Origin of the sequence: Paraburkholderia sp. XV (assembly GCF_020177535.1) — a bacterium.
GTDB lineage: Bacteria > Pseudomonadota > Gammaproteobacteria > Burkholderiales > Burkholderiaceae > Paraburkholderia > Paraburkholderia caribensis.
The window spans coordinates 1-57,301 of the sequence record NZ_JAGUUD010000038.1; the positions used below are offsets into that span (position 1 = coordinate 1).

The window sequence follows — 57,301 nt, forward strand, 5'->3', positions numbered from 1 at the left end:
AAAGAAAAGTAGGTGCCGCCCCGCACAGGGGCGACGCATGAAGCACGCTAACAATGCGCGGATGCCAGCGCAAAGGCCAGAACAACCAATTCGCGGATGCCAGCGCAAAGCCCAGAACAACCAATTCGCGGACGCCAGCGTACAGTCCAGAACAACCAAACCGCGGCTACCAGCGCAAAGCCCAGAACACCACCCGGCAACGCACAAAGCTACAAACCACCACCAGCGTCGCAGACAAAAACACCTCAAATCTCTATCTTCGTCCCAAGCTCAACAACGCGATTCGCGGGAATACTAAAAAAATCAGTCGGCTTCGCAGCATTCTGATGCATCCATGCAAACACCCGTTCACGCCACACGGACATGCCTGGCAACTGCGTCGGCACGACCGTCTCCCTCGCGAGAAAGAACGACGTGTCCATCAACTCAAACGACATATCGTGCGACACGCTAATCTGCTCGAGCACAGCCTTCACATCAGGCGTCTCATTGAACCCGTACGCCGCCTTGACGAGAAAAAGCCCGCCGCTAACATCCTTCACCGTCAAACGGTCCTTATCCTCGACATAAGGAATATCCCGCGTGATGAACGTCAGAAAAATGGTCCGCTCGTGCAGCACCTTGTTGTGCTTGAGATTATGCAAAAGGCTCACAGGAACGAGGGTCGCGCTCCCCGTCAGATAAATGGCCGTGCCCGACACGCGATGCGGCGGATGCGCAAGCAGTCCTTGCACGAAAGGCATCAACGGAATACCGTCGGCCGCCGTGCGCTCCTTCACGATCATGCGCCCCTTGAACCATGTCATCAGCAGGAAGAACAACAACGCGCCGATGCCGAGCGGCAACCACCCGCCCTCCGCCACTTTCAGCAGATTCGCCCCGAAGAACCCAAGGTCGACCACCAGCAACGCACCAATGATCAGCGCCACGACGCCCTTGTTCCAGTTCCACACCTTCACCATCACGACGCTCGCGAGTATCGTCGTGATCACCATCGTCGCCGTCACGGCAATCCCATAGGCCGCAGCCAGATTGTCCGAGCTCTTGAACGCAATGACGATGCACAGAATGATGAACAGCAGCATCCAGTTGACGACGGGCACATAGATCTGCCCGATCGCCAGCTCCGACGTGTGCAGAATCTTCATGCGCGGCACGTAGCCGAGCTGGATCGCCTGGCTCGTCAGCGAATACGCGCCCGAGATCACCGCCTGAGAAGCAATCACCGTCGCAACCGTCGACAGCACGACCAGTGGCAGCAGCGCCCAGTCAGGCGCAAGCAGATAGAACGGATTTTCGATCGCCTGCGGGTTGTGCATCAACAGCGCGCCCTGGCCGAAGTAGTTCAGCACCAGCGACGGCATCACGAGCGAATACCAGGCGCAACGAATCGGCGCCGCGCCGAAATGTCCCATGTCGGCGTACAGCGCCTCCGCGCCCGTCAGCACCAGCACGACCGAGCCGAGCACCACGTAGGCCTGCAGCAGGTGCGCCGACATGAACGAGAACGCGTAGTACGGATTGAGCGCCTTGATCACTTCCGGCGCCTGCACGATATGCGACAGGCCGAGCACCGCGAGCGTCACGAACCACAGCACCATGATCGGGCCGAACAGCCGGCCGACCATCGCCGTCCCGTGACGCTGGATCCAGAACAGCAGCACGAGAATCACCATCGTCAGCGGCAGCACCAGATGCGAGAGCTTCGGCGCGGCAAGCTCCAGACCTTCGACAGCCGACATCACCGAAATGGCCGGCGTGATCACGGCATCGCCGTAGAACATGCAGGCGCCGAAAATGCCGAGCATCATCAGAAGGCCGGCTGCCCGGCTCTTCGTGTCGAACGAACGCAGCGACAACGCCATCAGCGCGAGCACGCCGCCCTCGCCGTTGTTGTCGGCGCGCATCACGAACATCACATACTTGATGCTGACGACCACGATGATCGCCCAGAACAGCAGCGAGATGACGCCGAGAATGGAACTTTCTGTAAGGGGAATGCCGTGGGAGGGGCTGAAGGCTTCTTTCAGCGAATACAGGGGGCTTGTGCCGATATCCCCGAAAACCACGCCGATCGCAGCGACTGCAAGCGAGGGCAACGGCTGCTTGGGGACGTGAGAGTTGTCTGTCATAAACGCGAAAAGAATCCGTTCCTGAGCGGCAAAAACGATCGCTATTCTAAAGAATATAGGCGACAAAGCCCACCATCAGGCCCGTTGTGCAGACGCCACGCGAGCGGGCCGCGCCGCCGCAATGTTGCATCACGCCCTTGGCCAGCATGCGTTTGCCCCTGTCAAGGGCTGATTTGTCAAATTCTTCCGATTTGATCATGCCCGTCAAATAGTCCGGGCGGACATACAAAAACGGAGCCTCGAGGGCTCCGCTTTTATTCGCAGCACCCGCCATCGACACGCGCGACGGCGGCTGGATGCTAGCTGGCGTCCGTCGAACGCTCCTGACCGCGTTTGATCCACGCGCTCAGATTGTGCGGGCGCACCGTGTCCCATTCCTCGAACGGCTGATGGATCCACGGGTTGGTCGCGAGATACTGAACGTGATAGTCCGGCTTCACCTTCGAGCACGCCTTCCACCACAGCACCGCCGAACGCACCGACGTGATCGCGGGATAACGCTCCTTCAGATGCTGCTGCACGCGCGCGAGCGTCACGCCGGAATCGACGAGGTCGTCGACCAGCAATACGTTGCCCGACAGTTCGCCGCGCGTCATCGTGATGTATTGCGCGATATCCAGGTCGCCCTGCTCCGTGCCCGCCGCTTCGCGGTACGAACTCGTCGCGAGAATCGCGAGCGGCAGATCGTAGATGCGCGAGAGCTGATCGCCGACCCGCAGACCGCCGCGCGCGAGGCACAGGATCTTGTCGAACTTCCAGCCCGATTCGTGGACGGTGAGCGCAAGCATCTCGATCAGCCGGTGATATTCGTCCCAGCCGACCCACAGGTTGCGCTCGTCGTTGCGCGGGTCCTTCATTTCAATCATGGGTACACCCTGGATCATGCTTAAACCTTGAACGGGTGACGCAGAAGAATGGTTTCGTCGCGGTCCGGACCCGTCGACACCATGTCGATCGGCACGCCTGCCACTTCCTGCACGCGCGACAGATACGCCTGAGCGTTCGCGGGCAGCTTGTTCCATTCCTTGATACCGACCGTGCTTTCCTGCCAGCCGCCGAACGTTTCGTACACCGGCTCGCAACGCGCGACTTCGGACGCGCCGCGCGGCAGGATGTCGGCGTCCTTGCCGTCGATCGTGTAGCCGACGCACAGTTTCACTTCGTCGAGGCCGTCGAGCACGTCGAGCTTCGTGATGCACAGGCCCGACACGCCGTTGATCTGGATCGAGCGGCGCAGCGCGGCGGCATCGAGCCAGCCGGTGCGGCGCGGGCGGCCCGTGACCGAGCCGAATTCCTTGCCGACCTTCGCCAGCGTCAGGCCGACTTCTTCCTGGCGGTTGGCGTTGTCGGCGTCATACAGTTCGCTCGGGAACGGGCCCGAGCCGACGCGCGTGCAGTACGCCTTCGTGATGCCGAGAATGTAGTTCAGCTTCTGCGGACCGATGCCCGCGCCCGCCGTCGCCGCGCCAGCGACGCAGTTGCTCGACGTGACGAACGGGTAGGTGCCGTGATCGATGTCGAGCAGCGTGCCTTGCGCGCCTTCGAACAGCAGGTTGTTGCCCGCGGCGTTCTCGTCGTACAGACGGCGCGAGACGTCCGTGACCATGGGCTTCAGACGATCTGCGTAGCTCAGCATCATGTCGAGCGTCTGTTGATAGTCGACAGCCGGCGCGCCGAGATATTGCGTGAGCACGAAGTTGTGGAAATCGAGGTTGGCGCGCAGGCGTTCAGCGAAGGCCTTCGGCTCGAACAGGTCTTGCACGCGCAGGCCACGGCGCGCCACCTTGTCTTCGTAGGCCGGGCCGATGCCGCGACCCGTCGTGCCGATCTTGCCGGCGCCGCTGCGTGCTTCGCGGGCCTGGTCGATGGCGACGTGGTACGGGAGGATCAGCGTGGTGGCTTCGGAGATGAAGAGACGCTTTTGCACGTCGACGCCGGCCGATTCCAGCTCTTCGATTTCCTTGAACAGCGCTTCAGGCGACAACACGACGCCATTGCCGATGTAGCACGCGACGCCCGGGCGCATGATGCCCGACGGAATCAGACGCAAGATGGTTTTCTTGCCGCCGATGATGAGCGTATGACCGGCGTTGTGACCGCCCTGGAAACGAACGACGCCTTGCGCGTGGTCCGTCAGCCAGTCAACGATCTTGCCCTTGCCTTCATCACCCCACTGGGTACCCACGACGACGACATTGCGCCCAGGGTTCACATTCACTGCGCTGGCAGACATGTTGTTTCTTAAGCTGGTTAAAAACGTATTTTACCTATGTTCGCGAAAGGTTCCGGATTTTTTCACGGACTGATCCCGGGATTTTTCCCGAAATTTCCTTTTGCACTCAAAGGCATGGGAGCGGCGAGCCGCTGTGGGCCGGCCGCGCGCGGCACGGAGCGGCCACGCGTTCGATGGTTGCGGCGTCACGTTTCACATGACGCGACCGGCCTTCACGGCATCACGACTTCGATTCGACGACCCACTGACCGTTGCGCTCGACCAGCACGCGGTCACACGCGAATTCATCGAGCGCATGGTCGTGGCCCGGCAGCGCCTGGATCACGACTTCGCCCGCATCGCGCAGCGCGGCGACGCTCGTGCGCAACGCATCGTCGTGCTGCCAGGGTGCGAGGATCGCGCTGCTGCGCGCCTCGATGGGCGAGATGCGCGCGACTTCGCGCAAATCCAGCGAAAAGCCCGTTGCCGCGCGGGCGCGGCCGTATGCCTGCCCAACCTTGTCATAGCGGCCACCGCGCGCGACGGCATTCGGCACGCCATCGACGTAGGCCGAGAACATCACGCCGCTGTGATACGCATAGCCGCGCAGGTCGGCCAGATCGATCATGACTTCCGCGCCGTCGACCTGTTGCGCGAGGAACGCGAGGTCGTCGAGCGCCCGCGCGATTTCCGGCGCGTTCGGCAGACGCGCGCGCGCTTCTTCGAGCACGGACGCGTCGCCGTAAAGCGTGGGCAGCGCGCGCAGCGCGTCGCGCGTGACAGGTGTGAGGTTCGCCGTCAGTTCGTTCAGCAGCGGCACGTCCTTGCCCGCGAGCGCTTCGGCGAGCGCTTCGTAACGCGCCTCGCCGAGCGACGAGGCCGCCGGCTCGCCGTCGATCAGCGCGCCAAGCACGGCGGCGTGACACAGATCCAGACGCACGCGGCCCAGTCCCGCGAGATGCAGCGCGTCGAGCATCAGTTGCTGAATTTCCAGATCCGCTTCGAGACCCGCATGACCGTAGATTTCGCCGCCGATCTGGATCTGCTCGCGCGTTGCGTGCAAGCCGCGCGGACGCGTATGCAGCACGTTGCCCGCGTAGCACAGGCGCGTCACGCCCTGGCGGTTCAGCAGATGCGCGTCTATGCGCGCGACCTGCGGCGTGATGTCGGCGCGCAGGCCGAGCGTGCGGCCCGATAGCTGATCGACGAGCTTGAAGGTGCGCAGGTTCAGGTCGCTGCCGCCGCCCGTCAGCAGCGATTCCAGGTATTCGAGCAGCGGCGGCATGACCATCTCGTAGCCGTACGCGCGAAAACGGTCGAGCAGCCGGCGACGCAGTTCTTCGATCTTGCGTGCCTCGGACGGCAGCACGTCGGCAATATTCTCGGGGAGTAACCAGGTCGACATCGATACAGTCCTACGACGGTGAATCCGGCGTCATGGCGAACGCCGTTGGAAATTGGGATGATGCGCGGTGCGCGGAATCTCGATGCCCGCTTCGGGCTTCGTCGCGGGAAGCCGGCGACGTATCAGCGCGCCGATCCGACGGCCAGACCAGGCGGCATTCAACGCGCCCGGCGCATCGCGCGTACTGCGCGCAGTGTCCGGATACGGACGCCACCTCGTGAGTGCCGCCCGGTATCGCATGGCGCCCGCTCAGGTCGCGATCAGCAGCAACAGCAACCCGAGCACCATGACGATCAGCCCGCCGATCCGGATGTGGTGCGGCGGGCGCTCCGCTATTCTACGAAACGTGTCGCGCCAGGCGCTCGGAAACACGAACGGGAACATCCCCTCGATGATCAGCATCAGTGCGATCGCGAGCAACAACGAGCCGGCTATGTCCATGCGATGAGGCCGCCGCGATCCGTATGCCGCGGCGTTCCAGTTATCAGTGTTTGCGCGCGCCCGTCGACGCGCCGGAAGACGATTGAACGGCGGCGGCTGCGCCGTCCGGCCCGCGCATGAAGCGGAAGAAATCGTTGCTCGAGTCGACGACCATGACGTCGCCGGGTTTGAAGCTGTTCTTGTACGCCTGCATGCTTTGGTAGAACTGATAGAACTGCGGGTCGCTGCCATACGCCTCGGCGGCAATCGACGCAGCCTTGCCGTCGCCCTCGCCCCTGGTGGCCTGCGCCTGCTTGTAGGCGTCGGCGAGCACCGCCTGCTGCTGTTGCGCAGCGTCCGCCTTGATCCTGTCCGCTTCGGCTGCGCCGTCCGCGCGCTCCTGGTTGGCTACCTGCTGGCGCGCGGCAATCATACGCTTGTAGACGGAATCGGCCATCGCAGCCGGGAAATCCAGCCGCGTGAACTGCACGTCGACGACGTCGACGCCCAGCGACGCTGCGCCCTTCTTCATGCCGTCGCGCGCCTCAGTCGCGATCGCGTCCTGTTTCGCGAGCGCATCGGTCAGCGAATACTTCGCAAACGCATCGCCGAGCGCGCCGCGCGTGAGCAGCGCGAGCCGGTCAGGCAGGCTTTGCACGTCGCCCCTGGTTTCCGTAACGAGCTTCACGGGGTCGGACACACGGAATTTGACGACGGGATTCACCAGCAGATCCGTTTTATCGGACGTGGTGTAACGGTCTTCGTCGGGTGCATCGAACGACTGGATACGGGCGTCCACCGATGTCACCGTCTGTAGCGGCGGCGGCAGCTTCACGTGCAGACCGGGGCCCGCGAGCGTCGGCGCGGCGTCGCCGCGCGCGGAGACGACGGCCATATGGCGCGGATCAACGACGTATACCATCGACGACGCTGCGAACAGCACGATCACGACGGCCACGACGAGCGCAACGATTTTGTTCATGTTCGCGCTCCTTATTGCAGATCGTCTTCGCGGCCGCGGCTGCGGAACGAATCACGCGAACGGAAGGCGTCGCTCGCGGCGGCCGCCTGACTGGCGCTGCTGACGGGCGCGGCGGGCGGCGTGATGATCGTGGGCGTGTTGCCGCCCTGCGCCGCCGCTTGCGCACCCTGCGCATTCTGCGCGGGCTGCGCAGCCTGCCCCGCCGACGCGGCGCTGGCCGCGGCCGATTCGGCCACGCGCTGACGCGTCTGCTCGACGAGCTTGTCGAGCGGCAGGTACAGCACGTTGCTGCCCGACTTGCTGTCGACGAACACCTTCGTCGTGTTCGAGTAGATTTGCTGCATCGTTTCCAGGTACATACGTTCGCGGATCACGGCAGGCGCCTTCGAATACTGCGCATAGACTTCCTTGAAGCGCTCGGCGTCGCCTTGCGCCTGCGCGACGACGCGTTCGCTGTAGGTCTTCGCGTCGTCGATCATGCGCTCGGCTTCCGCCTTCGTGCGCGGCAGCAATTCGTTCGCGTAGGCTTGCGCGTCGCGCTTGGCGCGCTCGCGATCCTGACGCGCCTTTGCGGCGTCGTCGAACGCGGACTGCACCTGATCGGGCGGCTGCACGCTCTGGATCGTCACGCCCGTGACGGCCAGCCCCGTGCGAGATTCGTCCAGGGAATGCTGGATGGCTTCCGTCAGTTGCGCGCGGATGGCCTCGCGGTCCTGATAGAGGATGTCGTTCGTGCTGCGCGAGCCGACGATCTGCCGCACGGCTGCCTGCGCGGCCTGGGTGACGCTCTGATCAGGGTCGGCGCTGCGGAACAGATAGTCGGTCGGCTTGCGGATCTGGTACTGGACGGCAAAGCGCACGTCGACGATATCGGCGTCGTGCGTGAGCATCGACGCGTCCTTCACGTTCGCGAGACGCACCACGTTGTTGCGGCCGATCTCGACCGAGCGCACCTGGCCGACGTTGACGGTTTCATGGGATTCGAACGGATACGGCAGACGCCAGTGCACGCCCTGCCCGACCGTGCCGCGCAGCTCACCGAGGCGCAGCACCACGGCCGCCTGGTTGTCCTGCACGACGAACACGCCGCTGCCGAGATAGATCGCAATCAGCACGCCGATGATGATGCCGACGCCGATGCGCGCGCCGCGCCCGTTATCCGGACGCGGACCGCCGCCACCCTTGCGGCCGAACATGCGCGACAGACGCCGGTTGAAGTCGCGCCACATTTCGTCGAGATCAGGCGGACCTTCGCTGTCCTTGCCGTTGGGCGGACGCTTCGAATCGTTCAGACGCTGGCGATCGCCATTGCCTTCCCCCCGGCCCCAGCGCGGGTCGTTCAGCGACAACATGCCGCGCAGACGCAGCCAGATACTCCGCTCGTTGTAATCGTTCACCTGTGTTCGTTCACCAGAGTAGACAGCGGGTCAATGCAATTGGAACGGGTCAGCGCCCGTGTCTGGGATCTTGCGGTCTTCGCGGTGGTCTTCGCCTGCATCATCGCGTTGCTCTTGATGAAGTGCCGCCGCTTCCGGGCCTCCCTCCGACAGTAAACCGTCGGACTCCGGCAGATGTTCGGCAGTTGCGATTTCGGCGATGGCAGCGCGCAGTGTGTCCAGCCCTTGCCCCGTGCGCGCGCTCAAAAAGACGCGCGAAATATTACCATACTCGTCCCGCTCGACCGCGTCGCCACGGGCCGCCAGTTCAGGCACGGCGTCGATCTTGTTGAACACCAGCACCTGCCGGATCGTGTCCGCGCCGATCTCGCGCAGCACATCGTTGACCTGATCGATCTGATCGAGCCGCACTGCGCTCGATGCGTCGACCACGTGCAACAGCAGGTCCGCGTGAATGGTTTCCTCCAGCGTGGCGCGGAATGCGGCCACCAGTTGGTGAGGCAACTCGCGGATGAATCCTACGGTGTCCGAGACGACGATCTGCCCGATATCTTCGCCGAGATACACGCGGCGGGAAGTAGTGTCGAGCGTGGCGAACAGCTGGTCGGCGGCATAGGCCTGCGCCTTGGTCAGCGCGTTAAACAGCGTCGACTTGCCCGCGTTCGTGTAACCGACCAGCGACACCGACATCGTGCGATTACGCGCCCGCGCGCGCCGCTGCGTCCCATGCTGCCGGCGCAGCTTGTCGAGCCGCCCCTTGAGCATCTTGATGCGCTCGCCGATCAGCCGGCGGTCGGTTTCGAGCTGCGTTTCACCCGGGCCGCGCAGGCCGATACCGCCCTTTTGCCGCTCCAGGTGAGTCCACGCGCGAATCAGCCGCGTGGCGAGATATTGCAACTGCGCGAGTTCGACTTGCAGCTTGCCTTCGTGACTGCGCGCACGCTGCGCGAAGATATCGAGAATCAGGCTGGTACGGTCGACCACGCGTCTGTTAAGCGTGCGCTCCAGATTGCGCTGCTGCGCCGGCGCAAGTGCATGGTTGAAGATGACGATGTCGATGTCGTTCGCCTCGCAAGCGAGGCGCAACTCCTCGGCCTTGCCGCTACCGACGAACATGGCGGCATCGGGACTGGCACGGCGACCGGTGAGCGTGACGGCTGGATGGGCACCCGCGCTTTGCGCGAGCAGGCTGAGTTCTTCGAGACTGGCTTCGAAATCGATCTTACCGAAGTCGATGCCGACAAGCGCTGCGTTGATCAAATTGGTGGATGTCAAAATGAAGCGGCCGGGCTGTGTCGCCTGCGGACGACGCTCGACCGGCCGCGACGAGAGGTTAGGACGATTCGGAATCGGGGTGGAAATTCACCGGACGGGCAGGCACGACAGTCGAGATAGCGTGCTTGTAGACCATCTGGGTCACCGTATTCCGGAGCAACACGACGTACTGGTCGAACGATTCAATGTTCCCTTGAAGCTTGATGCCGTTGACCAGATAGATCGAGACCGGCACGTGCTCTTTACGCAGTGCGTTCAAAAACGGGTCTTGTAACAATTGCCCTTTGTTGCTCATAGCAAACTCCGTGTTTTTTTGCAGGTTGACTTTATTGCCGGCGAAGAAAAAGAAATCCGCCGTCAATCGCTACACTATAGCCGATTTTTATTGACCAGCGCTGCGCCTGGCCTTTCGGCCAGGACCCAATGTACATGCGGGTTTCAGCCCGGATTTCAAGCCTGGAACCGGCCTGCGTTGCCGGTCTGATTCAGCCCTTGTCCGCGTACGGATTCGTCGTCGATCGAAACTCTATTCGCAATGGAGTGCCCGTCAGCCCGAAAGTTTCCCGGAAGCGGTTTTCGAGGTAGCGCTTGTACGTATCGGTCACGGCGTCGAGCGCGTTGCCGTGAATCACGATGATCGGCGGATTTTGTCCCCCTTGGTGCGCGTAGCGCAGTTTTGGACGCACGGGACCGCGGCGGCGCGGCTGCTGGAACTCCACGGCTTCGATCAGCGCGCGCGTAAGCTTCGGCGTCGGCAGCTTCGTCATTGCAGCCTTGTAGGCGTCGTCGACGGAGCGCATCAGCGGGCCGATGCCGGTCTTTTCCGCTGCAGAAATGAAATGGAACTTCGCGAAGTCGAGGAATTTTAGCTTGCGCTGAAGATCCGCTTTGGTGCGCTCACGCACATGCGGATCGAGCCCGTCCCACTTGTTCACGCCGACCACGAGCGCCCGCCCCTGCTCGACGACGAAGCCCGCGATGTGCGCATCCTGTTCCGAAATGTCCTGCCGTGCGTCGAGCAGAAGAATCACGACATTGGCGTCGGAAATCGACTGCAGCGTCTTCACGACCGAGAATTTTTCGATCGCCTCGAACACCTTGCCGCGTTTGCGCAGGCCGGCCGTATCGATCAGCGTGTATTTTTTGCCCTGCCGTTCGAAGTCGATGTAAATCGAGTCGCGCGTGGTGCCCGGCATGTCGAACGCGATCACGCGGTCTTCGCCGATCAGCGTGTTCACGAGCGTCGACTTGCCGACATTCGGCCGCCCGACGATCGCGATCTTCACACCATGCTGCGCCTTCTCGTCTTCACTCTCTTCCGGCTGGCCGGCGTACGCGACGTCGAGCGCCTCGTTGATCATTTCGGTGACGCCGTCGCCGTGCGCAGAGGAAATCGCGCGCGGGTCGCCGAGGCCCAGCTCGTAGAAGTCGGCGGCCACCGACGAGTATTTCATCCCCTCGGCCTTGTTGACGACGAGGAAGATCGGCCGGCCCGTCTTGCGCAGATAGTCGGCGATCGACTTGTCCTGCGGCGCAAGGCCGTTGCGGCCGTCGACGATGAACACGATGATGTCCGACTCTTCGACTGCCTGGCGCGTCTGCCGCGCCATCTCGTACAGAATGCCGTCCTTCGCGACGGGTTCGAAGCCGCCTGTATCGACGACGAGATACGGGCGCTCGCCGCCGACCCGGCCTTCACCGTAGTGACGGTCGCGCGTTAGGCCGGGCAAATCGGCGACGAGCGCATCGCGCGAACGCGTGAGCCGGTTGAACAGCGTGGATTTCCCCACATTGGGGCGCCCGACGAGGGCAATAACGGGTTTCATCAGATCTTGTTCACAGTGAGGCGCGGGATCGAACGGTCGATCTGCCGCGCTGGCAACGCCATGCGGCCGTTGCACGGCTGCGTTTGACGAAAATTATCACGAATTCGACCCATTTCGAACGCGCGGAGCTTGCGCGTGCGAACGGATTTCAGGTTGGCTGCCTGCGTGGGTCCGCCAGGTGGCTCGCACGGACCCGATCGGCGCCGCGTGGATCGGCGCGTACGGAATGACCGCCTGTGCAGCCCGGCTGGCGGTCCCGATGACGTGGCGGCCTGTTCCAGCCGCGCTCGCGCCCGATCAGGACCGGGACGCCATCAAAAAAGTGCGGCCGGCAAAGCCGGCCAGCATTCACCGCACGACGCGCCGCCCTGGACGCACCGTACAGCCTAACTACGTTTTAACGCGGACGGAACCCGTACAGATCGCCGTCGTGCGTCTGCACGATCAGCGTGTCGCCCGCCAGCACGGGCGCAGCCGTAATCGCGCTGCCGTCCGTCTTCGCACGGGCGACAAAGGTGCCATCGTCGCGCGACAGGAAGTGCACGTAGCCCTGATAGTCGCCGACCACGGCGGCGTGGCCAAGCAGCATCGGCACGCTGACGTCGCGGCTCTTCAGCTGGTCGTTGCGCCACAGTTGCTTGCCCGTGTTGGCGTCGAAAGCCGACACGATTGCCCAGTCATCGCCCGCGACGACGACACGGTCGTCCTGAGCGAGACCGCTCGTGCTCGAAAATGCCTTTTCCCACAACGCGCGCCCCGAGTTGGCGTCGAAGCAGCCGAGCTGACCCTGGAACGTGACCGCGCAGGTTTCAGCGCCGACCAGCGTGGGCGGGCCCGTCACGTCGTTGATACGCTCGACTTCCGTCACGCCCTTCGGATACGACACGGGCGTCGTCCAGTAGGCGTCGCCCGTCTGCAGGTTGATCGCCGCGAACTGGCCGCCGGGGAAACCGGCGAGCACGGCCTGGTCGCCGGCGAACGTCATGCCTGCGGACACGCGCAGATTCAGCGGCACCGCACGGTTGCGGTAATTCCACTTCTGTTCGCCCGTTTGCGCGTTGAACGCGGTGATCTGACCGTCCACCGTGCGCACCACCACGAGACCGTTGCCGACGAGCGGCGGCGACAGGATTTCACCCGGCGCAACGCCCTTCCACGACAGCTTGCCGCTCTGGTCGAGCACGAACACCTCACCCTTCAGGCCGCCGACGGCCGTCAGCGTGCCGTCCGTGCCGACGCCAGCCGACAGGTCGCCGTCGACCTTGGTGCGCCACAGATCCTTGCCCGTTTTAGCATCGATCTTCGCGACCGAACCGTTCGCGCCCGCCGCATACACGGCGTCGCCGACCGTCACGGGCGAGAACATGTAGCGTCCGGCCTTGCCGACGCTGGCCGACCACACCTGCTGCACATCGAGCACGGGTTTGAACTCGGTGAGCGGCGTGGGCACGCGGCGCTCGTCTTTCGACGACGAGCAGGCCGTCAAAGCGAGCACGGTCATCGCACAGGCAACGGGCACAGCGTAACGTTTCAGCAGATTCATCGGTGAACGAAGCATGTATGTTGGTTTAATCAAAAATTGTCGGCGGACGTTGCAGCGGCGCGCAACGTTCAGCCGCCCAGCGCGTCGAGCTTGAACTGGATCAGTTGACGGGCCGAGGCATCGTTCTTCGGCAGCGAGTCGAGCGCGAGCTTGTAAGCGGTGCGCGCATCGTCGCGCTTGCCTTGCGCGGCAAGCAGGTCGCCACGGCGATCGGCGACGACGCCCTTGAATGCATCCGAAGGATCGTTGAGCAACGCGAGACCCGCGTCATAGGCTTTTTCATCGAGCAGCAGCGACGCGAGACGCAGCTTCGCAATCTGCTTGAATTCGTCGTCCTTCGCGTGGTCGACGGCCCATTGGAGCTGCGCTTTCGCACCCGGTTCGTCGCCTGCCGCGTACAGCGCCTTCGCAGCGGCGAGCGCCGTCATCTGCGCGTAAGCCGTGCCGCTGAACTTGTCTTCCATGTCGGCCGCGACGCGCGTGATGGCCGCCTTGTCCACGCCCGCAGTGGCTTGCTGAACCTGGTCGTAGAGCACGGCTGCTTCCGCCGCCTGATGACGCTGCCAGTAATTCCAGCCGTTCCAGCCGGCGGCGGCAACGAGCGCGACCAGCACGATCCACGTGACGGCATTCCCCCACTGCGCCCACCAAGCCTTCAGGCTTTCAAGCGATTCTTGTTCGTCGTGGTAACTCATCGCGACGGGTTTTCCTTTCCTGGTGCTTTATATGAATGGGGCCGCAACCGGTGCGGCCCGTTGCATGACGCAGCGATCAGTCGTCGCCGTCTTCGGTGGACGCAACCATCGCATTGATTAGATATTCGGTCAAGTCTTCGAGCGGCACCGTTTGTTGCTCGCTCTTTCCATTGCTTTGCGAGGTGTCGCGCAGTGCCTTCACGCCCGCCGTGCCGTTCGCGATCTCGTCTTCGCCGAGGATCACGGCGAACGCGGCGCCGCTTGTGTCCGCGCGCTTCATCTGCGACTTGAAGCTCGACGCCTGACCGTCAGGACTGCAATGCAGAATCACGTCGAGGCCCGTGTCGCGCAGACGCTCGGCGACGATGAAAGCCTGCTCGCGTGCCGCATCGCCCTGGTGTGCGACGTACACATCGCAGCCTTCCGCTTCGGGCACCAGATTCTCTTCCTTCAGCAGCTCGAGAATGCGTTCGATGCCCATTGCCCAGCCACACGCCGCCGTCGGCTTACCGCCGAGCTGCTCGATCAGCGGATCGTAGCGGCCGCCTGCTGCGACCGTACCTTGCGCGCCGAGCTTGTCGGTGACCCATTCGAACACCGTTAGATTGTAGTAATCCAGACCGCGCACGAGACGCGGATTGATCGTGAACGGAATGTTGTTCGCCTTCAGGATGCGCTGCAGCCCTTCGAAGTGCGCGCGCGATTCCTCGCCGAGAAAATCGATCAGCTTCGGCGCGTTCTGCGCGACTTCCTGCATGGCGGGGTTCTTCGTATCCAGCACGCGCAGCGGATTGGTGTGCAGGCGGCGCTTCGCGTCTTCGTCGAGCACGTCGAGGTGTTTCTCGAGATACGCTATCAGTTCGACGCGGTGCTTGGCACGCTCTTCCGCGAGGCCCAGCGAGTTGATTTCGAGCTTGATGCCCGTCAACCCGAGGTCGTCCCACAGACGCTGGCACATCAGGATAATCTCAGCGTCCGTATCCGGGCCGGCGAAACCGAGCGCCTCGACGCCCACCTGATGGAACTGGCGATAACGCCCACGCTGCGGACGCTCGTGACGGAACATCGGGCCGATGTACCACAGGCGCTTCGGGCCGTCGTACAGCATGTTGTGCTCGATCGACGCGCGCACCACGGCCGCTGTGTTCTCCGGACGCATTGTCAGGTTTTCGCCGTTCAGCGCGTCGGTGAAGCTGTACATCTCTTTTTCGACGATGTCGGTCACTTCGCCGATACCGCGTGTGAAGAGCTGCGTGTGCTCGACGATCGGCGTGCGGATATTCTGGTATCCGTACGAACGCAGCATCGACTTGACGGTCGTTTCGAAAAACTCCCACAGGCCGGCGTCCTGCGGAAGGATGTCGTTCATGCCCTTCACGCCCGACAACTTTTCGAGCTTCTGCTTCTTCTGTTCAGTCATCTGTCTACTTGACGATTGGATGGGGAGCGAATCAGTTCGTCGCTTCGGCGCGACCATAGGTGCGCTCGACGTAATCGCTCACGATCTGCTGGAATTCCTGCGCGATGTGTTCGCCGCGCAGCGTCTTGACCTTCACGCCATCGATAAACACCGGCGCGGCGGGGTTTTCACCCGAGCCCGGCAGGCTGATACCGATGTTCGCGTGCTTCGATTCGCCCGGACCGTTGACGATGCAGCCCATCACGGCCACATTCATCTTCTCGACGCCAGGATAGCTGTCGCGCCACAGCGGCATCTGCGTGCGCAGATACGTCTGGATCTGCGATGCCAGTTCCTGGAACAGCGTGCTCGTCGTGCGGCCGCAGCCAGGGCACGCGATGACCATCGGCGAGAACGAGCGCAGGCCCATGGTCTGCAGGATTTCCTGGCCGACGATCACTTCGCCCGTGCGCGATGCGCCCGGTTCCGGCGTCAGCGAAATACGGATCGTGTCGCCGATACCTTGCTGCAGCAGCACGGACAGCGCCGCCGTCGAAGCGACGATGCCCTTCGACCCCATGCCCGCTTCCGTCAAACCCAGGTGCAGCGCGAAGTCGCAACGGCGCGCGAGTTCCTGGTACACGGCGATCAGATCCTGCACGCCGCTCACCTTGCACGACAGGATGATCTTGTCGCGCCCGAGGCCGAGTTCGACGGCACGTTCCGCCGAGCCGATCGCCGACTGGATCAGCGCTTCGTACATCACGCTTTGCGCTTCCCACGGTTCGGCGCGCGCGGCGTTTTCGTCCATCATTTTCGCGAGCAGATCCTGATCGAGACTGCCCCAGTTCACGCCGATGCGCACCGGCTTGTCGTACTTCGCGGCCGCTTCGATCATCTGCGCGAACTGCGTGTCGCGCTTCGCGCCCTGGCCGACGTTGCCGGGATTGATCCGGTACTTCGACAGCGATTCGGCGCAGCCCGGATAGTCGCGCAGCAGCAGATGGCCGTTGTAGTGGAAGTCGCCGACCAGCGGCACCGTGACGCCCATGCGGTCGAGCTGCTCGCGAACCGCAGGCACGGCGGCCGCCGCTTCCGGCGTGTTGACCGTGATACGGACGAGTTCCGAGCCCGCCTGCGCGAGTTCCTTGATCTGGATTGCCGTGCCGATTGCGTCTGCCGTATCGGTGTTCGTCATCGACTGCACGCGCACGGGCGCGTCGCCGCCGATCGTCACGAGCTGGCCGCCCCAACGGACGTCGACCGCATGCGAGCGGCGACGCGGCGCGTGACCGCCGAACACCGGCACGGTCGAAACAATCTGACTGCTGGATTTCACTTGATCGGAGTGCATCGATAAACCCGCTTACGCCATCTGCCCACGGCCCGGAAAGTGTCCGGCCCCGTTGAGAAATACGGCGCGTGAATTGAAAAAGCGCCGCGACCTCGAAGCCGCGACGCACACGATTGAGCTGGCGTCAGGGCACCACGAAGCGTGCCACATTGCCCTTCGCCGACGCATATTTGGCCGGGTCGACCGGCTGGCCGTCCAGCGTGATCGCGTCCAGACCCGCTTTGTTGCCGACCGTCACCTTGAGCGGCGGCATCCCGCTGACTTCCTTGCTTTCACCCGCGTGCACGAGTCCGGAGAATACTTCCTTGCCGTCCTTCTGGCGCACGCTGAACCAGCTGTCCTGCTTGACCGAGAGCGCGACCGTCGACGAGCCTTCCGGCGCAATCGACGACTCGCTCGCCGAAGCGGCGGCCGATGCAGCGGTCGCGACAGCCGGCGCCGCGCTCGCGGCCTTCGGCGCTGCAGCAGCCGGCGTCGATGCCGATGCGACCGTCGATGCCGGCGCAGCGCCTGCCATCGGCAGCGGCGTGGGCATCGGTGTCGCCGACGCGCCCTCAGCGGCCGCCTGCGTATCCGTTTGCGCCACCGAATCCGACGCGCTGATTTCGCCTGTCACAGCCGAACCGCTTGCGGCCTGTGCCGCCGTCGACGATGCCGTTTCCGTCGTCGCCACGCTGCCGGCCATGCCCTTCAGACGCGCGAGCCACGCAGTCGAATCGCCATTGTTCGTGTGCCACATGGCGAGCGCGATCAGCACGACCACCACAAGCGCGACACCCCAAAGCCATGAACGGCGGCGCGGCGCACCGCCGCCAAGCGAGAGCGATACTTTCCCGCGCGGCAGATCCGTACCAGCCGATGCCGGCATGGTCAGCGCAGGTTCCGGCACGCCCTTTTCGCGACGCAACGCCTGCGTCATCGGCGCGGGATCGGCACCCACCATTTTTGCGTAGCTGCGCAAGACGCCCAGCGCGAACGTGGTGTCCGGCAGCTGAGTGAGATCGCCCGCTTCGAGCCCGCGCAACTTGCCCGGCGACACCTTCAGACGCGCGGACACGTCCTCGACCGACCACCCTTTCGACTCGCGCAACTGCGCAAGCCGCGCGCCGACGGCGCCCAGCGAGTCGAACCCGGTCGACACGGCTGCCGGCGTGACCACCGGAAGCGGTCGGTCCGAATGCGTATCCATGTCGTGCGGTTGCGGGTGCTGCGGCTCACTCATCCCAAATCCTTTCGCGTCGATTCTTTTTTCACTCATGCGAACGGGCGGCTTTTGGCCTCCCCCAGTTTCGCAGACCGTTTATAACAAAATGTGCGGCTGTGCGTGCCGCTTCCGATCGCTTTTGCAAACTTTCTTTTCACTTCACGCGACACGGCGCACCCGAAGGGGCGGCTTGCTGGCATGCCGCCCCTTTTCGCCTGTCGCGCGCCTTACACGGCGCGAACTTCGATGACCTTCGACTTGCCGGTGCGCTCGGCGAGGCGCGTGCGGTCCTTGACCGCGCCTGCCAGTTGACCGCAGGCCGCGTCGATATCGTCGCCGCGCGTCTTGCGCACCGTCGTGACGACCCCTGCGTCGATCAACACCTGCGCGAAACGCTTGATCTGCTCGTTTTTCGAGCGAAACAGCCCCGATTCCGGGAACGGATTGAACGGAATCAGGTTGAATTTGCACGGCACGTCGCGCGTGACGGCCAGCAACTCGCGTGCGTGCGCCTCGCTGTCGTTCACACCGTCGAGCATGCAGTATTCGAACGTGATGAAGTCGCGCGGTGCGACTTTCAGATACCGCTGGCACGCGGCCATCAGCTCGCGCAGCGGATACTTCTTGTTGAGCGGCACCAGCACGTCGCGCAGCGCGTCGTTCGGCGCGTGCAGCGAAACGGCGAGTGCCACGGGCAGATCGGCGCCGAGCCGGTCCATCATCGGCACGACACCCGAGGTGGACAGCGTGACGCGTCGGCGGGACAGGCCATAGGCGTTGTCGTCGAGCATCAGGCGCATGGCGGGCACGACGGCGTCGTAATTGAGCAGCGGCTCGCCCATGCCCATCATCACGACATTCGTGACGACGCGCTCGCCCTTGCCCTCACCGCCCGTCGCGCGCCCGCCGGCCGTGCCGAGCGACGCGCGCAGCGCAAACTCGGCCATGCGAAGCTGGCCAATGATTTCGCCCGTGCTGAGATTGCGTGAGAAACCTTGCTTGCCCGTCGAACAGAAACGGCAGTTGACGGCGCACCCGGCCTGCGACGACACGCACAGCGTGCCACGCGTTTCTTCGGGGATAAAGACGGTTTCAACGGCATTGCCGTTGCCGACGTCGACGAGCCACTTGCGTGTGCCGTCGGTGGAAATGTGGTCGCTGACGATGGGCGGCATCGTGATGGATGCGCGCCCTTTCAGCTTTTCGCGCAAGGACTTCGCGAGATCGGTCATCCCGTCGAAGTCCGCAGCGTTGTACTGGTGTAGCCAGCGCTGCAATTGCTTGGCGCGAAACGGCTTCTCGCCGAGGCTGTCGCAGTACGCGACGAGGCCAGCGGCGTCGAGATCGAGAAGGTTGACGGTGGAACTGCTCGTCATATCGAATCCTGCCATTCAGTGCGAGACCGCGTTCATGCAACAAGCTGCATGAACGCGTATGCCGCTCGCGCCCGCTCCTGCTGCTATTACTGCTGTCTTACGAAGCGCTTAGCGCGAGTAGACGTTGACTTCCGGGAAAAAGAACGCGATTTCGCCGCGTGCCGTTTCCACTGCGTCCGAACCGTGAACTGCGTTCGCGTCGATGCTGTCGGCGAAGTCAGCACGGATCGTGCCCTTCTCCGCCTTCTTCGGGTCCGTTGCACCCATCAGGTCGCGGTTCTTCAGGATGGCGCCTTCGCCTTCCAGAACTTGAACCTGCACCGGGCCGGAGATCATGAATTCAACCAGATCCTTAAAGAACGGGCGCTCTGCGTGCACCGCGTAGAACTTCTCAGCGTCAGCGCGCGACAGATGAACCATGCGCGATGCCACGATCTTCAGGCCAGCGTTTTCGAAGCGGCTGTAGATCTGGCCGATCACGTTCTTGGCCACTGCGTCCGGCTTGATAATCGACAGGGTGCGTTCGATCGCCATAAAAACTCCAGAAAATTAAGAGGTTACAGATTTAAATGAATCCGCTATTGTAGCATGTTCCAGTGTATGATTGCGATTGAACCCTTACGATACTGTAAGGTCGAAGTTGGAGTCGCCCAAAGCCTTTTAAGACAGCGCTAAGAATGGGGTAACACAATGTAATCGCACGGTGTTGTGCGCCGCATTGAAACTCCGGGCTACGCCGCTAATCTTAAGGTTGTGGGTTCGCGTGACGGCGGCAACCGCCAGCCGGCACCGTACAAAAAACCGTTGCAAGCCACGTCGCAACACTGCGTCTGACGCAAGGAGAAACCATGAACGAATATCCCTATAACTTCGGCCGGGGCGGCAGCGTCACCACGGCCGAGACGCGCAACCGGGTACTGCGCAACACCTACTGGCTGCTCGCGCTGTCGATGGTGCCGACCGTGCTCGGCGCGTGGGTGGGCGTCGCCACCGGCTTCTCGCTGTTCGCCGCCACCAGCCCGGCAATGAGCATGCTGGCGTTCTTCGCCATCGCGTTCGGCTTCATGTTCGCGATCCAGAAGACGAAAGACAGTTCCGCGGGCGTGTTCGTGCTGCTCGGCTTCACGTTCTTCATGGGCCTGATGCTGTCGCGCCTGTTGAGCTTCATCCTGGGCTTTTCGAACGGACCGCAGCTGATCATGCTCGCCTTCGGTGGCACTGGTGTGATCTTCGCCGCGATGGCGACCATCGCCACGGTCAGCAAGCGTGACTTCTCGGGCCTCGGCAAATGGCTGTTCGTCGGCGTGATCGTGCTGCTGCTGGCCATGGTCGCGAACGTGTTTCTGCAACTGCCTGCGCTGATGCTGACGGTGTCGGTACTCGCGATCGTGATCTTCTCGGCGTACATGCTGTTCGACGTGCAGCGCGTCGTGAACGGCGGCGAGACGAACTACATCACGGCCACGCTCGCGATCTATCTCGACCTGTACAACGTGTTCGTGAACCTGCTGTCGCTCCTCGGCATTTTCGGCGGCAACCGGAACTGATCGACGCTGATCGCTAGCTAAGGCAAAACGCCCGTGACGATTGCTCGTCACGGGCGTTTTTCATTTCCGGCACCACACGGTCGCCAACACTCACAGACCTAACCAGCCGAACCCCTCGCTTTGCGTCGCCACCACCACTTCCGTTGCCGCCGCGCCTAGCACGGCCGCCATCGCCGCCTGGGCCAGTTCAGGCAAGTTGTTCTGCTGACTCAGATGCGCCGCCACCAGATGCCTCAACTTCGAGCGATCGAGCGACGCGAGAATATCCGCCGCCGCGTCATTGTTCAGATGCCCATGATTACCGCCGATCCGCGCTTTCAGCGACGGCGGATAGCGCGAAGCCGCCAGCATCTGCACATCGTGATTGCATTCCAGCACGAGCGCGTCGCAACCGCTCAGCACCGCGCTGATATGTGGCGTCGACGTGCCGACGTCGGTCAGCACACCCAGGCGCGACGCGCCATCGGAGAACAGGTATTGCAGCGGCTCGCGCGCGTCGTGCGGCACGGTGTACGGCAGCACGCTCAGATCGCCGATCGCGACGGCTTCGTCGCCCCACAGCACGTGTAGATCGACATCGGCTTCGTCGGCGCCCACGGCGCGCGCCGTGCCCCAGCTCATGTACAACGGAATGGAGAGCTTGCGCGCCAGAGTGAGCGCGCTGCCGATGTGATCACTGTGTTCGTGCGTGATGAGAATGGCGTCGAGTTCGTCGACGCCTGTGCCCAGCCGCTCCAGCCGCCGGGCTATTTCCTTGCCCGAAAAGCCGCAGTCCAGCAGGATGCGCGTGGTCGTGACACCGCTTTGGGCTTGGACCAGCAATGCATTGCCTTCACTGCCGCTTCCCAGACTGGCGAATTGCACGACCCGCCTTAGTTCAGTTGCGCATGCAGCAGCGACACGATGCGCTGCGCGTCCGACGACGTATCCACCCGGCCATTCGAGTCGACGACGGCAACCTGCGTCATCGCGTCGCCCTTCGAACGCACATTGACGAGGAATTCGTGACTGTCTTTCTTCGCGCTCTTGTCGCTGTAGAACAGCTTGCCGAACAGGCCGTCGCGCTTGAGCTCCTGCATCGAATCCGCGTAGCGCACGTAGTAGATGCCCTTTTCGCGGTCGCGGTTGTCGACGGTGAAGTTCGTGCGGTCGAGCGCAAGGCCGACGCGCAGCCACGCACGATCGAACGATTCAGGCAGGTCGAGCGTCGCGCCGCCCGCGCTCTTGTCCAGTTGCGCCTGCGCGGTGGACGGACGCGCATCCGTCAGCAGTTGCTTCGATTGCGCGTCGGTGAGGCCGAACTTCTGCATCAGCTTGGCGAGGAACTCGGCTTCCAGCGCGGGATCACGCGGACGCTCGACCCAACGCGACGAGGTCTTGTCCTGGCCCGTCAGCACTTCTTCCATCGCCGAATGCGTGATCGAGATATCCGTTGCGCCGCTCGGGTCGCGCGAAACCAGCGTGCGGAAGCTGTCGCGCGTGCCTGACGAATACGCGAAATCGACCACCTTGCCAATTGTGCGACGGAACCAGTCATCCGGAATGTTGGCGCGATTTTCTGCCCAATCGGTCGACATGATGCCCGTGGTCGGCGCGTCCGTCTTCAGCGAGAAACCGTTCTCGGTCCAGAATTCCTGCAACTGCGGCCACAGCTGTTCCGGCGAACGGCCGTTCACGACCAGCCAGCGGCGGTCGCCGTCGCGCTCGATATGCATGCCCAGCGGGTCTTGCGCGGTCGGCACGCCTTCCGTCAGGTTGCCCGCCGCTGTCTTCGCGCGTTGCGGCGCGCCGCCAAGCGCGGCGCCTGCAGGCGGCGCGACGTAGCGCTGGTCGATCTGCGCTGCGGACAGGTCGCTCGGCACGGCGAGCGGCGGCGCACTCGCAGTTGCCTTGTAGTTCACTTTGTCCGACGCGAGCATGTCGTTCAGCGACTCGCAGCCAGAAAGCGACGCGATCGCGCCAGCCGCAAGCGTCAGCGCCGCCAGGCGCGTTGCGTGGAGGGATAGTGCGGAACGTTTCATGGGGTCCTTCGTGAAGCTAAACGCGCTGCCTGGAACGGTGCGGACCGTGGGCGATATCGACGTCAGTTGAAAAAATGCCGGGAGGCGCCTGAAATGTCAGACGCTCAGCCGAGCAGCCCAGCCTCGCGCAGCGCCGCGCGAACCACGTCGTGGTAACGCGCGTCGAGCGGCGTCAGAGGCAGACGGATGCCGCCCTTGACGCGGCCCAGTTGCTGCAACGCCCACTTGGCGGGAATCGGATTCGATTCGATGAAGAGGTTCTTGTGCAGCGAGAGAAGTTTCAGATGGATTTCACGCGCCGTCCTCGCGTCAGCTGCGAGCGCGGCCTTGCACAGGTCGCTCATCAGGCGCGGCGCGACGTTCGCCGTCACCGAAATATTGCCGTGGCCGCCCAGCAGCATCAGCGCGATCGCGGTGGGATCGTCGCCGCTGTAGATGCCGAAGTGCGCCGGCGCCGACTTGATCAGATGCGCAGCGCGGTCGATGTTGCCCGTCGCTTCCTTCACGCCGATGATGCCCGGCACATTCGCGAGACGCAGGATAGTCTCGTTCGACATGTCCGCGACCGTGCGGCCCGGCACGTTGTACAGGATCACCGGAAGATCCACCGTTTCGGCGATTTTCGAGAAATGGCGGTAGATGCCTTCCTGCGTCGGCTTGTTGTAGTACGGCACGACCTGAAGCGTGGCATCGGCACCCACTTTCTTCGCCTGCTCGGTGAGCTCGATGGCTTCCGTCGTCGAATTGGCGCCCGCGCCCGCGATCACGGGGATGCGGCCGGCAGCCTGCTCGACGGCCGTCCGGACCATCAGCACGTGTTCCTCGACCGACAGCGTGGCGGACTCGCCGCTCGTGCCGACCACGACCAGACCGTTCGTGCCCTCTTCGATGTGCCAGTCGATCAGTTTGCGGAAGGCGGGGAGATCGAGACTGCCGTCTTCGAGCATCGGAGTGATGATGGCGGGAATGCTGCCGCGAATCGCGACGCCGTCTTGCTGAGTGCCGTTAGCCATGAAACGCCATGAATTTGTTCGATAAACTGCGATTGTAGCGGATTAACCGGTCAGATCGTAACGCGGGGGAACACCCGTATCTTTCCTTTCAACCGACCCGTCCGGCTCGCGCACCGCGCAAATGCGCTGTACGTAGGCGGGACGTGGCTCCGCGAGGAATCCATCTTGAAATGCAACGACACGTAACAGTGCCCGCACCGCGTCGAGCAGCTCGCCGGGCGCGAGCAGAAAAGCGGGGTTCGAGGGCCTGCCGACCGTTTCGTTGCCCTGCGCGAAGGTTTCGTAGATCAGCACGCCGCCGGGCGCGAGCGCGCGCAGCAACTGGGGGAAGAGCGGACGGTGCAGATAGTTCGTGACGACGACGGCCGCGAATTGCGCCTGCGCCGGCAGCGGCCACGGACCGTTTTCGATATCGGCGGCGACGGTCGTAAGGCCGTCCACGCCGTGCATCGACGCCAGAGCGGCGGCATCGCGGTCGATCGCCGTCACAGGATGGCCGCGCGCTGCGAAAAACCGCGCGTGCCGCCCCGTTCCCGATGCCACATCGAGCACCGCGCCGCCCGCTTCGACCAGGTGCGCCCAGCGCTGCACCCAGCGCGACGGCTCGCCGGTCGGCGCATGGCTCGCGGCCGATGCGCCCGGGCTCGGGCTGTCTGTCATCAGGTGTACGACAGGCCCATCGCTTCGCGCACGTCGCGCATCGTCTCCGACGCGAAACGGCGCGCCTTGTCGCAACCGTCGGCAACGATCGCGCGCAACAGCGACGGGTCGTCCATGTATTTCTGCGCGCGCTCGAGCATCGGCTGCTGTTCGCGCAGGATGCCTTCGATCACCGGCTGCTTGCACTCCAGACACCCAATGCCCGCCGTGCGGCAGCCCTTCTGCACCCACTCGTGCGTGTCGGCGTCGGTGTAGACCTGATGCAGCTGCCATACCGGGCACTTGTCCGGATCGCCCGGATCGGTGCGGCGCACGCGCGCCGGGTCCGTCGGCATGGTGCGGACCTTCTTCGTGATGGTTTCCGCGTCTTCGCGCAGGCCGATCGTGTTGCCGTACGACTTCGACATCTTCTGGCCGTCGAGACCCGGCATGCGCGACGCTTCCGTCAACAGCACCTGCGGCTCCGGCAGGATGATCTTGCGCGAGCCTTCGAGGTAGCCGAACAGGCGCTCGCGATCGCTCATCGACAGGCTTTGCGACTCCGACAGCATCGCGCGCGCCTTTTCGAGCGCCTCTTCGTGACCTTCCTGCTGATACGCGATGCGCAGTTCGTGATAAAGCTTCGAGCGCTTGCCGCCGAGCTTCTTCGCGGCCTCGTTCGCCTTTTCCTCGAAACCGGGTTCGCGCCCGTACATGTAGTTGAAGCGCCGCGCCATTTCGCGCGCCATTTCGACGTGCGGCACCTGGTCCTCGCCGACGGGCACGAGCGACGCGCGGTACAGCAGGATGTCGGCGGCCATCAGCACGGGATAACCGAGGAAGCCGTACGTGCCGAGGTCCTTGTCGCGCAGCTTCTCGATCTGTTCCTTGTAGGTCGGCACGCGTTCGAGCCAGCTGAGCGGCGTGCTCATGCCGAGCAGCAGCGCGAGTTCGGCGTGCTCCGGCACGCGGCTCTGGATGAACAGCGTCGCCTGCGCCGGATCGATGCCCGAAGCAAGCCAGTCGATCAGCACATCCCAGACGTTCTTCTCGATGACTTCCGGCGTTTCATAGTGAGTGGTCAGCGCATGCCAGTCGACCACGCAGAAGAAACACGGGTACTCGGACTGCAGACGCACCCAGTTTTTCAGCACGCCGTGATAGTGGCCGAGGTGCAGCGAGCCGGTAGGCCGCATGCCGGAGAAGATACGGTCGGGGTACATGGTTTTGATTTATAGAAGCGAAACGAGAGGTGTCAGGATAACCGTCACGGCCTCATAGCCGATATTCACGAGCGGACGCAGCCAGAAGCGCGTCAACGTGCCCGTCATGACGAGCGCCATCACAATGAAGAAACCGTAAGGCTCGATGCACGCGAGGGCCATTGCCGGACGCACGGGCAACAGCGCCGTCAGCACGCGGCCGCCGTCGAGCGGCGGCAACGGAAAGAGGTTCAGCACGCCGAGCACCAGGTTCACGCCGACGCCCGCACCCGCCATACGCGTGAAGAACGGCTCGTCGATATTCATCGCCGCGAGCGCGACACCGAATATGCCCCACACGAGCGCCTGAGCGAAATTGCACAGCGGCCCTGCCAGCGCGACCCACAGCGAGCCCCAGCGCGGATTGCGCAGGTTGCCGAACGCGACGGGCACGGGCTTGGCGTAGCCGAACATGAACGCGCCGCTCGTGGCGAAGTACAGCACGAGCGGAATTACGATCGTGCCGATCGGGTCGATGTGCCGCATCGGATTAAACGACACGCGGCCGAGTACGTACGCGGTGTTGTCGCCGAGCATGCGTGCGACGTAGCCGTGAGCCGCCTCGTGCAGCGTGATCGCGAAGATTACCGGTAATGCGTAGACGACGATGGTCTGTATCAGGGAGGAATCCATATCGCTCTATTGTAACAACGGCGCCTTGCGGCTCTGTCGGCTTTCGTTCATGCCGTCTCTTCGAGACCGAACGGCGCGAGCGAGCCACGCCCCGGCCGCACCAGCACGGGTTCGTCGCCCGTCAGGTCGATGACTGTCGACGGCTCGCACGGACACGCGCCGCCGTCGATCACCAGATCGAGCTGCTTTTCCAGCTTTTCGCGAATTTCTTCCGGATCGTTCAGCGGTTGTGTTTCGCCCGGCAGGATCAAGGTCGAGCCGAGCAGCGGCTGGCCGAGCTCTTCGAGGATCGCTAGCGTGATCGCGTGGTCGGGCACGCGCAGGCCGATCGTCTTGCGCGACGGATGCGACAGGCGCCGCGGCACTTCCTTGGTCGCCTGCAACACGAACACGTACGGACCCGGCGTCACCGATTTGATCAGACGGTATTGGCGGTTGTCGACGAGCGCGAAGTTCGCCAGTTCGGACAGATCGCGCACGAGCAGCGACAGCAATTGCCGTTCGTCGAGGCCGCGAATGCGCCGCACGCGGTCGACGGCGTTCTTGTTGTCGAGCTGGCAGGCGAGCGCATAGCTCGAATCCGTCGGCAGCGCGACCACGCCGCCGCCTTCGATGATCTGCGCCGCCTGCTTGATCAGCCGCGGCTGCGGATTGTCCGGGTGAAGCCGAAAATATTGGGACATGGTGTCGGTCAGAAGGTCGGGAATCAGCAGACGGCAAGCTACGGCTCATGCAGCGGGCATGCCCGCGCAACACGCGAAACCAGAGCTTACAGCCAGCGTTCCCAGACTGGCTTCAGATCGGACGGCAGCGGCGGCAGACTGCCGAGTTCGACGCGGCCTTCGCCCGCCGCATGAAAGTCGGAACCGCGCGATGCCTCGAAGCCGAAGCGGCGCGCAACGTCCGCATACTCGCGATACTGGTCGGGCGTGTGGCTGCCCGTTACGACTTCAATTGCCTTGCCGCCGAGATCGATGAATTCCGCGAACAGCGCGTCGAACTCGGTCGGCGTGTACGCATAGCGGCCCGGATGCGCGATCACCGCTTCGCCGCCCGACACCCGAATCCATTTGACGGCGTCGGCGAGCTTCGACCAGCGATGCGCCACGTAGCCCGGCTTGCCGTCGCCGAGAAAGCGGTTGAACACGTCCTGCGTGTTTTCCGCGTAGCCGCTCTCGACCATGAAGCGCGCGAAGTGCGTGCGCGAAATCATGTCGGGATTCGACACGAACTTCAGTGCGCCTTCGTACGCGTCGGGAATGCCGAGCGTGGCCAACTGCTCGCCGATCGCTTCTGCCCGCGCGGCGCGGCCATTGCGCGTGCGCTCGAGCCCTTCGACGAGATCCTTGCAGGCAGGATCGACATGCAGGCCGACCACGTGAATGGTGCGCGACGCCCATGTCACCGAAATTTCGACGCCGCTCAGATACTGCATGCCGAGCGCCTCGGCCGCTTCGCGCGCTTCGACCTGACCGGCGATTTCGTCGTGATCGGTGAGCGCCCACAGCGTCACGCCGCCCGCATGCGCGCGGCGCGCGACATCGGCGGGCGCGAAAGCGCCGTCGGAAACGGTGGAATGGCAATGCAGATCGGCGTTCATCGTTTTAGGGATAGCGTGACCCGACCATTTTACTGCAACGCAGTAAGCACACGCAGAGGATTCGTCGAGACAAATGTAGAACGCACACTACGCGCAGAACGCCTCGATCAGCGCTGCGATCTGCTCCGGCTGATCGTGGTGAACCATGTGGCCCGCATCGTCGATGATGACTTCGCGCCAATCGGGAAAGGCCTGGAAGCGCGCCTTGAATTCGTCGAGCGGGACGTTGCCCGCGAGCGCCGCGAGGGTCGGCGATGCGGCGGCCTCCACGTGCAGCACCTTGGCGCGTACGTTCGCCCAGACGGCCATCACCTCGTCGAGCCGGTACAGCAGCGGGCCGCGAATCTTGTGTGCGGGATCGGCGAGCAGCATGTAGCCGCCCTCGCCGTCCGGCTTCGACCAGTGCTGCGCAAGAAAACGCGCGCGCTGCGGGGCCAGTCGTTCGTTGGTCTTGATGAGGCGCGCGGCGACGTCGTCGAGCGTCGCGTAGCGGCGCAGCGTCCGCGGCTCGCGCAGTTCGTCGAGCCACGACGCGATCCGGCGAGGCAACTGTGCGGGCTTCGACGCGGGGAGCCCGAAGCCCTCCAGATCGACGACGCGGCGCACGCGCTCGGGCCTTGCGCCGGCATACAGGCAGACGACGTTCGCGCCCATGCTGTGCCCGACGAGGTTCACTTCGCCCGTTGGCGCGTAGTGGCCGAGCAGCGCATCGAGGTCGGCCAGATATTCGTGGAACCAGTAATGTCCGCCATTCTGCTGCGCAACCGGCCAGTCGGACAAACCGAAGCCGCGCGCATCGGGCGCGATCACCTGCCAGTCGTTCGCGAGCGCGTCGACGACAAACTGGAACGACGCGGCGACGTCCATCCAGCCGTGCAGCATGAAGAGCGTCGGTGCATCGGGATTGCCCCAGCGACGCACGTGCAGGCGCACGCCGCGCACGCTCACGAATTCGGAAACGGAAGGCTGGAGCGTAGTGTTCATGTGCGAGCGGACAAAACGAATGATCGTTCGATTATATCGAGATAACCGGGCCGCTGCTTGATCTGGGCCCTCGACTGGTTCAGTCGCCCACTCGCTGCTGGATGTCCAGACCCGCGAGCGCGGCGAGCTCCTCTTCCTCGAAACCAGCGTCGCGGCGCGCTTCGAAATTGAACGGTCCGCGCAGCTTCGGCGCGTGGTACTCGTCGGAAAGACGCAAGTAGGTGGGATGCGCGTCGATGCCCGCCTCGTCGCACAGATGCCGGAACCAGCGGTTGCCGATCAGCACATGCCCGATTTCGTCGCGCAGGATGACGTCCAGAATCGCCGCCGACGCCTGATCGCCCGCCTGTTGCAGGCGCGCGCGGATCGGCGGCGAAGCGTCCAGCCCGCGCGCCTCCAGGGTGCGCGGCACCAGCGCCATGCGCGCGAGCACGTCGCCGCGCGTGCGCTCGCACATGTCCCACAGGCCGTCGTGCGCCGGAAAGTCGCCGTACGCATGGCCGAATTCCGCCAGACGCGCCGACAGCAGCGAAAAGTGATGCGCTTCTTCGGACGCGACCTTTAGCCAGTCGATGTAAAACGCCTCGGGCATGCCGCCGAAACGCCATACGGCATCGAGCGCGAGATTGATCGCGTTGAACTCGATATGCGCGAGCGCGTGCAGCAATACCGCACGGCCTTCCGGCGACTGCATGCTGCGCCGTCCGAGTTTGCGCGGCTCGACGAGTTCAGGCCGCGCGGGGCGCCCGGGCAAATCCCCCGGCTCGTCCAGCACGCGTTCCGGCGAAACGACCGCCTCGCCTGCCAGTACCCGCGCGTAAAGCGCCTGCGCCCCGGCGGCTTTTGCAGCGGGAACACGCGCTGTCAGCACGGCGAGTGCTTCGGAACGGGCGCAGATGATTGGATGGGGACGGGTCGACTCGGGAGCATGCATCGCGAAATGAGAACCAGCAGGGGAATCAGCAAAAAAGGACAAAAACGAGCGATTCTGACACGGCGTTGCCTGCGCGCATGCTTCGCACGGGCCAATGGCACAACCGTTTACAATACGCGATTCGATCATGCCGCGCGGATGCCGCCATTTCGCGCAACGTGCCTCGCCGCCTGCCCGGCGGCGCACCGCGTCCATCGCGCAGCAACCGTCTTGCATGAGACCAGAGGAGACACTGTGGCAATCTACAAGCTTGGCGACGCCGCCCCGACCATCCACGAAAGCGTGTTCATCGCGGACACGGCGACCATCATCGGCAAGGTGACCGTCGAAGAAAACGCGAGCGTCTGGTTCGGCGCGTCGATTCGCGGCGACAACGAGCCGATCACCGTCGGCAAGGGCACTAACATACAGGAAGGCGCCGTCCTGCACGCGGATCCGGGCTTCCCGCTGACGCTCGAAGCCGGCGTGACGGTCGGCCATCAGGCGATGCTGCACGGCTGCACGGTCAAGGAAGGCGCGTTGATCGGCATTCAGGCCGTGGTCTTGAATGGAGCGGTAATCGGCCGCAATTGTCTGGTTGGCGCAGGCGCCGTCGTTACCGAGGGCAAGGTTTTTCCTGACAATTCCCTGATTCTCGGATCGCCCGCAAAGGTTGTCCGGGAACTGACTGAAGCAGATATCAAAGGCCTGAAGCGCGCTGCGGACATCTACGTGGAGCGCAGGGATTATTTCAAGGCGCAACTCGTGCGCATCGGCTAGGGCCGACCGCACGGCGCGCCACGCGCGGCCTTCCCACCGCGCGGTTCGACCGAGGAAAAGTTGTGAGTGACCAGTTGCAGAAATTCATGTTCAGCGCGGCGCCCGTTCGCGGCGAGATCGTTTCGCTGAGCAACACGTGGCAGGAAGTCCTGACGCGCAGAAGCTATCCGGCGCCCGTGCGCAACGTGCTCGGCGAGATGATGGCCGCGTGCGCGCTGCTGTCGGCGAATCTGAAGTTCGACGGCACGCTGATCATGCAGATCTTCGGCGACGGCCCCGTGAAGATGCTCGTTGTGCAGTGCAATTCGGACCTGTCGATGCGCGCCACGGCCAAGTTCTCCGGCGATGCCGCCCACCTGATCGCCGACGACCTGACGCTGGTCGATCTCGTCAATCCGGGCGGCCACGGCCGTTGCGTGATCACGCTCGATCCGAAGAACAAGGTTCCCGGTCAGCAGCCTTATCAGGGCATCGTGCCGCTTTCTGACGAAAACGGGCCGCTCAGGTCGATGGCGCAAGTGCTCGAGCACTACATGCATCATTCGGAGCAGCTCGACACGCGTATGTGGCTTGCTGCGAACAATGAGCGCGCGGTCGGCATGCTGCTGCAGAAGCTCCCCGGCGACGGAGGCATCGTCCCGCATCCGGGCGAGATCGACGCCGATACGTGGGATCGCCTGTGCACGCTCGGCAGCACGCTGTCACAGGACGAAATGCTCGCGGAAGACCCGAATACGCTGTTCCGGCGCCTGTTCTGGCAGGAAAACGTCCAGCATTTCGAGCCGACGCGAACCCGCTTCGAGTGCACGTGCTCGCGTGCGCGGGTCGGCAATATGCTGAAAATGCTGGGCCGCGAAGAAGTGGACAGCGTGATCGAAGAGCGTGGCCACGTCGAAATTCACTGCGAGTATTGCAACCAGCGCTATGAATTCGACCCGGTCGACGTAGCGCAACTTTTTGTCGCGAGCGGGCTCTCACAGGGAGTGGCGCCCGCTGCCGAACAGCGGCACTGAAGCCGGAACGTCCGCGTCGCTTTGCCCGCCGCTGCGGGCGGGCGACGACGGCGCGGTATCATCGGATACTGATGGCCGCGTGATTGCCGGCCAACGATTTGCTTAGGTATCCGACCGATGGAGGTCGATATGAATGCCCCTTCGCTGTTCCAACCTGCACACCGCATAGCGGCGCTCGTTCTCGTTGCGGGCGCGGCGGCGCTGTCGGGCTGCATGATGGACCCGCCCGGCCCATCGCCCATTTATAGCCGCCTGCCTGCGGATCAGTCGGGCATCGCCACGACGGCGCAGCCGCTCACACCGGAAGAACGCGCCCGCTACGACGCGATCGACAGGCAGGTGATGGCCGAGCAGAACCAGGCCATGGCCGCCGACGCCGCCGCGCAGGCGTATTCGCGCTACGCCGCGCCGCCCGTCTCCGTGTACGGCAGCTACTACAGCGGCGGATGGGGGCACGGCTGGGGCACGGGCATCGGCTACGGCTATGCGCCGGGCTGGGGTTGGGGCTGGTGAGCATCACCCGGGCCTGACTGCCCGAACGCCCGCCCGCGTTTCGTCCCGCCAAATAAAAAGGCGCGGTTCATTTCGAACCGCGCCTTTTTCATGAGCCTGCCCAACTGGCACCTCTGCACCAGCCGTCAACCCGGCTTCTTCTCCTTCGCATCCTTTTTCGCGTGCTTGCGATCCGGCTTCGCGCGCGATTCCGGATTGGGCACCACCCGCAACGGCGCGCCCGTGATCTGCCCGCGTGTCGACGTGTTCGACTGCGGCGCGTTCGCCGCCGGCGACGGCGCGTTCGGCGACACGAACTGCACGAACACCTCGCTGTCCTTGACCATGCCCATTTCGTAGCGCGCGCGCTCTTCGACGGCGGCCGTGCCGTTCTGCAGATCCTGCACCTCACCCTGGATGCGCTCGTTGCGCTCCTTCGCGTCCGCGTTCTTTTTCAGTTGCTGCGCCAGTTCCTGCTGCAATTCGTGCACGCGCAGCCAGCCGCCATGGCCCCACCACAGAGGGTATTGGATCAGCACCAGCAGGACGAGCAGAACGACGGTGACAAGCCGCATGAAGTGAATTGCAGGGTTGAATGTGCGCCGCCCTGCGCTTTACGCAGGGCGGTAGGGTGAATCAGTAGCGAAGCATAACCGGTTTAACGGTTATTGAGACGGGTTTGTTGACATCAAGCGTCACTTACTCGCGTCAATCCGGCTCATTCGAGGGCGTTCAACGCAGGTTGTAGAACGCCGACTTGCCCGGATAGCTGGCGATATCGCCGAGATCTTCCTCGATGCGCAGCAGCTGGTTGTACTTCGAGATACGGTCCGAGCGCGACAGCGAGCCCGTCTTGATCTGACCCGCGTTGAGACCGACCGCGATGTCGGCGATGGTCGAGTCTTCCGTTTCGCCCGAGCGGTGCGAGATCACGGCCGTGTAGCCCGCGCGCTTGGCCATTTCGATCGCTGCGAAGGTTTCCGTCAGCGTGCCGATCTGGTTGATCTTGATCAGGATCGAATTCGCGATGCCCTTTTCGATGCCTTCCTTCAGGATGCGCGTGTTCGTCACGAACAGATCGTCGCCGACCAGCTGGATCTTCTTGCCGAGCTTGTCGGTGAGAATCTTCCAGCCTTCCCAGTCGCTTTCGTGCATGCCGTCTTCGATCGACACGATCGGGAATTTATCCGCGAGCGCGCCGAGGTAATCGGCAAATTCCGACGACGACAGTTGCAGGCCTTCGCCCGCCAGCTGGTACTTGCCGTCGTGGTAGAACTCGCTGGCAGCGCAGTCGAGCGCGAGCAGCACGTCTTCACCGGCGCGGTAGCCGGCTTTTTCGATGGCTTGCAGGATGGTCGACAGGCATTCGTCGTTGCTGCCGAAGTTCGGCGCGAAGCCGCCTTCGTCGCCCACGGCCGTGCTCATGCCGCGATCCGACAGGATCTTCTTCAGCGCGTGGAACACTTCGGCGCCGCAGCGCAGCGCTTCGCGGAACGTCGGCTGGCTGACGGGGACGATCATGAATTCCTGGATGTCCAGGCTGTTGTTCGCGTGCGCGCCGCCGTTGACGATGTTCATCATCGGCACGGGCAGCTGCATCGCGCCCGAACCGCCGAAGTAGCGGTACAGCGGCAGGCCGGCTTCTTCAGCCGCCGCCTTCGCGACGGCCATCGACACGGCCAGCATCGCGTTCGCGCCGAGGCGCGACTTGTTGTCGGTGCCGTCGAGTTCGAGCAGCGTCTTGTCGAGGAAGGCCTGCTCGGAAGCGTCGAGGCCCATGATCGCTTCGGAGATTTCGGTGTTGATGTGCTCGACGGCCTTCAGCACGCCCTTGCCGCTGTAGCGGCCAGCTTCGCCGTCGCGCAGTTCGATCGCTTCACGCGAGCCCGTCGATGCGCCCGACGGCACAGCCGCGCGGCCCATCGTGCCCGATTCGAGCAGCACGTCGCATTCGACGGTGGGGTTGCCTCGCGAATCGAGAATCTCGCGACCGATGATATCTACGATAGCACTCATGGTTTCCTCTGAAATGACGATGAATTCTTAAGTTGAGACGTCCGGCTCACTTCGACAGCACGCGTCCGGACGCGTTCGACGACCATCGGGTTGGGGCACGCGCGCACGCCGGACAGCGGCGAAGCGCGCGTGGCTGCATCAGTTGAAATCGTTCTCGAGGAACGGCGTGCGCTTCACGGCCTGATCGAGGGTCAACAGCGTCTCGAGCAGATCGGCCATGCGATGCAATGGCACGGCATTGGGACCGTCCGACTTCGCTTCAGCCGGATTCGGATGGGTTTCCATGAACAGACCCGCGATGCCCGTGGCGACGGCGGCACGCGCCAGCACCGGGACGAATTCGCGCTGGCCGCCCGAACTCGTGCCCTGCCCGCCCGGCAACTGCACCGAGTGGGTCGCGTCAAACACGACGGGCGCGCCCGTTTCACGCATGATCGCGAGCGAGCGCATGTCGGACACGAGGTTGTTATAGCCGAACGACACGCCGCGCTCGCACGCCATGAAGCGGTCTTCCGACAGACCCGCTTCACGCGCGGCGTCACGCGCCTTGTCGATCACGTTCTTCATGTCGTGCGGCGCGAGGAACTGGCCCTTCTTGATGTTGACGGGCTTGCCCGAACGCGCGCACGCGTGGATGAAGTCCGTCTGGCGGCACAGGAACGCAGGCGTTTGCAGCACGTCGACCACGGAGGCCACCTGCTCGATCTCGTGTTCGCTGTGAACGTCGGTCAGAACGGGCAGGCCGAGTTGACGCTTCACTTCGGACAGAATGCGCAAACCCTCATCCATTCCCAAGCCACGGAACGACTTGCCGCTGCTGCGATTGGCCTTGTCGTAAGAAGACTTGTAGATGAACGGAATTTTCAGCTTCGCGCAGATTTCCTTCAGCTTGCCGGCCGTGTCGATCGTCATCTGTTCAGACTCGACGACGCAGGTGCCAGCGATCAGGAAAAACGGCCTGTCGAGGCCGATTTCGAAATCGCCCAGTTTCATACTTTCTCCTCGACGCTCGCTGCGCGATGGGCGCGCGCCGCTTCGACGAATGCCTTGAAGAGCGGGTGTCCGTCGCGCGGCGTCGACGTGAATTCGGGGTGGAACTGAACGCCGACGAACCACGGGTGCATCGAACGCGGCAGTTCCATCATTTCCGGCAGATCTTCGCTCGGAGTACGGGCGCTGATGATAAGGCCGCCCGCTTCGAGCTGGGGCACGAAGCGGTTATTGACTTCATAACGGTGACGGTGACGCTCGTTCACATCCTTGCCGTAGATCTCTTCAGCCATCGTGCCCGGCTTGATCGGGCAGCGCTGCGAACCGAGGCGCATCGTACCGCCCAGATCAGATTCTTCCGTACGCTTCTCGACCTTACCGTCGCGGTCGTACCACTCGGTAATCAGCGCGACCACGCGATTCGGCGTTTCCGGGTCGAATTCCGTGCTGTTCGCATCCTTCAGGCCAACCACGTCGCGCGCGAATTCGATCACGGCGAGCTGCATGCCGAGACAGATGCCGAGATACGGCACCTTCGCTTCGCGTGCGTAGCGGATCGCCTTGATCTTGCCTTCCGTGCCGCGACGGCCGAAACCGCCCGGCACCAGCACGGCATCCAGATGCTTGAGGCTGTCGACGCCGTGTTCTTCCACCTCTTCGGAATCGATGTATTCGATGTTGACCTTGGTCGACGTGTGGATCGACGCATGGCGCAACGCTTCGATCAGCGACTTGTACGACTCCGTCAATTCGACGTACTTGCCGACCATGCCGATCGTCACTTCGCTCTTCGGGTTTTCGAGCTTCTCGACGAGGCCCGACCACATCGACAGATCTGCCGGCTTGGCCGTCAGCTTCAGCTCTTCGCAGATCAGTTCGTCGAGGCCCTGGTCGTGCAGCATCTGCGGAATCTTGTAGATGCTGTCGACGTCCCACACCGAGATCACGGCGTCTTCCGGCACGTTCGAGAACATCGAGATTTTCGCGCGCTCGTCGTCGGGAATACGGCGGTCGGCGCGGCACAGCAGCACGTTCGGATAGATACCGATTTCGCGCAGCTTCTGCACGCTGTGCTGCGTCGGCTTGGTCTTCAGTTCGCCCGCGGTGGCGATGAACGGCACCAGCGTCAGGTGCACGAAGCACGCGCTGTTACGGCCCATGCGCAGGCTCATCTGACGCGCGGCTTCGAGGAACGGCAGCGATTCGATGTCACCGACCGTGCCCCCCACTTCGACGATGGCCACATCCGGCTCGCCGCACGTCGCGGATGCCGCGCCGCGTTCGACGAATGCCTGGATTTCGTTCGTGATGTGCGGAATGACCTGCACCGTCTTGCCGAGATAATCGCCGCGGCGTTCCTTGCGGATCACCGATTCGTAAATCTGGCCCGTGGTGAAGTTGTTGGCCTTGCGCATCTTCGTGCTGATGAAGCGCTCATAGTGGCCAAGGTCGAGGTCGGTCTCCGCGCCGTCTTCCGTCACGAACACTTCGCCGTGTTGAAACGGGCTCATCGTGCCGGGGTCGACGTTGATGTAGGGGTCTAGCTTGAGGAGGGTGACTTTCAGACCGCGCGATTCGAGGATCGCGGCGAGGGAAGCGGCGGCAATACCCTTGCCGAGGGAAGAAACTACGCCGCCGGTGACGAAAACATATTTGGTCATCGCTGGATGCTCGCGGGAAAAACGGATTATACCCGAACGTGTGCATCCAGCCCATACCTGGGGCGGCTCGTTCGCGACGATCGAGCATTCTATTTGAGCATCCGCAGGGCCGCTTTTCGCATGGATGCAGGATGGATTTCTGTTCGCGCGTTGCGTGCGTCAAATGCGCCACGGGTTTGTTGCGGGTTTATGTCGCAGCGCGCCCGGGCGTTTCATTTATTCGCGAACGGGGATGCCGTCACGGGGGAAAATCATTCGAGCCCGCGCAGTATTCTCTGCACGGCGCGTGCCGTTTCGATGGGCCGTTCCATCGGATACAGATGGCTTCCTTCCATCCACTCGAAATGCTCGCCCGCGATGCGCCGGGTGGCGTGCAGTCCCGCCTGCCGCACTTCCCGCGAGCGCGTCCCGGCGACGAAGCCGACGGGCACGGGCGCGCCGCGCGCGAGCCGGCCGCCGAAGGTATGCGGCAAGGTCTTGTAGATCCGGTACTCGGTCTGCCGGTCGAACGCGAGTTCCCGCGTGCCGTCGGCGCCCGCTTGCGGAATGCCGAAGTCGATGTAGTCGGACAGGACCCGCTCGTCCCAGCGCGCGAACGCGGCCTTCGCGTGGAAGTGCCGCCATGCCTCGTCGCGGCTGCCCCAGCGTGTGCGCCGCGTGCGCGTCGCCGCCGCGGGCGACAGCCGCTCGTCCAGCCCCGTCCACTGCGACACGCGCAGCATGTTGCTGCGCCAGCCAGCGATGACGGGCGAATCGAGCATCACCACGCCGCGCACCCATTGCGGCTTCTTCAGCGCCGCCATCAGCGAAAGATAACCGCCGAGCGAATGCCCGACCAGCCATACCGGGTTCTCGTAAGCACGCCCGATATCATCCAGCAACTCGTCGACCAGATGCGGCCAGTCGCGCGTCACGGGGTAGCGCGCGTCATGGCCGATCCGCTCGATGAAACGCATGTCGTAGTCGTCCGAGAGTTCGGCGAAGATCGTCCGATAGGTGGACGCCGGAAAGCCGTTCGCATGCGAGAAATGAATGATGTTCTTCAAGCGCTCGGTCTCCGTTCTGATTTGTTCTTACTTGCGCTGCAGGTGTTTCGTTACGGCTCCATCCAGTAGCGGCGATGTGTCTGCCGGAAGCGCTCGAGCGACACGCTCGCGTCACCTGCCTCGATGCGCGCGGCACCGTCTTCGTCGCTGCGCGAAAGCTCGATGCCGCGCGCCCGATACCGTTCGTAGACGCCCGCGTACGGATGATGAAACCGGTTGCGATAGCCTACCTGAAATACCGCGATGGACGGCTCGATAGAGTCGAGGAACGGCTCGGTCGACGAAGTCTTGCTGCCGTGATGCGGCACGAGCAGAATCTGCGCGCGCAATGCGGCGGGCTCGCGCGCGAGCAGCGTGCGTTCGACGGGCGCTTCGATGTCCGCGGCCAGCAAGGCGACGACGGGCGTTGGCTTGCCGGCCTGCGTTTGAATCCGGGAGCCGCTCGCGGGAACGCCCGCCGTACTCACGCGCAGCACGCAGCAGTGCGCGTTGGGCTTGCCTTCCAAGGGACCGGGGTCGGGCCAGAGTATCGCGAAGTCGACACCGTCCCACTGCCAGCGCTGGCCCGCCGCGCAGCGGACCGTTTGTGCGCCCTTCCCGGCCGCCTCGCGCCAGAGCGCGTGGCCTGGTGGAAGCCCCGCCAGCAGTTGCCTCACTTCGATTGCTTCCAGCACGGCGGGCGCGCCGCCCGAATGGTCGGAGTCGGCGTGACTGACGATCAGCGTATCGAGCGTGGCAATGCCCGCCGCCTGCAGATAAGGCACGACGATCCGCTCGCCCGCGTGCGTCGATTCGGGCCCGGGCCCGGCATCGAACAGCAGCGTGTGATGCGCGGTTTCGACGACGATCGACGAGCCTTGCCCGATGTCGAGCGCCGTGAGCCGGAACGCGCCTTCGGCGGGCGCGGCCGATGCCGGCGCGAGCAGCGGCAGCCACGTCAGCGGCGCGGCCCAGCGCAACGGCCAGCCGGCAGGCGCAAGACACCACGCGGCGCCGACGGCCGCAAACGCCATCGCCCATGCATCGGGCTGCGGCAACTGCCAGACCGTCCATGCCGGGCCGGACAGCAGTTGCAGACCGGCTGTCAGCAGGTCCAGCAACTGATGCGCGAAGCGAAAAGCGAACGCATCGAACGGCGCGGGCAATGCGATGCCGGCTATCACTGCAGGCGTCACGAAGACGCTGACCCATGGGATCGCGAACGCATTGGCCACGGGACCGATCAGCGGGATCTGCGAGAAGAAGCACACCGTCAGCGGCGCGAGCGCGATCGTCACCGCGAACTGGACGCGCGCACCGCTGCGCACGCGCCCGATCAACGCTCCGATCCGCGAGCGCAACACATCGGCGCAGCGCCTCACTAGCGAGCGTTCGCCGGGCGCCTCATCTAGCGAGCCGGGCGCTCCGCTTCGCGTGACGCGCACCGCTCCCGACATCGCGAACAGGATCGCGCCAACCGCCACAAACGACAGCCAGAACCCCGCCGACACCACCGCCCACGGATCGACCAGCAGCACGAGCCCCAGCGCCCACGCGATCACGACGGAAGGCGCGACGCGCCGTCCGCCGGCATAGGCGAGCGCGACGACGCCCGCCATCCACAACGCCCGTTGCGCGGGCACATTGAAACCGGCAAGGGCCGCATGAAAAGCGGCGAACAGCGCACCGCTCACGATCGCCACTTTCTGCGCGGGCACGAGCAACGGCAAGCCGCGTCCGATCAAGAACGAATGCCGCCATAACGACCCGATCAACCATCCTGCGAGCCCCGCGACAAAGCCAATGTGCAAACCGGAAATCGCCACCAGATGGCTCGTGCCCGTGCGCCGCATCAGCAGCCAGTCGGCGGCGCTGACGGCGTCCTGTGCGCCGATCGCCAGTGCGACGACGATTCCCGTGTGCGGCGCATCGCCGAGCACGGCGGCAATACGGGCGCGGATCGCCGATCGCCAGCCGTCGATCAGCACGCCCGCTCCGCCTGCCTTCCCCGCAAGCCGCACGGCGCGCGCAGGCGCGCTCACATAGCCCGTCGCACGAACATCGCGCGCGAGCAACACGGCTTGTGCGTCGCGCACGCCCCAGTTCGCGTTTCCATGCGCACGCTTGAGCCGCACCTCCAAACGCCAGCGTGAACCCGGTTCGAGCACAGGCGGCGGCGCGTCATCTGCGATCCACGATAGTTGCAGCGTGCGCGGAAACCGAGGGACGACCGCATCAGCGGATTCAACGACGAACAGAAAACGCACACCGTCCGCGCTGCGCGTCGGTAAACCTTTGACCCAGCCGCTCACGGCGATATCGCGCCCCTCCCACGCGTGCGGCAATTCAAACGCGAGCCGCGCCTGCGCGCGCCACGCCGCATAACCGAAGCCACAGCACGCCGCCGCACACAGCACGGCGCACCAGCCCGCGCGCGTGGACCACGCGCTGCCGCGCCGCAAGCCCGTCCACGCCACCAGACTCAGTGCGCAGGCGCTGGCGACCGACACGAGCCAACCCGGCCCGCCCGGCAACGAGGACTGCTGCTGCAACCACACGACGCCCAACGCAAAACCGCACCACAGTGCCCGCATGCCGCCTCCGCAACCGACGCCCGCGCCGCCCGATCACATGATTCATCAGGAAGCCGAATCAATATGCGCGCCAATACAAACGCGAGCCGAACAGTGATTATGCAGAGTAAAGCGCGAGTCGCGGCAATGCGGCGTGCGCATTAGCCGTTGTGCCTATCGCCAGCGTGTTTTTGTCGATGCCGCGCTGCCCGGCGAGGATCGCGCCGATCGCGGGAATCTGGTCCGGCGTGTTGCGCTGCCTGTAGAGCCACGACGGGGCGATATCGGGGGCATCGGTTTCGACGACGAGCGCGTCGAGCGGCAACTGCGCCGCGAGCCGCCGGATCTGCAACGCGCGCTCGAAGGTCACGTTGCCGCCGAAACCGAGGTGCATGCCGTGATCGATGAACGCCTGCGCCTGCTGGAAACTGCCGTTGAACGCATGCGCGATGCCGCGATTGACGTGATTGCGCCGCAAGCCCTTCAGCACCTGATCCTGCGACTTGCGCACGTGGCAGATCACGGGCAGATCGAATTCGCGCGCGAGCTTGAGTTGCTCGTTGTAGTAGAACTGCTGCGTCTCGTCGTCGAGACCCGGCACGAAATAGTCGAGGCCGATCTCACCGAGACCGACGAACCGCGGATCGTCGAGACTCGCCTCGATTTCCATGCGCAGCACGTCGAGATCGGACGGCTGCGCCTGCGGCGTGAAAAGCGGGTGAATGCCGAGCGCGTACGCCCCGCCCTGCACGCGGTGCGCCAGTTCGCGCACCGTCGAAAAGTTGCTGCGCGCAATGCCCGGAATCACGATCCGGCTCACGCCCGCTTCGAGCGCGGCGCTCGCGACGGCGTCGCGGTCCGCGTCGAATTCCGAAGCGTCGAGATGACAGTGCGTATCGATCCACATGCGCGCAGCCTCGTGTCGAATGGAAGCGCCGGCCTCAGACGGGCACGGTCGGCTCCTCGTACAGCACGCCGTCGCGCAGACGCATCGTGCGGTCGCAGCGCGCGGCCAGGTCGGGATCGTGCGTGACGATCACGAAGCTCGTCGACAGCGTGTTCGACAACTCCAGCATCAGGTTGAACACCGTATCTGCCGTGCCGCCGTCGAGATTGCCCGTCGGCTCGTCGGCGAGCACGCAGGCGGGCTTCGTGACCAGCGCGCGCGCAATCGCCACGCGCTGGCGTTCGCCGCCCGACAATTCGCCCGGACGATGCTTCGCGCGATGCGCGAGCCCCACCCGTTCGAGCATGTCATGGGCCTGCTTGCGTGCGTCTTCCGTCGTCATGCGGCGGATGCGCAGCGGCATCGCGACGTTGTCCAGCGCGGTGAATTCCGGCAGCAGATGATGGAACTGATAGACGAAGCCGAGCGCGCGGTTGCGCAGATCGTTGCGCTCGCGCTCGGAGAGCTTCGTGAACGGCTTGCCCATCACCTCCACATGCCCGGTGCTCGGATCGTCCAGGCCGCCCAGCACGTGCAGCAGCGTGCTCTTGCCGGAGCCGGACGCGCCGACGATCGCGAGCTTCTCGCCGCGCCGCACGGAAAGCTGCGTGTTGTTGAGCACCTGCACGTTCAGGCCGCCCTGAACGAACGCCTTCGAAATGCCCGTTGCTTCGAGCACGTACGGATGCAAACCAGTTTCGTCGGCGGTCATGAGGGTGTTGTTCGGACGATCATTCATAACGCAGCGCCTCCGCCGGACGCACCTTGGCGCCGCGCCAGCTCGGATACAGCGTCGCGAGGCACGACAGCAGGAACGCGATCACGCCGATCTTGACCACGTCGCCGGGGACCAGTTCGGACGGCAGCTCGCTGATGAAGTACACCGACGGCGGCAGAAACTGCACATGCAGCAGATGCTCGATCATCGGCACGAGCCACGGAATGCTCCACGCGATCAGGCAACCGAGCGCGACGCCGATCGCCGTGCCGACGAAGCCGATCGTCATGCCCTGGATGACGAAGATCTTCATGATCGAGCCGGGCTGCGCGCCGAGCGTGCGCAAGATCGCGATATCGGCCTGCTTGTTGGTGACCGTCATCACCAGCGACGACACCAGGTTGAACGCCGCCACCGCGATGATCAGCGTCAGGATGATGAACATCATGCGCTTCTCGATCTGCACGGCCGAGAACCAGGTCTTGTTCTGCTGCGTCCAGTCGCGGATATACAGATCGCCCGACAGCGTGCGCGCCAGCTGATGCGCGACTTCCGGGGCGCGCTGCATGTCCTTCAGACGCAGCCGCACGCCCGTCGGCGCGGGCAGCCGGAACAGCGCCTCCGCGTCCTTGATATTGATCAGCGCGAGCGTGCTGTCGTACTCGTAGTGGCCGGACTCGAACACGCCGACCACCGTGAACTGCTTGAGACGCGGCAACAGGCCGGCGGGCGTCATCGTGCCTTCGGGCGCGACGAGCGTAATCTTGTCGCCCGCCGTCACGCCGAGGCTCCCGGCCAGATCGCCGCCGAGCACGATGCCGAACTCGCCGGGCTTCAGCTCGTTCAGGCTGCCCGCCTTCATCTCCTTGCCGATGTCCGACACTTCCGGTTCCAGCGAAGGCTCCACGCCGCGCAGCGCGACGCCGCTTACGGCGTCCTGGCGCGTGAGCAGCGCCTGCGCTTCGACATACGGCGCCGCGCCGATCACTTCCTTGTTCTGCTTCGCCTCTTGTGCCGTCAGTTGCCAGTTCGGCATCGAGCCCGTCGGCGAAAAGATCTCGACGTGCGCGAGCACCGACAGCATGCGGTCGCGCACCTCCTTCTGGAAGCCGTTCATCACCGACAGCACGACGATCAGCGCTGCCACGCCGAGCGCGATGCCCGACATCGACACGAGCGCGATGAACGAGATGAAGCCGTTACCCGTGGTGCGTTTGCCGGCGCGCGTGTAGCGCCAGCCTATCTGCCATTCGTATGGAAGTTTCAAGCGAGTCCTTTTTCAGCGTGATTGCGCTGTGTTCTGCATTTGCCTGCCGCGGCGCCCGCGCGCTGGTCGAAAAAACCTGTCGGGCGCACGAAAGCCGTGTCGATTGGGCGCGAATTCCGGCCGATGGTTCCAGAACACCGGCTTGCGGCGGCTTTCCTCATACGGCGCGCGGGCTGCCATGCTGCGCGACGACGCGCACGACACCGTCCGGTGCGCAATCGTTGCGTGAATTGTACGCACTGGCGCACAAGCGACGGATTTCCGTCCGGCCGAACCGGCCGCCATTTCGCCCGCCATCGCGGATCAACGGGGCGAAGTTTGCCATACAATGCGCAGCATCATGAATGCCAACCGACTGCATCTCCTTCTACCTTTCGCGCTGCCCGCCGCAGCCGACGCATCCACGGCGCTGTACTCCCTCGACATTCCCGCCCTCGACAAACTGATCGCCCGCGCGACGCTGGTCGAACGCGTGATCGGCGAAGACTTCCAGCGCACGCTGCCGCACGAGCGCTGGGTGGCGCGCAGTTTCGGCGCGGTGCCCGCCGGCACGGCCGCCGCCGACGAGGCGCCGCTCGCGCCCTACATGTTGCTCGCCGACGGCGGCAATCCTGGCGACGCGACATGGGCGTGCGTGCAGCCGGTGCATGTGCGGATCGCGCACGACCATCTGGTGCTGATCGATCCCGCGTCGCTGGAACTCGCGGACGACGACGCGCGTGCGCTGTTCGACGTCGCGCGTCCGCTGATCGAGGAACTGGGCGTGCGGATCGAGGCGCCGCAGCCGTCGCGCTGGTATCTGTCGAGCGACGCGTTCGGCACGCTGGCGGGCGCGTCGCCGCTGCGCGCGAGCGGACGCAACATCGAAATCTGGCTGCCGCACGAGGCGCATACGGGCGAGCGCTCGCGCGCCTGGATGAAGCTGCAGAACGAAGTGCAGATGGCGTGGTTCGAGCATCCCGTGAACGAGGCGCGCGAGGCGCGCGGCCTGCCCGCCGTCAACTCGATCTGGTTTCATGCGCAAGGCGCAGCGCAGCCGGTCAGGAGCGACTTTGCGCGCGTGCTGTCCGATGCAGCGGCGACGCGCGGTCTCGCGCTCGCCGCGCGGGCGGCCACAGCCGCGCCGCCTGTGACATACGACGCCTGGCGTGCGGACAGCGCAAACGGCAGCGCCGCCGCGACGCTGGTCGAACTCGACCCGTTTTCCGCACCGTTCATCGAACAGGACTGGGGCCGCTGGAACGCCGCATTCGCCGCGCTGGAGCGCGACTGGCTCGCACCCGCGCTCGCCGCGTTGCAGGCGGGCGAGCTCGGTGCGCTCGGTCTCACGCTGTGCGGCGACACGGGCTCGGTGACACTCAATATCACGCGCGGCGATTTGCGCAAATTCTGGCGACGGCGTCTGTTCGCGTCGCTCTTCATCGAATGAACTGTTCTTTTGCTCCAGGTTTTGCCGCATGACTCGAATCGTTACGCGCCCTTGCTCTCCCGCCGACGCCGAAGCGCTGATCCGCCACGGCCTGCATCCCGTGCTCGCGCGCCTTTATGCATCGCGCGGCGTGTGCCTGCCCGATGAACTCGAGACGGGACTCGCGCGCCTGACGCCGCCCGCCTCGCTCAAGGGCTGCGATGCCGCCGCCGCGCTGCTCGCCGATGCCATCGAAGGCGGGCGCCGCATGCTGGTCGTCGCGGACTACGACTGCGACGGCGCGACGGCTTGCGCTGTCGCGGTGCGCGGTTTGCGGATGTTCGGCGCGCAGATCGACTATCTGGTGCCGAACCGCTTCGAGTACGGCTACGGGCTCACGCCGGAAATCGTCGCGCTGGCCGCGCAACGGCCGGGCGGCAAGCCCGACCTGCTGATTACCGTCGACAACGGCATTGCGAGCGTCGATGGGGTGGAGGCGGCGAACGCGCTCGGCATCGACGTGCTCGTCACCGATCACCATTTGCCCGGCGACGACCTCCCCGCCGCGCGCGCGATCGTCAATCCGAACCAGCCGGGCTGTACGTTCCCGAGCAAGTGCATCGCGGGCGTCGGCGTGATGTTCTACGTGCTGCTCGCGCTGCGCGCCGAACTGCGCCGCCGTGGCGCATTCGGCGAGACGCGTCCGGAGCCGCGCCTGGATGGGCTGCTCGATCTCGTCGCGCTTGGCACGGTCGCTGACGTCGTGAAGCTCGACGGCAACAATCGCGTGCTGGTCGCGCAGGGCTTGCAGCGTATCCGCAACGGCCGCATGCAGCCGGGCATCGCCGCCCTGTTTCGCGCCGCGGGCCGCGATGCGCGCAGCGCGTCGGGCTTCGATCTCGGTTTCGCGCTGGGGCCGCGACTGAATGCGGCGGGACGGCTGTCGGACATGTCGCTGGGCATCGACTGCCTGACGACGGACGACGTCGGGCGCGCGTGGGAACTCGCGCAGCAGCTCGACACGATGAACCGCGAGCGGCGCGAAATCGAAGCGGGCATGCAGCAGCAGGCGCTCGACGACCTGTCGACGTTCGATCCTGCCGGCTCGACGACGATCACGCTGTTCAACGCGAGCTGGCACCAGGGCGTGATCGGCATCGTGGCCGGGCGGCTGAAGGAGAAATTCCACCGGCCGTCGTTCACGTTCGCGCTGGCCGACGACGGCGGCGCCACCGTCAAGGGCTCGGGCCGCTCGATTCCGGGCTTCCATCTGCGCGATGCGCTCGATCTCGTGTCGAAGCGCGAGCCGGGGCTGATCGCCAAATTCGGCGGCCACGCGATGGCGGCGGGCCTGACGATCGCCACGGCCGATATTCCGCGCTTCACGGCGGCGTTCGAGCGGGTTGGGCGCGAGTGGCTGACGCAGGAGGTGCTGGCGCGGACGGTCGAGACGGATGGCGATCTGGAAGATGCGTATTTCACGCCGCAATTCGTCGAGATGATCGATGCGGCTGTCTGGGGACAGGGGTTTCCGGCGCCTGTTTTTTCGGGCGAGTTCGAGGTGATGTCGCAGGCGCTGGTGAAGGATAAGCATCTGAAGCTGCAGTTGATGCGCGGGCGCCAGCGGTTCAATGCGATCTGGTTCAATCACACGGATCCCTTGCCGGCGAGGACGACGGTGGCCTATCGGTTGTCGGCGGATACGTGGAATGGCGTTGCACGTGTGCAACTGATCGTTGAGCATGCAGTGCTCTAGGCTGGGGGCGCCCAGCCTTGGCGCTTTGATCCGCTATAATTTTGGTTTTTCGCTGGAAGGGGTGTGGTTGGCCTTTTTTCGGTTTTGGTTTTGGGTTTGGTTTTGGTTTGGGTTGGGTTTGCTCGCATCCGCGATTTGCGCTTGAACTGGCATCCGCGATTTGCCTTCGTACTTCAGGCGTCGCCCCTGTGCGGGGCGGCACCTACTTTTCTTTGCCGCCGCAAAGAAAAGTAGGCAAAAGAAAGCGGCTCACACCGCCAGTGACAGTTCTTGCCTGAGGGCCCCCAACGGGTCTTATGCTTCACACGGCAACGTCTCCGTCGGCGCATGTTGCCAACGCTTCGGATGAGCGCCTCACCCGCTTCGCATTCCCATGCGCGAGCAAGCGGCAGCGAACGGTTGGCGCCGCCCAGATGGCAAACTGTGTGCAGGCTTTCGCGTCGTACGCGCACCACTCCGAACTGTGAAGCAGGGTTGGTGTTTCTGGCAGGAGCGCTTTCTGTACGGTGCGACAACCTACACACAGTTTGCCACCTGGGCGGCGGTGGACTATCTGGCGCGGCATGCTGGAATGTGGGTGTGTGAAGCGGGTGAGGCGCTCATCCGAAGCGTTGGCAACGGGCGTGCGTCCCGTGATTGTCGTGTGAAGTGTAAGGCCCTGTGGGGGCCCTCAGGCAGGAAGAAATGTTGGCGGTTTGAGCCGCTTTCTTTTGCCTACTTTTCTTTGCGGCGGCAAAGAAAAGTAGGTGCCGCCCCGCACAGGGGCGACGCCTGAAGCACGCTAACAATGCGCGGATGCCAGCGCAAAGGCGAATCGCAGATGCCAGCGCCAAACCAAACCAGCAACGCAACCCAAAACCCAAACCCCAACAGCGTCGCAGACAAAAAACCCCCATCTATTTGAAACTGGATCGACATGGAAGCGGAACGCCTCAACGCAATCGAATCCTCCCTTGCGGACCTGCGCACACGCGCAGGCGAGCTCCGGGGGTATCTTTGACTACGATGCAAAGTCGGTACGACTGATCGAAGTCAATAAGGAACTCGAAGACCCGAACGTCTGGAACGACTCGAAGCACGCCCAGGCGCTCGGCAAGGAAAAGAAGCTGCTCGAAGGCGTCGTCGACGTGCTGAGCGCGCTCGATAACGATCTGCGCGACACGCAAGACCTGTTCGACATGGCGCGCGAGGAAAACGACGAAGACACGCTCGTCGCGGTCGAAGAGGACGTCGCGAAACTCGAAGCGCGCGTCGCCGATATGGAATTCCGCCGGATGTTCTCGAACCCGGCCGACCCGAACAACGCGTTCATCGACATCCAGGCGGGCGCAGGCGGCACGGAAGCGTGCGACTGGGCGGCGATGCTGTTGCGTCAGTACCTGCGCTACTGCGAGCGCAAGGGCTTCAAGACGGAAGTGCTCGAAGAATCCGAAGGCGATGTCGCCGGCATCAAGAGCGCCACCGTCAAGGTCGAAGGCGAATACGCATACGGCTTCCTGCGTACCGAAACAGGCATTCACCGCCTCGTGCGCAAGTCGCCGTTCGACTCGTCAGGCGGCCGTCATACGTCATTCTCGTCGGTGTTCGTCTATCCGGAAATCGATGAATCGTTCGAGATCGAAGTCAATCCGGCCGACCTGCGCATCGATACCTACCGTGCTTCGGGCGCGGGCGGTCAGCACATCAACAAGACCGACTCCGCGGTGCGTATCACGCACGTCCCGTCAGGTATCGTCGTGCAGTGCCAGAACGACCGCTCGCAGCACCGTAACCGCGCCGAAGCCATGGCCATGCTGAAATCGCGCCTGTACGAAGCCGAAATGCGCAAGCGCCAGTCGGAACAGGACAAGCTCGAAGCGGGCAAATCGGACGTGGGCTGGGGCCACCAGATCCGTTCGTACGTGCTCGACAACAGCCGCATCAAGGATCTGCGCACCAACGTCGAAATCAGCAACACGAAGAGCGTGCTCGACGGCGATCTCGACGCGTTCATCAGCGCGAGCCTGAAACAGGGCATCTAAAGCGCATCCGGCGCGGCACGCTTCGCCGCGCCGCATTTTTTTCACCGCCCGTGCGCCACAGTCGAACGCGCGCACGAGGCATCGGACACTGAACATCATCACCATGACCGAACCGATCCAGCGGGATGCCGCCCAGCAGAATGCAGTCGCCGAGTTGGACGACAACCAGATCATCGCAGAGCGCCGCGAAAAGCTGCGCGCGCTGCGCGAGCAAGGCGTCGCCTACCCGAACGACTTCCGCCCGACCCACCACGCCGCCGATCTCCAGTCCGACTACGCGGACAAGGACAAGGACGCGCTCGAAGCGACCGCGCTGCAGGTCGCGCTGGCCGGCCGCATGATGCTCAAGCGCGTGATGGGCAAGGCCAGCTTCGCGACGGTGCGCGACGGCTCGGGTCAGATCCAGTTCTTCATCACGCCCGCCGACGTCGGCGAAGCAACGTACGAAGCGTTCAAGAAGTGGGACCTGGGCGACATCGTCGCCGCGAAAGGCGTGCTGTTCCGCACGAACAAGGGCGAGCTCTCCGTGCGCTGCACGGAACTGCGCCTGCTGTCGAAGGCGCTGCGTCCGCTGCCCGACAAGTTCCATGGTCTGGCCGACCAGGAAATGCGCTATCGCCAGCGCTACGTCGACCTGATCGTCACGGACGAAGCGCGCAAGACCTTCGTCGCGCGCACCAAGGCCGTGTCGTCGATCCGCAAGTTCATGGCCGACGCCGACTTCATGGAAGTCGAAACGCCGATGCTCCACCCGATCCCGGGCGGCGCGGCGGCCAAGCCGTTCGTCACGCATCACAACGCGCTGGATATGCAGATGTTCCTGCGTATCGCGCCTGAGCTGTACCTGAAGCGCCTCGTGGTCGGCGGCTTCGAGCGCGTGTTCGAGATCAACCGGAATTTCCGTAACGAGGGCGTGTCGCCGCGTCACAATCCGGAATTCACGATGATGGAGTTCTACGCCGCGTACACCGACTACAAGTGGCTGATGGACTTCACCGAACAACTGATCCGCCAGGCCGCCGTCGATGCCCTCGGCAACGCGACGATCACCTATCAGGGCCGCGAACTGGATCTGTCGAAGCCGTTCCATCGCCTGACGATCACGCAGGCCATCCAGAAGTACGCACCGCAATACACGGACGCGCAACTGGCGGACGGCGCGTTCCTGCGCACGGAACTGAAGAAGTTCGGCGTCGACGCCACGCAGCCGCAGTTCCTGAATGCGGGTATCGGCGCGCTGCAACTGGCGCTTTTCGAGGAAACGGCGGAATCGCAGCTGTGGGAGCCGACCTTCATCATCGACTACCCGATCGAAGTGTCGCCGCTCGCGCGCGCATCGGATAGCGTGGACGGCATCACCGAGCGCTTCGAGCTGTTCATCACGGGCCGTGAGATCGCCAATGGTTTCTCGGAACTGAACGATCCGGAAGACCAGGCTGCGCGCTTCAAGAAACAGGTCGACCAGAAGGACGCCGGCGACGAAGAAGCGATGTACTACGACGCCGACTACATCCGCGCGCTCGAATACGGCATGCCGCCTGCCGGCGGCTGCGGGATCGGCATCGACCGTCTGGTCATGCTGCTCACCGACAGCCCGAGCATCCGCGACGTCATCCTGTTCCCGCATCTGCGCCGCGAAGACTGATCTTCCCCGCCGATATCGCAGTCCCCGCGCACGGCCGTTTCCCGCCGTGCGCGGCCCCTCCCTCACCGTTCTTTCCGGAAGCGCACGTACCGTTTGTAACTATCGGTAAAAGCTGCGCAATTCGATCCCGTCCGCCTTCCTCTTCATCCCGTCGAAACGCAATTACGGCACGGCTTTTGGCTTTTGGTGCGGTTCTTGCGTCAGTGGTGGGCAAATTCCGGCTCGCTCGCGGTTACAAATTGAAACCCCGCCCAGATCGGCATGTCAGACACTGATACCGCTACTCTTACAGGTCAAACTCTGCAAAGCTGGAGGCCTACCACCATGGATAACCCAAACAATTCACCGCGCCGCCTTCATCCCCTCATTGCCGTGGCGGCGGGCGCCGTCATCGTCGCCAGTCTGGTGGCGACGGCGGCCGTGACGGGACTGTTCCCGAAAGCTTCGAGCAACGGCGAGCAAAGCGATCAGGTGCAATCGGCGGCCGTGGCGCAGCAACAGCAGCCTGTCGTCGATACCGCACAACCGGCTAACCTGAGCGCGCAACAACAAGCAGCAGCGCAACGGCAAGCCGAACAGCAAGCCGAGCAGCAAGCTGCGCAGCAGCAGGCCCAGGCACAGCAGGCCCAGCAACAGGCGCGGGCCCAGCAGGCACAACAGCAAGCTGCGCAGCAAGCGCCCCAGGCACCCGCGCCGGCCCCGCAATATGCGCAACAGCCGCAATACGCGCAACAGCAACCCGCGCGACCCGCCTACTGTTCGACGTGCGGCACGGTCGAAGCGATTTCGGCGGTGCGCCAGGAGGGCCACGGAACCGGGATTGGCGCCGTGGGCGGCGCGGTGGCGGGCGGTGTCGTCGGCAACCAGTTCGGCAGTGGCGGCGGCCGCACGGCGATGACGTTGCTCGGCGCGCTCGGCGGCGGCCTCGCGGGTAATTCGGTCGAAAAGCATCTGCGCAGCTCGACCAGTTACTCGGTGCGCGTGCATATGGAAAACGGCAAGACGCGCTACTTCACGTATCACGAAGCGCCGCCGTTTCAGCAAGGCCAGCGCGTGCGCGTGGAGAACGGGACGCTCGTCGCGGGCTGATCTTTGACGGACGCTAACGAACGTTAAGGGACGCCCACGCTCGCCAGGCTTCGAGCATTAAAAAAGGCGACTTCCACGGAAGTCGCCTTTGTCTTTGTTGCGCCTCGAAGCGCCACTGAACGCGCCGCGCTCAGTAATCCGCGTCTTCGATCCATGCCGCCTGAATCGCTTCAAGGATCTTTTCGTTCGAGCGGTTCGGATCGTCGTCGAAACCGTCCAGTTCCATCACCCAGCGGTGAAGATCGGTGAAGCGCACTTGTTGCGGATCGATCTCCGGGTGCTTGTCGGTCAAGGCCATCGCGATATCTTGCGTGTCGGTCCACTTCATGGCTGCTCGCTCCTGTTAGTGATTTTCCTTCGCGTGGTTGATCGAATAACGCGGAATCTCGACCACGAGATCGTCGCCTTCAGGCATGAGCGCCTGGCACGACAACCGCGATTCGCGTTCGAGACCCCATGCCTTGTCGAGCAGATCGTCCTCGTCTTCTTCCGACGGCGTCAACGCGTCGAAACCCTCACGCACGATCACGTGGCAGGTCGTGCACGCGCAAGACTTCTCGCATGCGTGCTCGATTTCGATGCCGTGTTCAAGCAGATTGTCGCAGATGCTCTTACCCGGCACGGCGTCGATGACCGCGCCTTCCGGACACAGTTCGACGTGAGGCAGCACAACGATTTGAGGCATACAAATTCCGTTCTGGTCTGTGAGGCACGGACGCCGCCCTTCAGGCACCGTACCATTTTACTGGTGGCGCGGCCGTTTTTGGCACGCGCCGCGTGATTCAGCGGCGACGCGTGAATCATCGATTCACGACATCGCCCTGGTTGCGTCCACCGCGCCGGCTGAAGACTGGCGCGCCGTCAGATCTCGTCGAGCTTGCGGCCCGCAAGCGCGCGACGAATGCTCTTGTCCATCCGGCGCGCGGCGAATTCGTCGGTGCCTTCGGCGAGTGTCTTCGTCGCGGCTTCGATTGCGTCGGTATCGTCGCTGGGCGCGATTGCGCGCAGCGCGGCGACGAGATCTTCGAGCGCGCTGCGCTCGTCGGCGTCGAGCAGTTCGCCGTCGGCCGCGAGCGCCGCTTCCGTCGCCTCGATCAGCCGCTGCGCTTCGACCTGCGCCTCGCGCAGCGCCCGCGCGCGCATATCGACTTCCGCCGTCTTGAAGCTGTCTTCGAGCATGCGCGCGACGTCGTCGTCGGCGAGGCCGTACGACGGCTTCACGACCACCGACGCCTCCACGCCCGAATGCTGCTCGCGCGCAAACACGGATAGCAGACCGTCCGCATCGACCTGGTAGGTGACGCGGATACGCGCCGCGCCCGCTGCCATCGGCGGAATGCCGCGCAACTCGAAACGCGCCAGCGAACGGCAGTCGGATACGAGCTCGCGCTCGCCCTGGACGACGTGAATCGCCATCGCCGTCTGACCGTCCTTGAAGGTGGTGAATTCCTGTGCCCGCGCGACGGGAATGGTCGAATTGCGCGGGATGATCTTCTCGGCGAGACCGCCCATCGTTTCGACGCCGAGCGACAGCGGAATCACGTCGAGCAGCAGCCAGTCGTCGCCGTCGGCGCCGCGGTTGCCCGCGAGCAGATCGGCCTGGATGGCCGCCCCGAGCGCGACGACCTGATCCGGGTCCAGATTGGTCAGCGGCGGCTGGCCGAAGAAGTTTTCGACTGCGCGGCGGATCACCGGCATGCGCGTCGCGCCGCCGACGAGCACGACGCCGTTGATATCGGCCGCCGTCAATTTCGCGTCGCGCAGCGCTTTTTTCGTCGGGCCGAGCGTGCGCTGCACGAGCGCCTGCGTGATCGTTTCGAACGCCGCTTCATCGACGGTGACGTCGATCTTCGCGCCGCTGGCGAGTGTTACCTGGACGGCAGCGTCCGGCGCGGACGACAGCGCTTCCTTCGCGACGCGCACGGCGTCGAGCAGCAGCCGCACGTCTTCCGGCGTCAGCGACGCGGCGGGAACATTCGCCTTCTCCAAAACATGGCGGTACAGCGCGTGATCGAAGTCGTCGCCGCCGAGCGCAGAATCGCCGCCCGCCGCGAGCACTTCGAAAACACCCTTCGTGAGCTTCAGGACGGACAGATCGAAGGTGCCGCCGCCCAGGTCGTACACGGCGTACAGACCCTCCGCGCCGTTGTCGAGACCGTACGCAATCGCGGCCGCCGTCGGCTCGTTCAGCAGGCGCAGCACATTCAGGCCGGCCAGACGCGCGGCATCCTTGGTTGCCTGGCGCTGCGCTTCGTCGAAATACGCCGGCACCGTGATCACCGCGCCGACCAGCTCGTCGCCGAGCGTGTCTTCCGCGCGATAACGCAGCGTCGCGAGAATTTCCGCGGACACCTCGACGGGACTCTTCACGCCGTCGACGGTACGGATCTGCACCATGCCCGGCGCATCGACGAAGTCGTAGGGCGCGTTTTCCGCGTGCTCGACTTCGCTCTTGCCGCGCCCCATGAAGCGCTTGACCGAGACGATCGTGTTGCGGGGATCGGTGGCGGCTTCCGCTTTCGCCACGCGGCCAATGCGGCGGCCGCCCTTCTCCAGATACCGCACGACGGACGGCAGCAGATAGTGGCCTTCGTCGTCGGGCAATACGTCGGGCACGCCGCTGCGCACCGCCGCGACGAGAGAGTTGGTCGTGCCGAGGTCGATGCCGACCGCGAGACGCCGCTGATGCGGCGCGGGCGCCATGCCGGGTTCAGAAATTTGCAGTAAAGCCATCTGGAATCTTCTTCGGGGCTTGCTTCGCCCCGGTCCTGATCGTGTTGGTTCGCGTGGTGATTGGGCGGGTTCATCGAACCGCGTCGTGCTGCGACAGGCGGCCTCAGACGTCGAGCCGCTCGATCTGCGTGCCGATCTCCGCAGCCACGCGCTCGATGAACATCAGTTGCCGTACGGCTTCGCCCGCTGCCTGATTCGAGCCGCTGTCGAGCAATGCCGCCAGCTTCGTGAAGCGCAGCTTTTCCTCTTCGCGCAACTCGGCGAGCAATGCATCGAGCGCATCGATGTTCTTCGCCGCCGACGCATCCTCGATGCTCTCGCGCCATTCCATTTGCTGCATCAGGAACGCCGGCTCCATCGCCGTGTTGTTCTCCGCGCCGACATCGATGCCGCGCAGCGTCAGCAGGTAGCGCGCGCGCTTCAGCGGATCGCGCAGCGTCTGATACGCCTCGTTCGTGCGCGTGGCCCACTGCATCGCGATGCGCTTTTGCGCGTCGCCCGCAGCGGCGAAACGGTCGGGATGCACCTGCGCCTGCACCGTGCGATACGCGTGATCCAATGCGGACGTATCGAGCGCGAATTGCTCGGGCAGGTTGAAGAGTTCGAAGTGACTGTCGTTCAGCGAAGCCATCAGGTTACTTTGTCCATGCAATGCGCGCCGGGCAGCGCCGAAGCGCACACCAGGTGCGCGGCGAAATTGAAAAAAGGCGGCACAGGCCGCCTTTTCAGCATGACTCGCGCGCTTACACGCGGAACGATTCGCCGCAGCCGCACTCGTCCTTCACGTTCGGGTTGTTGAACCTGAAGCCTTCGTTCAACCCTTCGCGTGCGAAGTCGAGTTCCGTGCCGTCGATATAAGCGAGGCTCTTCGGGTCCACCACGATCTTCACGCCCTTGCATTCGAACACTTCGTCTTCGGGCGCGAGTTCGTCGACGTACTCGAGCTTATACGCGAGGCCCGAGCAACCCGTCGTGCGCACACCGAGCCGCAGCCCGACGCCCTTGCCGCGCCGGATCAGATATTTCTGCACGTGTTGTGCTGCCTTTTCGGTCAACGTAATTGCCATAGCGTTTCTCAATGTGCGGCACGCCGACGCTCCTCACGAAGCGTGTCGCGACCCTGCCTGCTTCCCAAATCGTTCCGGCGGACGCCGATAGCAACCACCACTACCGACGCGTCGCCGTGCCACTCCGACGCACTGAACCGCGCCGTCTTCAAGCCGATTGCTCAGCCTTCGCTGCGTCAGCCGTTTCGCCGTGACGCTGCTTGTAGTCGGCAACGGCCGCCTTGATCGCGTCTTCCGCGAGGATCGAGCAGTGGATCTTCACGGGCGGCAGCGCCAGCTCTTCGGCGATCTGCGTGTTCTTGATCGACAGCGCCTGATCCAGCGTCTTGCCCTTCACCCATTCCGTGACGAGCGAGCTCGACGCGATGGCCGAACCGCAGCCGTACGTCTTGAACTTTGCGTCTTCGATCACGCCGTCTGCGCCAACGCGAATCTGCAGCTTCATCACGTCGCCGCAAGCGGGCGCGCCGACCATGCCAGTGCCGACCGTGTCGTCGTCCTTCGAGAACGAACCGACGTTGCGCGGGTTTTCGTAGTGATCCAGAACCTTGTCGCTATATGCCATTTTGTGACTCCTTGATTCGATTCAACCTGCGTGCGTGTATCGACTGATTTCAGGCGCGCTCAGTGCGCGGCCCATTGAATCGTCGACAGATCGATGCCGTCCTTGTGCATTTCCCACAGCGGCGACAGATCGCGCAGCTTCGCAATCTTGCTCTTCAGCAGGTTGATGACGTAATCGACGTCCTGCTCCGTCGTGAAGCGGCCGACCGTGAAGCGGATCGAGCTGTGCGCCAGTTCGTCGTTGCGGCCGAGCGCGCGCAGCACATACGACGGTTCCAGCGACGCCGACGTACACGCCGATCCCGACGACACCGCGACGTCCTTCACCGCCATGATCAGCGACTCGCCTTCGACGAAGTTGAAGCTGATGTTCAGGTTGTGCGGGACACGCTTTTCCATGTCGCCGTTCACATACGTTTCTTCGATCTCTTGCAGGCCGCGCAGCAGCTTGTCGCGCAGCATGCGGATGCGTTCGTTTTCGGTCGCCATTTCTTCACGCGCGATACGGAACGCTTCGCCCATGCCGACGATCTGGTGCGTCGCCAGCGTGCCCGAACGCATGCCGCGCTCGTGACCGCCGCCGTGCATCTGCGCTTCGATGCGCACGCGCGGCTTGCGGCGCACATACAGCGCGCCAATGCCCTTCGGGCCATATGTCTTGTGCGCCGAGAACGACATCAGGTCGACCTTCAGCTTCTGCAGGTCGATTTCGACCTTGCCGGTAGCCTGCGCCGCGTCGACGTGGAAAATGATGCCCTTCTCGCGGCAGATCTCGCCGATCGTCTCGATGTCCTGCACGACACCGATCTCGTTGTTCACGTGCATCACCGAAACGAGGATCGTGTCCGGACGCAGTGCGGCCTTGAACACGTCGAGGTCGATCAGACCGTCGTCCTTCACATCGAGGTACGTGACTTCGTAGCCTTCGCGCTCCAGCTCACGTGTAGTGTCGAGCACAGCCTTGTGCTCGGTCTTCACCGTGATGATGTGCTTGCCCTTGCCTTTGTAGAAGTGCGCCGCACCCTTGATGGCGAGGTTGTCCGATTCCGTCGCGCCTGAAGTCCAGATGATTTCGCGCGGGTCGGCGTTGACGAGCGCCGCGACGTTCTCGCGCGCTTCCTCGACGGCACGTTCCGCGTCCCAGCCGTATGCGTGGCTGCGCGATGCCGGGTTACCGAACTGCTCGCGCAGGTACGGAATCATCTTGTCCACCACGCGCGGGTCGACGGGTGTCGTCGCGCTGTAGTCCATGTAAATGGGCAGGTGGGGAATGTCGTTATTCATCAATCGCTCCGGGGACATCAGTGCTTATGGCTTCATGGTTCTGGCGTTCGCGTCTTGGCGCGTTCTGTCAGCCGGCCATGTTGAAAACGGAATTCGGCCCTTTCGGCACCGCGCGCGGCTCCACGGCTGGCGCTTCCGTACGCCGGTCGCGCAGCACAGCCGTCGAGCCTTCGCGCGAACGCTGCTGGTCGACCAGGTCTTTCAGAGAAACGGAGTCGAGATACTCGACCATCTTCTGGTTCAGCGTCGACCACAGTTCATGCGTCATGCAATGGCCGTCGTGATGCTTCGTGCCTTCGCACGAACCCTTGCCGCCGCATTGTGTGGCATCGAGCGGTTCGTCGACGGCGATGATGATGTCCGCGACCGTCACATCCTCTGCGCGACGCGCGAGGTTGTAGCCGCCGCCCGGCCCGCGCAC

Annotated in this window: 54 protein-coding genes (1 of these 54 cut by a window edge); 9 read left to right on the forward strand and 45 right to left on the reverse strand. The window is 63.9% G+C overall.

What is annotated here, in order from left to right:
- Window positions 1-245 precede the first annotated feature (245 nt).
- The 18 genes from KFO72_RS19160 to ndk form a co-directional block, all read right to left on the reverse strand.
- On the reverse strand, window positions 246-2,132 hold the full coding sequence (locus KFO72_RS19160) for a potassium transporter Kup (RefSeq protein ID WP_054934415.1): 1,887 nt from the start codon (window positions 2,130-2,132) through the stop codon (window positions 246-248).
- Between the two features lie 46 nt (window positions 2,133-2,178).
- Window positions 2,179-2,406 carry a hypothetical protein gene (locus KFO72_RS19165; protein WP_054934414.1) on the reverse strand — a complete coding sequence of 76 codons (228 nt, stop codon included), beginning with the start codon at window positions 2,404-2,406 and terminating at the stop codon, window positions 2,179-2,181.
- A gap of 25 nt (window positions 2,407-2,431) precedes the next feature.
- The gene (locus KFO72_RS19170; protein WP_035990707.1) at window positions 2,432-3,016 is read right to left on the reverse strand and encodes a phosphoribosyltransferase; all 585 of its coding nucleotides are present in this window, start codon (window positions 3,014-3,016) and stop codon (window positions 2,432-2,434) included.
- Window positions 3,017-3,018: 2 nt separating this feature from the next.
- Complete coding sequence (locus KFO72_RS19175; protein WP_107202868.1) at window positions 3,019-4,365, reverse strand: adenylosuccinate synthase; 1,347 nt, start codon at window positions 4,363-4,365, stop codon at window positions 3,019-3,021.
- A 220-nt stretch (window positions 4,366-4,585) separates the two neighbouring features.
- Entirely contained in the window at window positions 4,586-5,749 is a 1,164-nt protein-coding gene (locus KFO72_RS19180) for an ATP phosphoribosyltransferase regulatory subunit (RefSeq protein ID WP_054934412.1), read from the reverse strand.
- A 249-nt stretch (window positions 5,750-5,998) separates the two neighbouring features.
- A complete protein-coding gene (locus KFO72_RS19185; RefSeq protein ID WP_007580434.1) occupies window positions 5,999-6,190 on the reverse strand; it encodes a DUF2065 domain-containing protein in 192 nt (63 codons plus the stop codon).
- Between the two features lie 43 nt (window positions 6,191-6,233).
- The gene (hflC, locus tag KFO72_RS19190) at window positions 6,234-7,151 is read right to left on the reverse strand and encodes a protease modulator HflC (protein WP_054934411.1); all 918 of its coding nucleotides are present in this window, start codon (window positions 7,149-7,151) and stop codon (window positions 6,234-6,236) included.
- 11 nt (window positions 7,152-7,162) lie between these two features.
- A complete protein-coding gene (hflK, locus tag KFO72_RS19195) occupies window positions 7,163-8,548 on the reverse strand; it encodes an FtsH protease activity modulator HflK (protein ID WP_225032774.1) in 1,386 nt (461 codons plus the stop codon).
- A gap of 30 nt (window positions 8,549-8,578) precedes the next feature.
- Entirely contained in the window at window positions 8,579-9,823 is a 1,245-nt protein-coding gene (hflX, locus tag KFO72_RS19200; protein ID WP_082434031.1) for a GTPase HflX, read from the reverse strand.
- Between the two features lie 58 nt (window positions 9,824-9,881).
- Window positions 9,882-10,118 (reverse strand): RNA chaperone Hfq, encoded by a 237-nt coding sequence (hfq, locus tag KFO72_RS19205; RefSeq protein WP_007580427.1) that lies wholly within the window; start codon window positions 10,116-10,118, stop codon window positions 9,882-9,884.
- A 190-nt stretch (window positions 10,119-10,308) separates the two neighbouring features.
- Window positions 10,309-11,649 carry a ribosome biogenesis GTPase Der gene (der, locus tag KFO72_RS19210; protein WP_054934408.1) on the reverse strand — a complete coding sequence of 447 codons (1,341 nt, stop codon included), beginning with the start codon at window positions 11,647-11,649 and terminating at the stop codon, window positions 10,309-10,311.
- A gap of 397 nt (window positions 11,650-12,046) precedes the next feature.
- Window positions 12,047-13,192: an outer membrane protein assembly factor BamB gene (bamB, locus tag KFO72_RS19215; RefSeq protein WP_054934407.1), complete on the reverse strand. Its 1,146-nt coding sequence runs from the start codon at window positions 13,190-13,192 to the stop codon at window positions 12,047-12,049.
- A 68-nt stretch (window positions 13,193-13,260) separates the two neighbouring features.
- Window positions 13,261-13,887 carry a tetratricopeptide repeat protein gene (locus tag KFO72_RS19220; RefSeq protein ID WP_225032775.1) on the reverse strand — a complete coding sequence of 209 codons (627 nt, stop codon included), beginning with the start codon at window positions 13,885-13,887 and terminating at the stop codon, window positions 13,261-13,263.
- Between the two features lie 76 nt (window positions 13,888-13,963).
- Window positions 13,964-15,307, reverse strand: a complete 1,344-nt coding sequence (hisS, locus tag KFO72_RS19225; protein WP_054934405.1) for a histidine--tRNA ligase — start codon at window positions 15,305-15,307, stop codon at window positions 13,964-13,966.
- 31 nt (window positions 15,308-15,338) lie between these two features.
- On the reverse strand, window positions 15,339-16,640 hold the full coding sequence (gene ispG, locus KFO72_RS19230; RefSeq protein WP_054934404.1) for a flavodoxin-dependent (E)-4-hydroxy-3-methylbut-2-enyl-diphosphate synthase: 1,302 nt from the start codon (window positions 16,638-16,640) through the stop codon (window positions 15,339-15,341).
- A gap of 124 nt (window positions 16,641-16,764) precedes the next feature.
- A complete protein-coding gene (locus KFO72_RS19235) occupies window positions 16,765-17,862 on the reverse strand; it encodes a helix-turn-helix domain-containing protein (protein ID WP_225032776.1) in 1,098 nt (365 codons plus the stop codon).
- 209 nt (window positions 17,863-18,071) lie between these two features.
- Window positions 18,072-19,220, reverse strand: coding sequence for a 23S rRNA (adenine(2503)-C(2))-methyltransferase RlmN (gene rlmN, locus KFO72_RS19240; RefSeq protein WP_054934402.1), 1,149 nt, complete (start codon window positions 19,218-19,220; stop codon window positions 18,072-18,074).
- Window positions 19,221-19,328: 108 nt separating this feature from the next.
- Entirely contained in the window at window positions 19,329-19,754 is a 426-nt protein-coding gene (ndk, locus tag KFO72_RS19245; RefSeq protein ID WP_054934401.1) for a nucleoside-diphosphate kinase, read from the reverse strand.
- Between the two features lie 314 nt (window positions 19,755-20,068).
- On the opposite strand from ndk, the gene KFO72_RS19250 reads away from it, so the two are divergent.
- Window positions 20,069-20,767 carry a Bax inhibitor-1/YccA family protein gene (locus KFO72_RS19250; protein WP_035990678.1) on the forward strand — a complete coding sequence of 233 codons (699 nt, stop codon included), beginning with the start codon at window positions 20,069-20,071 and terminating at the stop codon, window positions 20,765-20,767.
- A 90-nt stretch (window positions 20,768-20,857) separates the two neighbouring features.
- On the opposite strand, the gene KFO72_RS19255 is transcribed toward KFO72_RS19250, so the two are convergent.
- The 10 genes from KFO72_RS19255 to KFO72_RS19300 all read right to left on the reverse strand — a co-directional run bounded on the left by KFO72_RS19255 (window position 20,858) and on the right by KFO72_RS19300 (window position 29,853).
- A complete protein-coding gene (locus KFO72_RS19255) occupies window positions 20,858-21,631 on the reverse strand; it encodes an MBL fold metallo-hydrolase (RefSeq protein ID WP_054934400.1) in 774 nt (257 codons plus the stop codon).
- Between the two features lie 8 nt (window positions 21,632-21,639).
- Window positions 21,640-22,788, reverse strand: a complete 1,149-nt coding sequence (gene bamC, locus KFO72_RS19260) for an outer membrane protein assembly factor BamC (protein ID WP_225032777.1) — start codon at window positions 22,786-22,788, stop codon at window positions 21,640-21,642.
- Window positions 22,789-22,892: 104 nt separating this feature from the next.
- Window positions 22,893-23,801, reverse strand: a complete 909-nt coding sequence (gene dapA, locus KFO72_RS19265; protein ID WP_060601374.1) for a 4-hydroxy-tetrahydrodipicolinate synthase — start codon at window positions 23,799-23,801, stop codon at window positions 22,893-22,895.
- Window positions 23,802-23,843: 42 nt separating this feature from the next.
- Window positions 23,844-24,461, reverse strand: a complete 618-nt coding sequence (locus KFO72_RS19270) for a class I SAM-dependent methyltransferase (RefSeq protein ID WP_225032778.1) — start codon at window positions 24,459-24,461, stop codon at window positions 23,844-23,846.
- Window positions 24,461-25,663 carry a tryptophan--tRNA ligase gene (locus tag KFO72_RS19275; RefSeq protein WP_054934397.1) on the reverse strand — a complete coding sequence of 401 codons (1,203 nt, stop codon included), beginning with the start codon at window positions 25,661-25,663 and terminating at the stop codon, window positions 24,461-24,463. Before KFO72_RS19275 ends, KFO72_RS19270 begins: the two co-directional genes overlap by 1 nt.
- Window positions 25,664-25,672: 9 nt before the next feature.
- Complete coding sequence (locus tag KFO72_RS19280; protein WP_225032779.1) at window positions 25,673-26,335, reverse strand: site-2 protease family protein; 663 nt, start codon at window positions 26,333-26,335, stop codon at window positions 25,673-25,675.
- 47 nt (window positions 26,336-26,382) lie between these two features.
- The gene (locus KFO72_RS19285; protein WP_054934395.1) at window positions 26,383-27,018 is read right to left on the reverse strand and encodes an L-threonylcarbamoyladenylate synthase; all 636 of its coding nucleotides are present in this window, start codon (window positions 27,016-27,018) and stop codon (window positions 26,383-26,385) included.
- Window positions 27,019-27,104: 86 nt separating this feature from the next.
- Window positions 27,105-27,935, reverse strand: a complete 831-nt coding sequence (locus tag KFO72_RS19290; RefSeq protein WP_054934394.1) for a 3',5'-nucleoside bisphosphate phosphatase — start codon at window positions 27,933-27,935, stop codon at window positions 27,105-27,107.
- 87 nt (window positions 27,936-28,022) lie between these two features.
- Window positions 28,023-28,919, reverse strand: a complete 897-nt coding sequence (locus tag KFO72_RS19295) for an alpha/beta fold hydrolase (RefSeq protein WP_225032780.1) — start codon at window positions 28,917-28,919, stop codon at window positions 28,023-28,025.
- 79 nt (window positions 28,920-28,998) lie between these two features.
- A complete protein-coding gene (locus KFO72_RS19300) occupies window positions 28,999-29,853 on the reverse strand; it encodes a ferritin-like domain-containing protein (protein ID WP_107202877.1) in 855 nt (284 codons plus the stop codon).
- A gap of 234 nt (window positions 29,854-30,087) precedes the next feature.
- Here KFO72_RS19300 and KFO72_RS19305 point away from each other — a divergent pair, with 234 nt between their 5' ends.
- The 3 genes from KFO72_RS19305 (at window position 30,088) to KFO72_RS19315 (ending at window position 32,138) form a co-directional block, all read left to right on the forward strand.
- A complete protein-coding gene (locus KFO72_RS19305; protein ID WP_054934391.1) occupies window positions 30,088-30,612 on the forward strand; it encodes a gamma carbonic anhydrase family protein in 525 nt (174 codons plus the stop codon).
- A 62-nt stretch (window positions 30,613-30,674) separates the two neighbouring features.
- Window positions 30,675-31,625, forward strand: a complete 951-nt coding sequence (hslO, locus tag KFO72_RS19310; protein ID WP_054934390.1) for an Hsp33 family molecular chaperone HslO — start codon at window positions 30,675-30,677, stop codon at window positions 31,623-31,625.
- A gap of 129 nt (window positions 31,626-31,754) precedes the next feature.
- Window positions 31,755-32,138, forward strand: coding sequence for a hypothetical protein (locus KFO72_RS19315; protein ID WP_054934418.1), 384 nt, complete (start codon window positions 31,755-31,757; stop codon window positions 32,136-32,138).
- A gap of 125 nt (window positions 32,139-32,263) precedes the next feature.
- Here the strand turns inward: KFO72_RS19315 and ftsB are convergent, their stop codons facing one another.
- The 9 genes from ftsB to KFO72_RS19360 form a co-directional block, all read right to left on the reverse strand.
- Window positions 32,264-32,692, reverse strand: a complete 429-nt coding sequence (gene ftsB / locus KFO72_RS19320) for a cell division protein FtsB (protein ID WP_035990653.1) — start codon at window positions 32,690-32,692, stop codon at window positions 32,264-32,266.
- A gap of 157 nt (window positions 32,693-32,849) precedes the next feature.
- The gene (eno, locus tag KFO72_RS19325; protein ID WP_035990651.1) at window positions 32,850-34,133 is read right to left on the reverse strand and encodes a phosphopyruvate hydratase; all 1,284 of its coding nucleotides are present in this window, start codon (window positions 34,131-34,133) and stop codon (window positions 32,850-32,852) included.
- A 138-nt stretch (window positions 34,134-34,271) separates the two neighbouring features.
- Complete coding sequence (gene kdsA, locus KFO72_RS19330) at window positions 34,272-35,126, reverse strand: 3-deoxy-8-phosphooctulonate synthase (protein WP_054934389.1); 855 nt, start codon at window positions 35,124-35,126, stop codon at window positions 34,272-34,274.
- Complete coding sequence (locus KFO72_RS19335) at window positions 35,123-36,784, reverse strand: CTP synthase (protein ID WP_225032781.1); 1,662 nt, start codon at window positions 36,782-36,784, stop codon at window positions 35,123-35,125. The genes kdsA and KFO72_RS19335 overlap by 4 nt, the downstream gene beginning before the upstream one ends.
- Before the next feature lie 251 nt (window positions 36,785-37,035).
- Window positions 37,036-37,830 carry an alpha/beta fold hydrolase gene (locus KFO72_RS19340; RefSeq protein ID WP_054934387.1) on the reverse strand — a complete coding sequence of 265 codons (795 nt, stop codon included), beginning with the start codon at window positions 37,828-37,830 and terminating at the stop codon, window positions 37,036-37,038.
- Window positions 37,831-37,880: 50 nt separating this feature from the next.
- Window positions 37,881-40,403: a DNA internalization-related competence protein ComEC/Rec2 gene (locus tag KFO72_RS19345; RefSeq protein ID WP_225032782.1), complete on the reverse strand. Its 2,523-nt coding sequence runs from the start codon at window positions 40,401-40,403 to the stop codon at window positions 37,881-37,883.
- 97 nt (window positions 40,404-40,500) lie between these two features.
- The gene (locus tag KFO72_RS19350; RefSeq protein WP_054934386.1) at window positions 40,501-41,289 is read right to left on the reverse strand and encodes a TatD family hydrolase; all 789 of its coding nucleotides are present in this window, start codon (window positions 41,287-41,289) and stop codon (window positions 40,501-40,503) included.
- A 34-nt stretch (window positions 41,290-41,323) separates the two neighbouring features.
- Window positions 41,324-42,067 carry a lipoprotein-releasing ABC transporter ATP-binding protein LolD gene (gene lolD / locus KFO72_RS19355; protein ID WP_054934385.1) on the reverse strand — a complete coding sequence of 248 codons (744 nt, stop codon included), beginning with the start codon at window positions 42,065-42,067 and terminating at the stop codon, window positions 41,324-41,326.
- The gene (locus KFO72_RS19360; RefSeq protein WP_054934384.1) at window positions 42,060-43,313 is read right to left on the reverse strand and encodes a lipoprotein-releasing ABC transporter permease subunit; all 1,254 of its coding nucleotides are present in this window, start codon (window positions 43,311-43,313) and stop codon (window positions 42,060-42,062) included. Before KFO72_RS19360 ends, lolD begins: the two co-directional genes overlap by 8 nt.
- Window positions 43,314-43,641: 328 nt before the next feature.
- Between KFO72_RS19360 and KFO72_RS19365 the strand changes: the two genes are divergently transcribed.
- The 5 genes from KFO72_RS19365 (at window position 43,642) to KFO72_RS19385 (ending at window position 51,232) form a co-directional block, all read left to right on the forward strand.
- Entirely contained in the window at window positions 43,642-44,742 is a 1,101-nt protein-coding gene (locus KFO72_RS19365) for a regulator (protein ID WP_176052607.1), read from the forward strand.
- Window positions 44,743-44,770: 28 nt separating this feature from the next.
- A complete protein-coding gene (gene recJ, locus KFO72_RS19370; protein ID WP_060601395.1) occupies window positions 44,771-46,477 on the forward strand; it encodes a single-stranded-DNA-specific exonuclease RecJ in 1,707 nt (568 codons plus the stop codon).
- Between the two features lie 916 nt (window positions 46,478-47,393).
- Window positions 47,394-48,498 (forward strand): peptide chain release factor 2 gene (prfB, locus tag KFO72_RS19375; RefSeq protein ID WP_098021540.1). Its coding sequence is split into 2 segments (ribosomal slippage): window positions 47,394-47,474 and window positions 47,476-48,498, totalling 1,104 coding nucleotides; the frame shifts between segments, so codons are not numbered across the junction.
- 103 nt (window positions 48,499-48,601) lie between these two features.
- Entirely contained in the window at window positions 48,602-50,143 is a 1,542-nt protein-coding gene (gene lysS, locus KFO72_RS19380; protein ID WP_035990631.1) for a lysine--tRNA ligase, read from the forward strand.
- Window positions 50,144-50,467: 324 nt separating this feature from the next.
- Window positions 50,468-51,232 (forward strand): glycine zipper 2TM domain-containing protein, encoded by a 765-nt coding sequence (locus KFO72_RS19385; protein ID WP_225032783.1) that lies wholly within the window; start codon window positions 50,468-50,470, stop codon window positions 51,230-51,232.
- Window positions 51,233-51,362: 130 nt separating this feature from the next.
- Here KFO72_RS19385 and iscX read toward each other — a convergent pair whose 3' ends face one another.
- The 8 genes from iscX to iscR all read right to left on the reverse strand — a co-directional run.
- Window positions 51,363-51,560: a Fe-S cluster assembly protein IscX gene (gene iscX, locus KFO72_RS19390; RefSeq protein WP_007586799.1), complete on the reverse strand. Its 198-nt coding sequence runs from the start codon at window positions 51,558-51,560 to the stop codon at window positions 51,363-51,365.
- 15 nt (window positions 51,561-51,575) lie between these two features.
- Entirely contained in the window at window positions 51,576-51,917 is a 342-nt protein-coding gene (gene fdx, locus KFO72_RS19395; protein WP_054934380.1) for an ISC system 2Fe-2S type ferredoxin, read from the reverse strand.
- Between the two features lie 176 nt (window positions 51,918-52,093).
- Window positions 52,094-53,965 (reverse strand): Fe-S protein assembly chaperone HscA, encoded by a 1,872-nt coding sequence (gene hscA, locus KFO72_RS19400; RefSeq protein ID WP_060601399.1) that lies wholly within the window; start codon window positions 53,963-53,965, stop codon window positions 52,094-52,096.
- 103 nt (window positions 53,966-54,068) lie between these two features.
- Complete coding sequence (gene hscB / locus KFO72_RS19405; RefSeq protein WP_054934378.1) at window positions 54,069-54,596, reverse strand: Fe-S protein assembly co-chaperone HscB; 528 nt, start codon at window positions 54,594-54,596, stop codon at window positions 54,069-54,071.
- 112 nt (window positions 54,597-54,708) lie between these two features.
- Window positions 54,709-55,032 carry an iron-sulfur cluster assembly protein IscA gene (iscA, locus tag KFO72_RS19410; RefSeq protein WP_007586809.1) on the reverse strand — a complete coding sequence of 108 codons (324 nt, stop codon included), beginning with the start codon at window positions 55,030-55,032 and terminating at the stop codon, window positions 54,709-54,711.
- A 148-nt stretch (window positions 55,033-55,180) separates the two neighbouring features.
- A complete protein-coding gene (gene iscU, locus KFO72_RS19415) occupies window positions 55,181-55,597 on the reverse strand; it encodes a Fe-S cluster assembly scaffold IscU (protein WP_054934377.1) in 417 nt (138 codons plus the stop codon).
- A 59-nt stretch (window positions 55,598-55,656) separates the two neighbouring features.
- Window positions 55,657-56,880 carry an IscS subfamily cysteine desulfurase gene (locus tag KFO72_RS19420; protein WP_035990621.1) on the reverse strand — a complete coding sequence of 408 codons (1,224 nt, stop codon included), beginning with the start codon at window positions 56,878-56,880 and terminating at the stop codon, window positions 55,657-55,659.
- A 67-nt stretch (window positions 56,881-56,947) separates the two neighbouring features.
- On the reverse strand, window positions 56,948-57,301 hold the 3' portion of the coding sequence (iscR, locus tag KFO72_RS19425; RefSeq protein WP_007586816.1) for a Fe-S cluster assembly transcriptional regulator IscR. 171 nt of this gene lie beyond the right edge of the window; only the last 354 of its 525 coding nucleotides appear in the window; its start codon lies beyond the right edge, outside the window — the gene reads right to left on this strand; its stop codon occupies window positions 56,948-56,950.

Bases quoted from the DNA above. Each gene is read 5' to 3' on its own strand.
- KFO72_RS19250 (WP_035990678.1), top strand. From the start codon at position 20,069: ATGAACGAATATCCCTATAACTTCGGCCGGGGCGGCAGCGTCACCACG.
- lysS (WP_035990631.1), top strand. From the start codon at position 48,602: ATGACCGAACCGATCCAGCGGGATGCCGCCCAGCAGAATGCAGTCGCC.
- KFO72_RS19300 (WP_107202877.1), bottom strand. From the start codon at position 29,853: ATGCATGCTCCCGAGTCGACCCGTCCCCATCCAATCATCTGCGCCCGT.
- KFO72_RS19290 (WP_054934394.1), bottom strand. From the start codon at position 27,935: ATGAACGCCGATCTGCATTGCCATTCCACCGTTTCCGACGGCGCTTTC.
- hflC (WP_054934411.1), bottom strand. From the start codon at position 7,151: ATGAACAAAATCGTTGCGCTCGTCGTGGCCGTCGTGATCGTGCTGTTC.
- iscU (WP_054934377.1), bottom strand. From the start codon at position 55,597: ATGGCATATAGCGACAAGGTTCTGGATCACTACGAAAACCCGCGCAAC.
- hfq (WP_007580427.1), bottom strand. From the start codon at position 10,118: ATGAGCAACAAAGGGCAATTGTTACAAGACCCGTTTTTGAACGCACTG.
- iscA (WP_007586809.1), bottom strand. From the start codon at position 55,032: ATGGCAATTACGTTGACCGAAAAGGCAGCACAACACGTGCAGAAATAT.
- hscB (WP_054934378.1), bottom strand. From the start codon at position 54,596: ATGGCTTCGCTGAACGACAGTCACTTCGAACTCTTCAACCTGCCCGAG.
- KFO72_RS19335 (WP_225032781.1), bottom strand. From the start codon at position 36,784: ATGACCAAATATGTTTTCGTCACCGGCGGCGTAGTTTCTTCCCTCGGC.
- iscX (WP_007586799.1), bottom strand. From the start codon at position 51,560: ATGAAGTGGACCGACACGCAAGATATCGCGATGGCCTTGACCGACAAG.
- KFO72_RS19285 (WP_054934395.1), bottom strand. From the start codon at position 27,018: ATGTCCCAATATTTTCGGCTTCACCCGGACAATCCGCAGCCGCGGCTG.
- KFO72_RS19385 (WP_225032783.1), top strand. From the start codon at position 50,468: ATGGATAACCCAAACAATTCACCGCGCCGCCTTCATCCCCTCATTGCC.
- bamC (WP_225032777.1), bottom strand. From the start codon at position 22,788: ATGAAACGTTCCGCACTATCCCTCCACGCAACGCGCCTGGCGGCGCTG.
- KFO72_RS19345 (WP_225032782.1), bottom strand. From the start codon at position 40,403: ATGCGGGCACTGTGGTGCGGTTTTGCGTTGGGCGTCGTGTGGTTGCAG.
- KFO72_RS19270 (WP_225032778.1), bottom strand. From the start codon at position 24,461: ATGACAGACAGCCCGAGCCCGGGCGCATCGGCCGCGAGCCATGCGCCG.
- bamB (WP_054934407.1), bottom strand. From the start codon at position 13,192: ATGAATCTGCTGAAACGTTACGCTGTGCCCGTTGCCTGTGCGATGACC.
- lolD (WP_054934385.1), bottom strand. From the start codon at position 42,067: ATGAATGATCGTCCGAACAACACCCTCATGACCGCCGACGAAACTGGT.
- hscA (WP_060601399.1), bottom strand. From the start codon at position 53,965: ATGGCTTTACTGCAAATTTCTGAACCCGGCATGGCGCCCGCGCCGCAT.
- KFO72_RS19160 (WP_054934415.1), bottom strand. From the start codon at position 2,132: ATGACAGACAACTCTCACGTCCCCAAGCAGCCGTTGCCCTCGCTTGCA.
- hisS (WP_054934405.1), bottom strand. From the start codon at position 15,307: ATGACTGAACAGAAGAAGCAGAAGCTCGAAAAGTTGTCGGGCGTGAAG.
- ispG (WP_054934404.1), bottom strand. From the start codon at position 16,640: ATGCACTCCGATCAAGTGAAATCCAGCAGTCAGATTGTTTCGACCGTG.
- KFO72_RS19185 (WP_007580434.1), bottom strand. From the start codon at position 6,190: ATGGACATAGCCGGCTCGTTGTTGCTCGCGATCGCACTGATGCTGATC.
- KFO72_RS19420 (WP_035990621.1), bottom strand. From the start codon at position 56,880: ATGAATAACGACATTCCCCACCTGCCCATTTACATGGACTACAGCGCG.
- recJ (WP_060601395.1), top strand. From the start codon at position 44,771: ATGACTCGAATCGTTACGCGCCCTTGCTCTCCCGCCGACGCCGAAGCG.
- dapA (WP_060601374.1), bottom strand. From the start codon at position 23,801: ATGGCTAACGGCACTCAGCAAGACGGCGTCGCGATTCGCGGCAGCATT.
- KFO72_RS19315 (WP_054934418.1), top strand. From the start codon at position 31,755: ATGAATGCCCCTTCGCTGTTCCAACCTGCACACCGCATAGCGGCGCTC.
- KFO72_RS19165 (WP_054934414.1), bottom strand. From the start codon at position 2,406: ATGGCGGGTGCTGCGAATAAAAGCGGAGCCCTCGAGGCTCCGTTTTTG.
- KFO72_RS19235 (WP_225032776.1), bottom strand. From the start codon at position 17,862: ATGAGTGAGCCGCAGCACCCGCAACCGCACGACATGGATACGCATTCG.
- rlmN (WP_054934402.1), bottom strand. From the start codon at position 19,220: ATGACGAGCAGTTCCACCGTCAACCTTCTCGATCTCGACGCCGCTGGC.
- ndk (WP_054934401.1), bottom strand. From the start codon at position 19,754: ATGGCGATCGAACGCACCCTGTCGATTATCAAGCCGGACGCAGTGGCC.
- fdx (WP_054934380.1), bottom strand. From the start codon at position 51,917: ATGCCTCAAATCGTTGTGCTGCCTCACGTCGAACTGTGTCCGGAAGGC.
- der (WP_054934408.1), bottom strand. From the start codon at position 11,649: ATGAAACCCGTTATTGCCCTCGTCGGGCGCCCCAATGTGGGGAAATCC.
- kdsA (WP_054934389.1), bottom strand. From the start codon at position 35,126: ATGAAACTGGGCGATTTCGAAATCGGCCTCGACAGGCCGTTTTTCCTG.
- KFO72_RS19280 (WP_225032779.1), bottom strand. From the start codon at position 26,335: ATGGATTCCTCCCTGATACAGACCATCGTCGTCTACGCATTACCGGTA.
- eno (WP_035990651.1), bottom strand. From the start codon at position 34,133: ATGAGTGCTATCGTAGATATCATCGGTCGCGAGATTCTCGATTCGCGA.
- KFO72_RS19350 (WP_054934386.1), bottom strand. From the start codon at position 41,289: ATGTGGATCGATACGCACTGTCATCTCGACGCTTCGGAATTCGACGCG.
- KFO72_RS19180 (WP_054934412.1), bottom strand. From the start codon at position 5,749: ATGTCGACCTGGTTACTCCCCGAGAATATTGCCGACGTGCTGCCGTCC.
- ftsB (WP_035990653.1), bottom strand. From the start codon at position 32,692: ATGCGGCTTGTCACCGTCGTTCTGCTCGTCCTGCTGGTGCTGATCCAA.
- KFO72_RS19170 (WP_035990707.1), bottom strand. From the start codon at position 3,016: ATGATCCAGGGTGTACCCATGATTGAAATGAAGGACCCGCGCAACGAC.
- KFO72_RS19295 (WP_225032780.1), bottom strand. From the start codon at position 28,919: ATGAACACTACGCTCCAGCCTTCCGTTTCCGAATTCGTGAGCGTGCGC.
- KFO72_RS19220 (WP_225032775.1), bottom strand. From the start codon at position 13,887: ATGAGTTACCACGACGAACAAGAATCGCTTGAAAGCCTGAAGGCTTGG.
- KFO72_RS19275 (WP_054934397.1), bottom strand. From the start codon at position 25,663: ATGTACCCCGACCGTATCTTCTCCGGCATGCGGCCTACCGGCTCGCTG.
- KFO72_RS19365 (WP_176052607.1), top strand. From the start codon at position 43,642: ATGCGCAGCATCATGAATGCCAACCGACTGCATCTCCTTCTACCTTTC.
- KFO72_RS19175 (WP_107202868.1), bottom strand. From the start codon at position 4,365: ATGTCTGCCAGCGCAGTGAATGTGAACCCTGGGCGCAATGTCGTCGTC.